Origin of the sequence: Bradyrhizobium canariense, from assembly GCF_900105125.1 — a bacterium.
GTDB classification, from domain to species: Bacteria; Pseudomonadota; Alphaproteobacteria; order Rhizobiales; family Xanthobacteraceae; genus Bradyrhizobium; species Bradyrhizobium canariense_A.
In genome coordinates this window covers 172,746-230,416 of record NZ_LT629750.1, presented here as the reverse complement: position 1 = coordinate 230,416, position 57,671 = coordinate 172,746, and the positions used below count along the sequence as shown (strand labels likewise).

At 62.8% G+C, this 57,671-nt stretch carries 48 protein-coding genes (2 of these 48 cut by a window edge); 18 read left to right on the top strand and 30 right to left on the bottom strand.

What is annotated here, in order from left to right:
* The 10 genes from BLV09_RS00980 to BLV09_RS00935 all read right to left on the bottom strand — a co-directional run.
* Positions 1-1,479 carry the 5' portion of a pyridoxal phosphate-dependent decarboxylase family protein gene (locus BLV09_RS00980; RefSeq protein ID WP_146686010.1) on the bottom strand. 39 nt of this gene lie to the left of the window's left edge, so the window shows 1,479 of its 1,518 coding nt (coding positions 1-1,479); the start codon lies at positions 1,477-1,479; its stop codon lies off the left edge, out of view.
* Positions 1,476-2,726 carry an ATP-grasp domain-containing protein gene (locus tag BLV09_RS00975; RefSeq protein ID WP_146686009.1) on the bottom strand — a complete coding sequence of 417 codons (1,251 nt, stop codon included), beginning with the start codon at positions 2,724-2,726 and terminating at the stop codon, positions 1,476-1,478. Before BLV09_RS00975 ends, BLV09_RS00980 begins: the two co-directional genes overlap by 4 nt.
* Before the next feature lies 1 nt (position 2,727).
* Positions 2,728-3,501 (bottom strand): hypothetical protein, encoded by a 774-nt coding sequence (locus BLV09_RS00970; protein WP_146686008.1) that lies wholly within the window; start codon positions 3,499-3,501, stop codon positions 2,728-2,730.
* A gap of 220 nt (positions 3,502-3,721) precedes the next feature.
* Positions 3,722-5,257 (bottom strand): tetratricopeptide repeat protein, encoded by a 1,536-nt coding sequence (locus BLV09_RS00965; RefSeq protein ID WP_146686007.1) that lies wholly within the window; start codon positions 5,255-5,257, stop codon positions 3,722-3,724.
* Positions 5,258-5,414: 157 nt separating this feature from the next.
* Positions 5,415-6,668, bottom strand: a complete 1,254-nt coding sequence (locus BLV09_RS00960; protein WP_146686006.1) for an ATP-grasp domain-containing protein — start codon at positions 6,666-6,668, stop codon at positions 5,415-5,417.
* A 142-nt stretch (positions 6,669-6,810) separates the two neighbouring features.
* Positions 6,811-9,117 carry a flagellar hook associated protein gene (locus tag BLV09_RS00955; protein ID WP_146686005.1) on the bottom strand — a complete coding sequence of 769 codons (2,307 nt, stop codon included), beginning with the start codon at positions 9,115-9,117 and terminating at the stop codon, positions 6,811-6,813.
* Positions 9,118-9,127: 10 nt separating this feature from the next.
* Positions 9,128-10,990, bottom strand: a complete 1,863-nt coding sequence (gene flgK, locus BLV09_RS00950) for a flagellar hook-associated protein FlgK (RefSeq protein WP_146686004.1) — start codon at positions 10,988-10,990, stop codon at positions 9,128-9,130.
* 50 nt (positions 10,991-11,040) lie between these two features.
* Positions 11,041-13,659: a flagellar hook-basal body complex protein gene (locus tag BLV09_RS00945; protein ID WP_146686003.1), complete on the bottom strand. Its 2,619-nt coding sequence runs from the start codon at positions 13,657-13,659 to the stop codon at positions 11,041-11,043.
* 289 nt (positions 13,660-13,948) lie between these two features.
* Positions 13,949-14,449, bottom strand: coding sequence for a peptide-methionine (R)-S-oxide reductase MsrB (msrB, locus tag BLV09_RS00940; RefSeq protein ID WP_100382807.1), 501 nt, complete (start codon positions 14,447-14,449; stop codon positions 13,949-13,951).
* 172 nt (positions 14,450-14,621) lie between these two features.
* On the bottom strand, positions 14,622-16,073 hold the full coding sequence (locus BLV09_RS00935) for an NAD(P)/FAD-dependent oxidoreductase (RefSeq protein ID WP_146686002.1): 1,452 nt from the start codon (positions 16,071-16,073) through the stop codon (positions 14,622-14,624).
* 98 nt (positions 16,074-16,171) lie between these two features.
* Here BLV09_RS00935 and BLV09_RS00930 point away from each other — a divergent pair, with 98 nt between their 5' ends.
* The 4 genes from BLV09_RS00930 to BLV09_RS00915 all read left to right on the top strand — a co-directional run bounded on the left by BLV09_RS00930 (position 16,172) and on the right by BLV09_RS00915 (position 18,522).
* Positions 16,172-16,714, top strand: a complete 543-nt coding sequence (locus BLV09_RS00930) for a SixA phosphatase family protein (protein ID WP_146686001.1) — start codon at positions 16,172-16,174, stop codon at positions 16,712-16,714.
* Positions 16,715-16,874: 160 nt separating this feature from the next.
* A complete protein-coding gene (locus BLV09_RS00925) occupies positions 16,875-17,300 on the top strand; it encodes a universal stress protein (RefSeq protein WP_100386996.1) in 426 nt (141 codons plus the stop codon).
* A gap of 30 nt (positions 17,301-17,330) precedes the next feature.
* The gene (locus BLV09_RS00920; protein WP_146686000.1) at positions 17,331-17,798 is read left to right on the top strand and encodes a hypothetical protein; all 468 of its coding nucleotides are present in this window, start codon (positions 17,331-17,333) and stop codon (positions 17,796-17,798) included.
* 163 nt (positions 17,799-17,961) lie between these two features.
* Entirely contained in the window at positions 17,962-18,522 is a 561-nt protein-coding gene (locus BLV09_RS00915; protein ID WP_146685999.1) for a carboxymuconolactone decarboxylase family protein, read from the top strand.
* 53 nt (positions 18,523-18,575) lie between these two features.
* On the opposite strand, the gene BLV09_RS00910 is transcribed toward BLV09_RS00915, so the two are convergent.
* Complete coding sequence (locus BLV09_RS00910; RefSeq protein WP_146690939.1) at positions 18,576-19,172, bottom strand: hypothetical protein; 597 nt, start codon at positions 19,170-19,172, stop codon at positions 18,576-18,578.
* A complete protein-coding gene (locus BLV09_RS00905; protein WP_146685998.1) occupies positions 19,172-19,606 on the bottom strand; it encodes a DUF1772 domain-containing protein in 435 nt (144 codons plus the stop codon). Before BLV09_RS00905 ends, BLV09_RS00910 begins: the two co-directional genes overlap by 1 nt.
* A gap of 94 nt (positions 19,607-19,700) precedes the next feature.
* Here BLV09_RS00905 and BLV09_RS00900 point away from each other — a divergent pair, with 94 nt between their 5' ends.
* On the top strand, positions 19,701-20,135 hold the full coding sequence (locus BLV09_RS00900; RefSeq protein ID WP_146685997.1) for a hypothetical protein: 435 nt from the start codon (positions 19,701-19,703) through the stop codon (positions 20,133-20,135).
* 26 nt (positions 20,136-20,161) lie between these two features.
* On the opposite strand, the gene BLV09_RS00895 is transcribed toward BLV09_RS00900, so the two are convergent.
* The 3 genes from BLV09_RS00895 to BLV09_RS00885 form a co-directional block, all read right to left on the bottom strand.
* Positions 20,162-21,544: an MFS transporter gene (locus BLV09_RS00895; RefSeq protein ID WP_244549241.1), complete on the bottom strand. Its 1,383-nt coding sequence runs from the start codon at positions 21,542-21,544 to the stop codon at positions 20,162-20,164.
* A gap of 181 nt (positions 21,545-21,725) precedes the next feature.
* Positions 21,726-22,673 (bottom strand): acyl-CoA desaturase, encoded by a 948-nt coding sequence (locus BLV09_RS00890; RefSeq protein ID WP_146685995.1) that lies wholly within the window; start codon positions 22,671-22,673, stop codon positions 21,726-21,728.
* A gap of 193 nt (positions 22,674-22,866) precedes the next feature.
* Positions 22,867-23,373 carry a ferritin-like domain-containing protein gene (locus BLV09_RS00885; RefSeq protein ID WP_100386998.1) on the bottom strand — a complete coding sequence of 169 codons (507 nt, stop codon included), beginning with the start codon at positions 23,371-23,373 and terminating at the stop codon, positions 22,867-22,869.
* A 401-nt stretch (positions 23,374-23,774) separates the two neighbouring features.
* Here BLV09_RS00885 and BLV09_RS00880 point away from each other — a divergent pair, with 401 nt between their 5' ends.
* The 4 genes from BLV09_RS00880 to BLV09_RS00865 all read left to right on the top strand — a co-directional run bounded on the left by BLV09_RS00880 (position 23,775) and on the right by BLV09_RS00865 (position 28,891).
* Positions 23,775-24,866, top strand: a complete 1,092-nt coding sequence (locus tag BLV09_RS00880; protein WP_146685994.1) for a lysylphosphatidylglycerol synthase transmembrane domain-containing protein — start codon at positions 23,775-23,777, stop codon at positions 24,864-24,866.
* Between the two features lie 81 nt (positions 24,867-24,947).
* The gene (locus BLV09_RS00875) at positions 24,948-26,171 is read left to right on the top strand and encodes an MFS transporter (RefSeq protein WP_146685993.1); all 1,224 of its coding nucleotides are present in this window, start codon (positions 24,948-24,950) and stop codon (positions 26,169-26,171) included.
* The gene (locus BLV09_RS00870; protein ID WP_244548937.1) at positions 26,168-26,845 is read left to right on the top strand and encodes a TetR/AcrR family transcriptional regulator; all 678 of its coding nucleotides are present in this window, start codon (positions 26,168-26,170) and stop codon (positions 26,843-26,845) included. Before BLV09_RS00875 ends, BLV09_RS00870 begins: the two co-directional genes overlap by 4 nt.
* Positions 26,846-26,887: 42 nt before the next feature.
* Entirely contained in the window at positions 26,888-28,891 is a 2,004-nt protein-coding gene (locus tag BLV09_RS00865; RefSeq protein WP_146685992.1) for a hypothetical protein, read from the top strand.
* 76 nt (positions 28,892-28,967) lie between these two features.
* On the opposite strand, the gene BLV09_RS00860 is transcribed toward BLV09_RS00865, so the two are convergent.
* Complete coding sequence (locus tag BLV09_RS00860; protein ID WP_146685991.1) at positions 28,968-29,555, bottom strand: DUF2147 domain-containing protein; 588 nt, start codon at positions 29,553-29,555, stop codon at positions 28,968-28,970.
* Positions 29,556-29,732: 177 nt separating this feature from the next.
* Positions 29,733-30,761 carry an NAD(P)/FAD-dependent oxidoreductase gene (locus BLV09_RS00855; protein ID WP_146685990.1) on the bottom strand — a complete coding sequence of 343 codons (1,029 nt, stop codon included), beginning with the start codon at positions 30,759-30,761 and terminating at the stop codon, positions 29,733-29,735.
* A 173-nt stretch (positions 30,762-30,934) separates the two neighbouring features.
* Between BLV09_RS00855 and BLV09_RS00850 the strand changes: the two genes are divergently transcribed.
* Positions 30,935-31,402 (top strand): acyl-CoA thioesterase, encoded by a 468-nt coding sequence (locus BLV09_RS00850; protein WP_167558581.1) that lies wholly within the window; start codon positions 30,935-30,937, stop codon positions 31,400-31,402.
* Between the two features lie 130 nt (positions 31,403-31,532).
* Here the strand turns inward: BLV09_RS00850 and BLV09_RS00845 are convergent, their stop codons facing one another.
* Together BLV09_RS00845 and BLV09_RS00840 are read right to left on the bottom strand one after the other, a co-directional pair.
* Positions 31,533-31,853, bottom strand: a complete 321-nt coding sequence (locus tag BLV09_RS00845; protein WP_100382821.1) for a 2Fe-2S iron-sulfur cluster-binding protein — start codon at positions 31,851-31,853, stop codon at positions 31,533-31,535.
* 96 nt (positions 31,854-31,949) lie between these two features.
* Entirely contained in the window at positions 31,950-32,327 is a 378-nt protein-coding gene (locus tag BLV09_RS00840) for an Hpt domain-containing protein (protein WP_146685988.1), read from the bottom strand.
* 387 nt (positions 32,328-32,714) lie between these two features.
* On the opposite strand from BLV09_RS00840, the gene BLV09_RS00835 reads away from it, so the two are divergent.
* Positions 32,715-37,781, top strand: a complete 5,067-nt coding sequence (locus tag BLV09_RS00835; protein ID WP_146685987.1) for a hypothetical protein — start codon at positions 32,715-32,717, stop codon at positions 37,779-37,781.
* A 234-nt stretch (positions 37,782-38,015) separates the two neighbouring features.
* Here BLV09_RS00835 and BLV09_RS00830 read toward each other — a convergent pair whose 3' ends face one another.
* The gene (locus BLV09_RS00830) at positions 38,016-38,837 is read right to left on the bottom strand and encodes an AraC family transcriptional regulator (RefSeq protein ID WP_146685986.1); all 822 of its coding nucleotides are present in this window, start codon (positions 38,835-38,837) and stop codon (positions 38,016-38,018) included.
* Positions 38,838-38,983: 146 nt separating this feature from the next.
* On the opposite strand from BLV09_RS00830, the gene BLV09_RS00825 reads away from it, so the two are divergent.
* Positions 38,984-39,679, top strand: a complete 696-nt coding sequence (locus tag BLV09_RS00825; protein WP_146685985.1) for an O-methyltransferase — start codon at positions 38,984-38,986, stop codon at positions 39,677-39,679.
* Positions 39,679-40,401, top strand: a complete 723-nt coding sequence (locus BLV09_RS00820; protein WP_146685984.1) for a siderophore-interacting protein — start codon at positions 39,679-39,681, stop codon at positions 40,399-40,401. Before BLV09_RS00825 ends, BLV09_RS00820 begins: the two co-directional genes overlap by 1 nt.
* Positions 40,402-41,294: 893 nt before the next feature.
* Here BLV09_RS00820 and BLV09_RS00815 read toward each other — a convergent pair.
* Genes BLV09_RS00815 through BLV09_RS00805 form a run of 3 tightly spaced genes read right to left on the bottom strand, consistent with a single transcriptional unit; the run spans position 41,295 to position 44,114 of the window.
* Positions 41,295-42,164 (bottom strand): MlaD family protein, encoded by an 870-nt coding sequence (locus BLV09_RS00815; protein WP_146685983.1) that lies wholly within the window; start codon positions 42,162-42,164, stop codon positions 41,295-41,297.
* A gap of 40 nt (positions 42,165-42,204) precedes the next feature.
* Complete coding sequence (locus tag BLV09_RS00810; RefSeq protein WP_100382827.1) at positions 42,205-42,978, bottom strand: ABC transporter ATP-binding protein; 774 nt, start codon at positions 42,976-42,978, stop codon at positions 42,205-42,207.
* Between the two features lie 2 nt (positions 42,979-42,980).
* The gene (locus BLV09_RS00805; protein WP_167559043.1) at positions 42,981-44,114 is read right to left on the bottom strand and encodes an ABC transporter permease; all 1,134 of its coding nucleotides are present in this window, start codon (positions 44,112-44,114) and stop codon (positions 42,981-42,983) included.
* Between the two features lie 139 nt (positions 44,115-44,253).
* Between BLV09_RS00805 and dgcA the strand changes: the two genes are divergently transcribed.
* Positions 44,254-45,249 carry an N-acetyl-D-Glu racemase DgcA gene (dgcA, locus tag BLV09_RS00800; RefSeq protein ID WP_146685982.1) on the top strand — a complete coding sequence of 332 codons (996 nt, stop codon included), beginning with the start codon at positions 44,254-44,256 and terminating at the stop codon, positions 45,247-45,249.
* Here dgcA and BLV09_RS00795 read toward each other — a convergent pair.
* Positions 45,219-46,418 carry an MFS transporter gene (locus BLV09_RS00795; RefSeq protein WP_146685981.1) on the bottom strand — a complete coding sequence of 400 codons (1,200 nt, stop codon included), beginning with the start codon at positions 46,416-46,418 and terminating at the stop codon, positions 45,219-45,221. The two genes, dgcA and BLV09_RS00795, sit on opposite strands and share 31 nt — an antisense overlap.
* A gap of 76 nt (positions 46,419-46,494) precedes the next feature.
* On the opposite strand from BLV09_RS00795, the gene BLV09_RS00790 reads away from it, so the two are divergent.
* A complete protein-coding gene (locus BLV09_RS00790; protein ID WP_146685980.1) occupies positions 46,495-47,736 on the top strand; it encodes a hypothetical protein in 1,242 nt (413 codons plus the stop codon).
* Positions 47,737-47,752: 16 nt separating this feature from the next.
* Here BLV09_RS00790 and BLV09_RS00785 read toward each other — a convergent pair whose 3' ends face one another.
* The 4 genes from BLV09_RS00785 to thiD form a co-directional block, all read right to left on the bottom strand.
* On the bottom strand, positions 47,753-48,742 hold the full coding sequence (locus BLV09_RS00785; protein WP_146685979.1) for a threonine/serine dehydratase: 990 nt from the start codon (positions 48,740-48,742) through the stop codon (positions 47,753-47,755).
* Positions 48,743-48,783: 41 nt separating this feature from the next.
* Positions 48,784-49,839 (bottom strand): glycosyltransferase family 4 protein, encoded by a 1,056-nt coding sequence (locus BLV09_RS00780; RefSeq protein ID WP_146685978.1) that lies wholly within the window; start codon positions 49,837-49,839, stop codon positions 48,784-48,786.
* The gene (locus BLV09_RS00775) at positions 49,839-50,651 is read right to left on the bottom strand and encodes a UDP-2,3-diacylglucosamine diphosphatase (RefSeq protein ID WP_100382833.1); all 813 of its coding nucleotides are present in this window, start codon (positions 50,649-50,651) and stop codon (positions 49,839-49,841) included. The genes BLV09_RS00780 and BLV09_RS00775 overlap by 1 nt, the downstream gene beginning before the upstream one ends.
* A gap of 271 nt (positions 50,652-50,922) precedes the next feature.
* Positions 50,923-51,723, bottom strand: coding sequence for a bifunctional hydroxymethylpyrimidine kinase/phosphomethylpyrimidine kinase (gene thiD, locus BLV09_RS00770; RefSeq protein WP_146685977.1), 801 nt, complete (start codon positions 51,721-51,723; stop codon positions 50,923-50,925).
* 242 nt (positions 51,724-51,965) lie between these two features.
* On the opposite strand from thiD, the gene BLV09_RS00765 reads away from it, so the two are divergent.
* Complete coding sequence (locus tag BLV09_RS00765; RefSeq protein WP_100387003.1) at positions 51,966-52,211, top strand: Lrp/AsnC ligand binding domain-containing protein; 246 nt, start codon at positions 51,966-51,968, stop codon at positions 52,209-52,211.
* Positions 52,212-52,577: 366 nt separating this feature from the next.
* Positions 52,578-54,425, top strand: coding sequence for a patatin-like phospholipase family protein (locus BLV09_RS00760; protein WP_146685976.1), 1,848 nt, complete (start codon positions 52,578-52,580; stop codon positions 54,423-54,425).
* A gap of 141 nt (positions 54,426-54,566) precedes the next feature.
* On the opposite strand, the gene BLV09_RS00755 is transcribed toward BLV09_RS00760, so the two are convergent.
* Together BLV09_RS00755 and BLV09_RS00750 are read right to left on the bottom strand one after the other, a co-directional pair.
* Positions 54,567-55,955: a caspase family protein gene (locus tag BLV09_RS00755; protein ID WP_146685975.1), complete on the bottom strand. Its 1,389-nt coding sequence runs from the start codon at positions 55,953-55,955 to the stop codon at positions 54,567-54,569.
* 24 nt (positions 55,956-55,979) lie between these two features.
* A complete protein-coding gene (locus tag BLV09_RS00750; protein ID WP_146685974.1) occupies positions 55,980-56,876 on the bottom strand; it encodes a DUF4399 domain-containing protein in 897 nt (298 codons plus the stop codon).
* A gap of 365 nt (positions 56,877-57,241) precedes the next feature.
* Here BLV09_RS00750 and BLV09_RS00745 point away from each other — a divergent pair, with 365 nt between their 5' ends.
* On the top strand, positions 57,242-57,671 hold the 5' end (the start) of the coding sequence (locus BLV09_RS00745) for a formylglycine-generating enzyme family protein (protein ID WP_146685973.1). It continues 434 nt past the right edge of the window; 430 of the gene's 864 nt are visible here — the first part of the coding sequence; it begins with the start codon at positions 57,242-57,244; its stop codon lies off the right edge, out of view.

Here is a 57,671-nt window from a genome sequence, read left to right as displayed (position 1 = left end):
GACGCCGGCCCCGGAATTCGATCGCTGCGCTCCGAATTCAAGCACCGCCGATATCAGCGCGTCGATATCGCAGGTGTCGGTGCGATGATTGACGATGGCGGCCCGTATCGCGAGCTGTCCATCGAGAACCGTCGTCGACGGCGCCGCGATCCCGGACTCCTGAATATCGACGACGATATTGCCGTTCACCTCGTTGGCGTCCGCAGCGCGATAGCGGAAGCAGACGATGTTAAGCTGGACCGGCGCCAGCAGCTCGAGTTGCGGTTCGGCCAGGATCCTTGCTTCCAGATAGCCGGCGAGCGCACAGGTGCGCGCGATAACCGCTCCCAGCTTTTCAGTCCCATAGGTTTTCAAGGTGAACCATGTCTTGAGCGCCCGGAAGCCGCGCGACAGATCGGGCCCGAGATCGCACGGCCACTGCGAGCCGGCGGCAAGGCCTCTGGTTTCCCGGCGCAAATATGCAGCCGGCGCGGAAAACGCATCGCGGTGCTGCCGGCCGTCGCGAACGAGCAGGAAGCCGGCGTCATAAGGCACCTGCCCCCATTTGTGAAAATCGAGCGCGATCGAATCGGCGTTTTCGATTCCGGCAAGCCGCGGCGCAAGCGCGGGCGCAAGAATTCCAAGAGCGCCATAGGCGCCGTCGACATGAAACCAGAGCTTCTGTTCCCGGCACAGCGCACTCAGCGCAGCGAGATCATCGATGGCGCCGATATCGACCGTGCCGGCCGAGGCAACGACGAGAAACGGTTTCAGCCCGGCCTCGCGATCCGCCGATATCTGGGCGCGCAATGCGGCCACGTCGATGCGATGGAATTGATCGACCGCGATAGAACGCAACGCATTGCTGCCGAAGCCCGCAATGTCCATGGCTTTTGTGATGCAGCCATGTGCCGCCTTCGAAGTATAGGCTGTCAGCAACGCACCTTCGTTGCCGATGCCGTGTTGCCGGACGGGCTGCCCCAGCGCCGCCGTACGCGCCACCAGCACTGCCATCAAATTCGCCATCGACGTGCCCGTGACGAAAATTCCGCTCGCCTCGTCGGGGAAACCGAACATCGATCGTGTCCATTCGACGACCTGGCGTTCGACCTCGACCGGCATGTGATCGCGTCCGCCGAGATTGGCATTCAGTCCGGCTGCCATCATCTCCGCCAGCATGCCGACGGCGGTGCCGCCGCCATGCACCCATCCCATGAAGCCGGGATGAACATTGCCCGTCGCATAGGGCACGACATGGTCGGCGAATTCGCGATAGACTTCGCCAAGATCGGATGATTGACGTGGAAGCTCCGCACGAAACCGCGCACGAACGTGATCGGGGATTGGCGACCAGACCGGACGCTCGCGGATGTTGGCTATGTAATCGAGCATGTCATCGAGCATGCGATGACCCTGCGCGCGGACGTCGTCCCAGTTCTGTGGATCGAGCGTCTCGCTCGGTTCTGACCGCAGCGGCCCTTCGCGCAACACAATCGTCATGCAGCACACTCCTGATCTTCCCGGCTGCGGCGTTCAATCATCGCTGCGAACGCATCGAATATCCTGCGCATCTGGGGTAGCTTGTAGGGAAAGACGTCGGCCGGATCCATGTCGTGGACAATTGCCGTATTGTCGGCTTCGAAAACCAGCAACGATCCGCCTTTGGTTTCGGCGCAATCCACGATGAAGTAATCGAGGCCGATCCGCTCAGCGATACCGAGCAGCGCCGGCGCATGGCGGCGCGCGAAGCCGATGTCGAATGTGCGCATGAACGTTTCTTCTTCAAGACGCTTGCTTGCGCTCTGCGGCATTCCGGCGTTGAGATACCAGATGTCCCAACGGTCGGCGATCGCCAAATGACATGCATAGGGCCGGCCGTCGACGAACACGATCCGGCATTTGCGAAACAAGCCGTCCTCATCGGAGTAATCGACAAAACGCGAGATGAAGAAATCCTGTTCTTGTCTCGCGGAAAGATAACGCTGCAACGCGGCGCGATCGTCGAGCTTTGCCAGACCTGCGCCGGCATGCGACCCGCGCGGCCTGACAATGAGGGGAAATACAAGATCGTCCGCGACCTCACGAAGCATGAGAGATGAACGTGACGCGTCCAGCAACTGCGCGCGCGACACTGCGGTGGTCGTCGGAATTTCCAGGCCTGCAATTCCCTCAAGCAGGCGATGCAGCTTGTCGCGATCGAGATTGCAGACGAGGCGCGGTGCATTGAGAAGCGGCCGTGGCCAGCGCGCAGCCACTTGATCGATTTTCAGGAGCGCCTCGCGACACTCCTCCGAGTCCGAGGCGATCACGATGGCGACATCGTGATCGGGCAGCGGCGACGGCAGTTCGACGTCCGCCATGACGTACAGCGTCATCAGTTCGATGCCGGATCCTTCCAGCAGGAATTCGACCGGCGTGTTGCCGCCCATGTCGGTTGCCGCCGCGAGCGCCAGAACGCGCAGCCGCGGCACTTTCGAAGCGCACGGCGAACGGAACAATTGATGGGACGCGAGGATTGCATCCTGGATTGCAAGCCCGGCTTGTTTGTCACCCAGCAACTGCGCGATCAGCGATAGATCGAGCCCCTCGCCCGGCTCGATGGTGCCGTCGATCAGCTTGCTGATCAGGGCCTGCCACAGCGGACGAAGATCGGTGCCGCCGGCCGACATCCTCGCAAGCCGCGCCACCCCGATGCGATCAGCGGGAGATTTGAACGCAGCCGCCTGCGCTATGGCAGCGGATGGCATCTCACGCCGCATCGGATGCGGGCACCGCCGCGCCAAACTGCGACGAGACGTCGCCGTGAAATACCGACGGACCGACATGATCGAGGCGGCTCTCGAGATCAGCCCAGATCTCGCCGCCGATATCGGTCCAGCGTTTGCAGAAAGCAAAATCTTCGCTGAGATAGGTTCCGCTGCCCGGATCGATCATGCATTCGAACAGCGCAAACCGGTTGGGGCTTCCGGCGAGATCATCGATGGAATGTTCGCGGAAGAATTGCAGCGAGGCGTAGGCAGCGCACATTTTCTCGAACACATGACGCCGGATCATCAGGAATCCTGTTCCGGCGTAGCGTACGCGGGTAAAGCCGTTGACGACGGCGACGTGATCCGGATCTTCGAGCTCAAGCACGTAATCGAGCGCGGCCGGCGCTATGTCCGGCCGCTTGGCCTCGACCGCCCGCTTCGCCTTGTTCCAATTGACGCGTTTGATCGGATAGACCGCGGCCACCACGTCGGCGCCGGATTCGATCAGACGAAACACCTGCTCGGGCTGAAAGCCGATATCCGCATCCACGAACAGGAAGTGCGTTGCCGAGGGATCATTGAGAAACTGCGTCATCAGATTGGCGCGCGCGCGCGTGATCAGCGCATCGCCATCCCGCAACAGCACCTTGAATTCGACATTGGATTTGGCGCTCAGCGCGTTCTGCAGGCGGAAGATGGAGCTGGCATAGATGCTGGAAACCTGGCCGCCGAAGCACGGCGTCGCCACCACCAGGTGAATTCGGTCGGTCATGAACGGCTCCGAAAGCAGCAGAAGTGCCGCCTGCATTCCTCACCAAACAGTAAATAGACGTGGTTAACGAAATCCTAACGGCCGATGGACCACCCTGCCCTTGAGGCTGTCAGCATTTCCGAGCGAAACGGGACCCGCACGCGTGCAGAAAAGGCGTCAACACAAGCAAGATTGGAGTCCGGCCTTGGTCGATCAGAGGCCGAACGGTCTCCAGCCTGGCTCAGCGTTGAAATTGGCGCAGTTCGTCGTGCAGACGAACGATCACGCTGTCCCAGTCACCAAAAGTCGGCTGCCGGAGCAGCTTCGCTGTCGGATACCAGGGCGTGTCCTCGCGATCCCTCATCCAGCGGAAATCTGCAGCATGGGGAAGCAGGATCACGACCGGCTTGCCCAGCGCTCCCGCCAGATGCGCAACCGCGGTATCGACTGAAATAACCACATCGAGCAACGAGATGATGGCGGCCGTATCGGTGAAATCGCCGATATCGTCGCCGAGGTGAACCAGCTTCGGCAGATCGCGCAAAACGTCGCGATCGGCGCTGCGCAACTCGCTCTGAAGGCTGACGCATTGCACAGGCGGATTCTCAAATAACGCGGCCAGGCGTGCGAGCGGGATCGACCGGTTACCGTCGTTCTTGTGGGTCGATGAGCCGGACCAGACAAAACCGGCGCGCGGCAGAGCCTGCGGCAAACGGCCTCGCCAATAGTCCAGACGCACTGCCGGCGCAGCGAGATACGGAACCGCGGCGGGGACCGTCTCGACCCGCGTTTTGAACGCCAGCGGAAGACTGAGCAATGGACAGTGCAGGTCGAACGCGGGAAGCGGCTCGCCGGATGCAATCACTCTAACGCCGTCGAGCTGTGCCAGCAGCGGCTGCAACTCGGCCTGAACTTCGCAGATGACGTTGGCGCCCTGGCTCACCAGCAGCGGCGCATAGCGGATGAACTGGATGCTGTCGCCGAATCCCTGCTCGGCATGGAGCAGAATGGTTCTGCCACTGACCGGCTCGTTTCCCAGCCACAAAGGCGCCCGAAACGACCGGCAGCGGCGGGCAAATGCCCCGGTCTTCCAGCGCCATTCATATGCCTTCCAGCCGGCATCGAAATCGCCAAACGTCAGATGCGTCATTCCGGCTTCGAAATGGGCTTCGGCAAATTCGGGAGCGGCAGCCAGCGCCGCCTTGAATTCTTCGAGCGCTTCGACCGGCCGGTCAAGCCGGCGAAGCGTATGACCGCGGTTGGTGAGGATCTGCGGATGCCCGGGCATCACCGCCAGCGCGGCATCGTAGCTCGCAAGCGCCTTGATCGGCTCATTCAGCGCCAGCAGCGCGTTGCCTCGATTGACCAGCGCGCCAACATGATCGGGTTTGCTTGCGAGCGCAGCATCATAGCTCGACTCCGCCTCGGCGAAGCGGCGGAGTTCCAGACAGGCGTTGCCGAGATTGTAGAGAATTTCCGGATGATCCGGCACCAGTTGCAGCGCGCTGCGATAACTTGAGATCGCCTCGGCGTAATGCCCGGCGGTGTGAAGCGCGAGCCCCAGATTCGACAACGCATCTGAAGAGTCCGGATTGGCCTTGAGCGCGGCTGCGAGAAAGCGAAGCGCCTCCACCATGCGCCGGCGCTGGAAATTGAGCATTCCAAGCAAATGAAGCGCATCGAAATCTTCGGGCCGGTATTCGAGAATCCCGGTGCAAAGCCTTTCAGCCTTGTCGAGATCGCCCTGCTGATAAGAACCATAAGCCTGCCGCTGCATGCGCGACAGGTTCGGTATCCGCCCAGATGTGTTTTTCCAACTTGCCGGCAACAGACCGTCTTCCCGGGAAACAAACCAGCTCACAGCGATCCGAAAGCCATCGCTTTCGAATCAGCTCACACCTTGAAAGCTAGCATTTTCTCCGGCGATCGGCCTGTCACGCCGCGCGCTCCCGGCCATCGCGGCCGCGGCGATACAGCATCGCTGCGAATGCCTCAAAGACCGCGTGCATCTGCGGGGCCTTGTAGGGAAACAGATCCGGCGAATCCATGTTGTGCACGACGGCGGTATTGTCGGCCTCGAATATCAGCAGTTCCCCGCGCTTGTTTTCCGCGCAATCGACCGTGAAATAATCGAGACCGACGCGGTCGGCCAGAGCGGCCAGCGCGCGCTGATGGCGGGCGGCGAAACCATGATCGAACGTGCGCATGAAGTTGGCCTCTTCGAGGCGCTTGCTTTCGCTGAAGGCCATCCCCGCATTGAGGTACCAGATGTCCCAGCGATCGGCGATCGCCATATGGCATGCATAGGGCCGGCCATCGACAAAGGCGATGCGGTACTTGCGAAACAAGCCATCCTCGCTGGCATAATCGACAAAGCGCGAGACAAAGAATTCCTGTTCCGGCCGCTCCGCCAGATACCGGCCGAGCGCCGGCCGATCGTCGATCTTGGCGAGGCCCGTGCCGGCGTGCGATCCGCGCGGCCGGACGATCAATGGAAACTGAAAATCAGCCGCGATGTCCTCGACCGAACCGTCCAATAGAGCCAGATCAGACATTTGCGCGCGGGACACGCAGGTGGTCGCCGGGATATCCAGCCTTTCGATTCCGTGCAGCAGACGATGCAGTTTGTCGCGATCGAGATGGGCAACGAGATGCGGGGGATTGAGAAGCGGCCGTGGCCAGCGCGGCGCGGCCCGCTCGATCTTGCGCAGCGCGTCCCGGCATTCCTCCGAGTCGGATGCGATCACGATCGCAACGTCATGATCCGGAAGCGGCGCGGGCAATTCAACGCCGGCAACGACATAAAGCGTCAACAGCTCGATCCCGGAATGCTCGAGCAAAAACTCGATCGGGGTGTTGCCGCCCATGTCCATGGCGGCCGCGAGCGCCAGAACGCGGAGTTTCGGCTTCGCAACCGAACAAGGCGACCGGAACAATTGATGATAGGCCAGCACTTCGGCCTGCATGGCGAGCCCCGCCTGCTTCTCACCGAGCAGTTGCGCGATCAGCGACAGGTCAAGCCCCTCGCCTGCGCTTGCCGTACCATTGGCGATCTTCGACACGATCTCGTCGCGCAATGGGCGAAGATCGGCGCCGCCAAATGCCATGGCCGTAAGCCTGGCAAACCCGATCCGATCCGCGAACGTATTGCGGGCGGGACCGGCGCTGCCGGTGCGCTCAATCTCCATGACAGGCCTCCGTCGACATGTTCACGCTCTCCGCGGTCCGACCCAGCTTCACTGAATCAGGCTCGTTGTTGATCTGCTTGTTGGGCACGATCTTGCCAAAGCCGGTTTCCAATTTTGGGATCATGCCTCAGACGGTCCCGAATTAGCCGCCGGCCGGCAGATATTTGGTCAGGGATAGTTGAGAGAGCATTGATGTGGCCTGATAAGATGCTTGCAAACTGTTCTGAAGTGCCAGGAGTTGGCTCGCTACCTGATCCGTGGAAATATCCTCGGTCTGGTCGATCATGTTCTGCATCATCGTCTGGGTCTGGGTTTGCCGAGCCGTAGCGGCCTGTATTTGGGTCTGCGCGTTGGAGAACTCGGTCTGGATATCGGCAATGCTCTGCTGACCGGCCTTTGGCGACAGGTTCGCCGCGATGCTCTGGCTCAGGGCATTGATCTGCGCGGCGGAATTGGTGCCCGTCGGTGAGGCCGTGAAGGCCGCATACACTGCGATGTTTTGCAGTTGCGTGCGAATAGCCTGTTCATTGGCCTGCGCGCCAAAGTCCACCGTTTCCGACGTGTCGATGCGCGCCGTCGATGAATCGCGTGCCGAACCTGGCCCGGAATTGCCGGTGTACCAGGCCACCGTATCCGAGGCGCCGCTGGTCAGCGACGTCGCCGAACCCAGCGGCGAACCGCTCACCCGCAGCGGCGGCTGGATTGCAGTCACCGGCGAACTGCTAAATCCGAGCGCTTTCAGCGCGTTGGGATTCGAGCTGGTGATGTTCAGCGTTGAAGCATCGTCGGTGTGGATAGTGATTACTCCGCCGCTAATGGTCGACGGCGTCGAGCTGCCCGTGATCTGGTCGATATCGCCCAGGAGATTGCTGACGGTCGCGGTCGCCAGGTCGACATAGGTGGTATTGGCCGCCCTGCCGGCAGTGGTAGGAGGCGTGGTGCTGGAGTTATAGAACTGGATCGTTGAGCCATTGACGTTGATGGTGTCGCCGGCCGCGAAACTCGTCGACAGCGAGTCGGTGCCGGGCGCGCCGGACAGGGCTGTGGCACCGGTGATCGGCACCGGTGCGGGAGTCGTGGCCTGGCTGTTGACCACACTTCCGCCGGCGGTTGTGCCCGCGACAGTGCCGCTGAAGCCGAGCGCCGCGAGAGCGCTCGAGGGCGAACCCGTGACCGACAGGCTCCCGGCATCGTCGTTCAGCGTGACCACGCCGCCGCTGGCGGTCGAGGGAGTCGAAGTGCCCGTGATCTCGTCGATCGCCTTGAGGACGTCCTGAACCGTTCCGGTGCCCAGATTGATAACGCCGCCATTGGCGTCGGTGCTGGTAGCCGCGGTGGTGCTGAAGGTGATCGTCTTGCCGTTGACGGTGAGGGTGTCGCTGGCCGTAAAACCGGAGGCCAGCGAATTCGTGCCGGCGGCGCCGGTCAAGGCAGTAGCGCCGGTGACCGGCACGGGAACCGTGTTCTGATTGTTGGCGACGCTGCCGGTCGCGGTGCTGTCGGTATCGAAGAAATTGTCCCCCGCCTCGACCGCCGACGCCGCCACCAGCGACGTATTGACGACAGTGCCGATCGATGACGTCAAGGCCGCGTTCAGGTTCGCCGCCGTCGCGGTCGGCGTGGCTCCGATCGTAAAGCTGCCGGCGGGCGGCGGTGTCGTGTTCGTCGCGGTCAGTTGAACGTTTTGGGTCGTGCCATCGGGCAGATTGAAGGTGAAGTTCACCTGATCGCCCGGGTTCGGATTGGTGGCGCCGAGGCTGACCGAGACCGACGCCGGCGAACCCGATGGGCCGCTAACCGTGGCGCCCGTCAAGGTCGAGGAGACCGAATTCAGCTTGAGGCCGAACGGCGAACCGGCGACATCTTCACCCACCTGCACCGACGTCGGCGTCGGCGAGGAAACGACAAGCCGCCCCATGCCGTTGGTGCCTTGATCGGCTTGCAGCCGTTCGGCGATGACTTGTTTCAATCCGGCCTGGGTGCCGGTGCCATTCATGATGGAGGTGGCGGAGGCTACCGCCGGCGTGTTGATTGCACTGCCGGAGAAAATGTAGCGATCGCCAACCTGGGTGTTCAGAATGCCCACCATCGAGGAGAACTGGGTTGCAGCGTTCTCCTGACCGACGGTCTGACCAGTGCTGTCCAGAGTTTGCGGCGTCGCCGACGCGGCGTTCTGCACCGTTCCGCTACTATCCGACAACGCTTGCAACGCGGTGTTGGCGGCGGAAATGATCGTGTTGACGTTGGTCATCGTCGTGCCGAAGGCGGTGATGTTCGAGAGCTGCGCGCGCGCGGCAATCGCAAACCCTTCGTTGACGCCCATGCCGGCGTAGTTGGTGGCTTTCACCCCGGTCGAAAGCTGCGTCGACAGGGTCGTAAGCTGGTTATTGAGGTTCTGTACCGATTGACCAAGGACAGAAGCGCCATAATTTATACTACTGATCGACATCTTCAGCGCCTTACAATTGAGCCTGCAGCAGGCTGTTCATCATACTCTGGACGACCGACATGACGTGAGCATTGGCCGCGTAGGCATTCTGCAGCGCGATCAGGTTCGACATTTCGGTGTCGATATTGACGCCGGCCGTCGAGTTGAATTTTTGCTGCAGCGTGCTGACAACGACATCCTGGCCCTGTTGCAATTGCGTCGCCTGCGTGGCGGCGTTGCCTTGCTGGCTGATGAATTGCTGCAGGTAATTCGTGACCGTGCCTGTGAAAGGCGATGCCGCGGACCCCAGCCCGGTCTGCGGCGAATAGCTGAACGTGGCGTTGGTCAACTGCGAAAAAAGATAGTCCGAGCGCGTGGTGTCGCCGGCTGCTGTCTGCGGCGATGTGCTGTAGATGCTGAGTGCCGACGGATTGCTTAGCAGCGCCGGATTGACGTTGATGCGTCCCGCATAGCCCGTCATTTCCGAGCCGCTCGCGGTGATCGCACCCGTGTACGACGCACTGCCGTCGGTAAATAGCGGCAGAGCGGCGCTGCCATCCTGCAACGACGATGCCGTCGTCGTCGTCGAGACGGCACTGACGGTCGCAGAAGCGAATCCGACCACGCTCAAGGTGTTCCCGGACGGATTCGAGAACTGAATGCCGGTGCCGCCGAGCGCCGCGTTCAATTGCGAGACGACCGACGACATTCCGTTGGAGAGATTGACTCCGATCACCTTTGGATTGGCGTTCGGCGCGTTCGGCAGCGGCAGCACCGACGAATCGGCGACGTTGACGATCGATATCTGTTGCTGGGTGCTGCTCCCGGCGGGCGTATAGGTCAGGTTGATCGTGTTGCCCGGCACTACATTCGATGTATCGACGCTGAAGCCTGCCGGCGGTCCGGTGACCGCGGTGCCGGCCGTGGTGGTGTCGGACAGCGAGCTCGAAAGCGTCGCCGCGAGCTGATCGACCTGTGACTGCGCCTGCACGAGAGTCTGGTCGCGCAGCGTCAGATCGGCAGCGATCTGGCCCGAGCCGATCGCGTTGGTCGCGACCATGTCGGTGCTGGCGCCGTTCGGAAGTTGAATCGTCAGCGACCCGACGCCGGATTGGGCGGGGTTGGTGCTGTACAGCGAGTTGGCCGTCAGCGATCCCGGCGAATTGAACGAGATCGTCGACGCGAGGCCATCACCTACGAGCTGAACGCCGGAATTCGTATAGACGTTGACGTCTCCGGACGAACCGGCAACCGTGCGGATATCCATCAGGCTTGACAGCGTATTGATGGCGCTATCGCGCTGATCTTCCAGCGTCGCCGCTGCGGGATCGGTTGCACTTAGTCCCTGAAGCTGGGTATTGATGTTGGCGATCGTGGTCATCGCCGCGTTGGCCTGACTGACGCAATTACCGATATCCTGATTGACGTTCGAACGCAGCGCCTGGATGCCCTGGGTGGTCGTATTCAGTTGCTGCGCCAGGGTCTGCGCCGCCGCCAACGCGACAGACTGCGAAGAGGAGCTGCCCGAACTTGTCGAGATTGCCTGCAACGCCGAGGTAAAGTTGCTGAGCGCGGTTTCGAGCGTGCCGGTACCGCCGGGCGTGCCATAAACGCTTTGCAGCTGGCCCAGAATATTGGACATCTGGTCGGCATAGGCACCGCCGGCGGTTTCCGTGCGCAACTGGCTCTGGACGAAAGTATCGAGTTCGCGATTGACGCCGGTGACCAACACCGACGAGCCGATGCCGCCGGAGGATACTTCGACCTGATTGACGCTTTGCGAGACGTAACCAGGCGTTTGCGCGTTCGCAATGTTCGACGACACGATCGACAGCGCGGCCTGGTTGGCGCGCAGACCGGACATCGCAGTTGCAAGGGCTGAACTCAAACCCATGTTTATTGCCCGCCTTGAGTCACATCACACGAAAAGTTCACCGGCACCGATCAGCGCAGCACGCTCAACAAGCTCTGAATCATGTCGTTGGCCGTGGTGATCACCTTGGTATTTGCCGAATAGGCCTGCTGGGTCACGATCAGCTTGGTGAATTCGTCGGCAATGTCGGTGTTCGATCCCTCAAGCGACGAACCGCTGATCGTACCTGACGCGCCGGCGATCGCCGGCCCGGACTGCGCCGTCACGGCATACGCTTCGCCGCTGAGGGCCTGCAGGTAATTGGTGCCGTTGAAATGCGACAGCGTGATGGAAGCCAGATCGAGGTCCTGCCCGTTGGAGAAGGTTCCGACCACGAGGCCGTTGTTGTTGATGGCGACCGACTGAAGCTGGCCGGCGGCATAGCCGTTCTGGGTAAAGGTGTTGACGGTCGCAGAGCCGCTGGTGCTGGCGTATTGCGTCAAAGCACCTTCTCCGACGTTCAACGTCAGATTGCCGAGCGATTGGTTGTTCACGGTCACGCCGGGAATGGTGATGGCCGAACCAGATGGACTCGACAGGGACCCGTTGGCATTGAAGACGAAGTTCGTGCCGGCATTGACCCATGCGACCTGCGAGCCGGTCGCGCTGGTATCCGTTTGATAAAACATATTCCAGGTGTCTTGACCGCCCGCAGTGGAGGTCAGGGCCCATCGCACTTGCAGGTTAACCGGCGTTCCCGCCGAGTTGTAAGCGGTTACCGCACCGCCGCTGATGCTTTCATTGGTGAAAGCTGTGAGGTCGTTGCCGATGACGACGCCGGTGCCGGCTGTGCCGCCGCCGGTGCGGGCTGCCGTCATGGGGTCTGTGAAACCAAGTGCGCCGAACGCCGATGTGTTGGTGCTGGAAACGCTGAGATCGGCCGCCGTACCGGTATTTAGCGTGATCGCACCGGTGGCGCTGATGCTCGCGTGAACCGAGGCGCCGGTGAGGGAGTCGATGGTGGTCAAGAGGGTGCCGACCGTTGCGGTCGCCAGATTGAGGTAGGTGGTATTGGTCGCGCTGCCCGCACTGGTGGGGCCCGTGGTGCTGGTGGGGTCATAGAATGAGATCGTCTTTCCATCGACCGTGACGGTGTCGCCGGCCGAAAAGCTGGCCGACAGCGCGCTTGGCGTGGTGATGGTGCTGGCGCTGAAGCCAAGCGCGCCGAGAGCAGACGAATTCGAGCTCGTGATCGACAGGCTGCCGGCATTATCATTGAGCGTGATCACGCCGCTGGCGCTGATGGTCGACGGGGTCGTCGTGCCCGAGATCTCGTCGATCGCCGTGAGGACGTCCTGCACCGTTCCAGTGCCCAGGTTGATGACGCCGCCACTGGCGCTGGTGCTGGTGGCCGCAGTGGTGCTGAAGGTGATCGTCTTGCCGTTGACGGTGATGGTGTCGTTGGCCGCAAAACCGGAGGACAGCGAGTACGCGCCAGCGACGCCGGACAACAGCGTCGTGCCCGAGACCGGGACGGGAGTCGTGGTCTGGTTGTTGACGAGGGTTCCGGTGGCAGTTCCGGCCGTGGTGGTGACGGTGCCGCCGCTGAAGCCGAGCGCCGTGAAAGCCGCCGTGTTCGAACTCGTGACCGTTATATCGCCAGCACTATCGTTCAACGTGACCTTGCCGCCGCTGACGGTCGACGCGGTCCCAGTGGTCGAAATCTCGTCGATCGCCTTGAGGACGTCGTTGACCGTTCCAGTGCCCAGGTTGATGACGCCGCCATTGGCGTCGGTGCTGGTGGCCGCCGTGGTGCTGAAGGTGATCGTCTTGGTGCCGACGGTGATGGTGTCGCCGTTGGCAAAAGCGTTGGTCAGTGAGGCCGTGCCCGGGCCGCCGGCCAATAGCGTCGTGCCCGTGATCGGCACGGGAGACGTGGTCTGGTCGTCGACGGCAGTTCCGCTCGTGCTGCCCACCGCCTTGCTGGAAAGCAACGTTCCGGTGCTGATCGGTCCCGCCGTTGACGCTGCGGGAGAACCGGTGACCGAACTGTTGCCGAAAGGCGTGGCGGGCGTGCCCAGGATCATTGGATTCTGACCGAAGTCGCCGGGGCTGAGGCCTCCCGCGGCCGTCACCGATCCGGCGGGTGCGGTCGTGCTCGCCGTCGTCGCAGGCTTGGTCGGAAGGTTGGCGGCGTATTGAAGCGCGCTGGTCGCCTGCGCCGGCACGAAGTTGTTCTGAAATTGGAGAACCTGCGGAACGCTGCCGAGCGGGTTTCCTGTTTTTGGATCGACTGTGACGCCCATCAGATAATATCCGGCGCCGTTGACGAGATAGCCGTTGGCGTTGACCTGAAAATCGCCGGCGCGGGTATAGTCGGTGACACCGCTGAAGACCGGCTGGCCATCGACCGTGCCGGTGGCGTTCTGCACCGAGAAGAAGCCGTCGCCGTTGATCGCCATATTGGTCGCAACGGTCGATGCCGAGACAGTGCCTGCGGTCGTGATCGTCTGTTGCGCATAGGCAGCGACGCCGCCCGCGACTTGCCCGCTCGGCGACGATGCGTCGGCAATCAGATCCTCGAACGTGGTATTGACGCCTTTGTAGCCGACCGTCGAGGCGTTCGCGATGTTGCCTGAAATGTTCTGCAAGGCGAAAGATTGAGATTGCAGACCGCCAACCGCGGTATTAAGTGCGTCGAAGATACCCATAACATTGTCTCCACATTCGATCCGTGCGACCCACCGGCAGCGCCGCGCATGGCCGTCATCGAAGGAGACATCGCAAGCGCTATGCCAAAATAAAAAATGCGCTATATCAGCTACTTAAATAGAAATGCCCCGGTCCAGGGACCGGGGCACAATTGCCGGGCAGGCAACAATTGCCGGGCTTATTGAGCGTTTTCGGGAAAATCCTGCGCCGCATGTGATGCGGGCGGATGACCGGTTCGCGGCAAGAAAACGTGTCGGGAAAACGCGTCAAGAACCGATCAGATCGACCTCAGGTCGACGACGGCGCGGCCGGATGAAACTGGAGCGCAAAGCCGTCCATGCAGTAGCGCAGGCCGGTCGGCTTCGGCCCGTCATCGAACACGTGGCCGAGATGACCGCCGCAACGGCGACAGTGAATTTCCGTCCGCAGCATGCCGAAGGTCCGGTCCTTGTGCTCGCCGACGGCGTTCTCCAGCGGCTGATAGAAACTCGGCCAGCCGGTACCGCTTTCGAACTTGGTCTCCGAGGAGAACAGCGGCAGGTCGCATCCGGCGCAGGCGAAGATGCCCTTGCGATGCTCCTTCAGAAGCGGGCTCGATCCCGGACGCTCGGTGCCTTCCTGGCGCAGGATTTCATATTGCTGCGGCGTCAGCTGCGCACGCCATTCCGCGTCGGTCTTTTCGACCTCGAATTTCTCCGCGGCACGCGCCGGTGTGACACGCAGCCAACGGAACGCGGCGAGGCCGAACAGGCTGGCGACAGATGCAAGCAGAATGCGGCGATCGATCATGATGGTCTCCGTGCTTAAGCGAAATAAGCTACCTTCGCCGTGAGATACGGTGCCAGAAGGCGGAAGTTACACCCGATGGGCTGGAACTTCCTCACTTTGTTGCGAGCCCCGCCCCTTGCGCGAACGCTTCTCCCCCTTAACCCGCAGGCGGGACAGGCTCAGAAACAGCGGATTAAACGCCCTCGCCTTCGCTGGAATCCACCGCCGCAGGCGGCGGGGGCCGCTCCGGACGCGGGCGGCCCGGCGGCGGACGGCGCAGTTGCGGCCTCGTTCCGGCCTGGCGATTGGCCTCGAGCCGGCGCGCTTCGCGAATCCGTTCCTGGGCCCGCGCCCGTTCCCGATAGCGGGCCAAAGCGCCGGCCGCGGCCGAACTTCCCCGCCCCCACATGCCGACGAGTTGTCCGGCGACCCGGCCGGTTGGGCCGCCGGCCCATACCAGTTCGAATGGTGAGAACAGCCGCCAGCGGTCGTCGCCCCAGAGAATGCTGCGCGCAATCAGCTGGCCGGCGATGGCCGAGGTGTTCAAGCCCTGGCGGCCGAAGCCGCTGCTAACCCACAGGCCCCGGCGCAACTGGCCGATCTGCGGCATGCCGTGCACGGTCTGCCCCACGGCGCCGCTGAAGACGTCAGCAATTTCGACGTTGCCGAGCTGGGGAAAAATCGTGCGGATCCGCCGCGCAATGGCACCGGCGAAACGCTGCGGCCGCGCCGCCCAGGTGGTTTCCGGCGAAGCCCACATCAGGCGGTCGCCGTCCACGATCCGGAAGTGATCGACGCCGTCACTGTCCGTCACCGAGCCCTGAAACCTGATCGCTTCGGCGAGGCGTTCGCCGAGCGGCGCGGTCACCGCGGCGTAACGCCAAACCGGCAGCAGCGTTTCCGACAGCCGCTTGAGCGGCGCGCCGAGATGGACGTTGCCGGCGAGCACGATGTGAGACGCGCGCAACCGCGCCGATGGCGTGACGATGCGTTTGCGAATGCCTGACGGATCGATGCTGACGACCGGCGTGTCCTCGAAGATTCGCGCGCCCGCCCGCCTCGCCAGATCAGCCAGACCGTGGACATATTTGCCGCCGTCGATCTGAAACGCCTTCGGATAATACATGCCGTGGAAGTAGCGCCCGGTCTTAAGCTCGTCGCGCACGCGCTCGACCTGCCAGCCCTCCACTTCAGTCTCAAAATCTTCGCTCAACATCTGGAGCCGACTGATCAATTGATCGCCGACGTCGACGTTGGAAACCTCGAGCGCGCCCTCGCTCAAGGCGATACCCGGAATCAGATCCTCGGTGGCGTTGGCGCGCACGCAATCGGCGCCTTGCCTGGACAACGACCAGAGCTCGCGGGCGTCCTCGAAGCCGACGCGTGCGATCAGATCGCTGATCGGAAGGCCGTAGCCCGGCATCACCGTGCCGAGCTGATGGCCAGATGCGTTCCAGCCGACATGCCGGCCTTCGAGCACGGCAACGCTCGCGCCGAGGCGCGCAGCCTCCAACGCGACCGTCAGGCCGGCGAGCCCGGCGCCGATGACGCAAATGTCGACATCCAGATCGAACGCCAGGCGCTGGCGCTCGCGCATGACCGCGGAATCGGGCCGGGTGGTGGCGCTGGGAAACGTTTCGCTCATAATGGTTTTCTTACGGACGGATCGGGCACTTGTCACCTTGCCCTAAGCTTCGGCTTGTACATTAATCCGCAAGACTTTGAACGAATCGAGATTGCGCCATGCGCCGTTTGATGCTGCTGCGTCACGCCAAGACCGAGAACGACGCACCCAGCGGCCGCGATCGGGACCGCCGCCTCGACGACCGCGGCCGCAAGAATGCAGCCGAGATCGGCGGCTGGATCGCGATCCATCCGCCGTTTCCCGATTCCGTGCTGGTTTCACCCGCGGTGCGGGCCCACCAGACCTGGGAGATTGTCTGGGCAACGATGAAAGACGCAGCTCCGCCGCCGCAGGTGGAACTGCTGCCGGAACTCTATGGCGCCGACCCTGCGCAACTGCTGCAAACCATCCGCGAGGCATCCGCGCACAACCCGCAACGGCTGATGGTAGTCGGGCACAATCCCGGAATGCACGAACTGGCGCTGGCGCTGGTCGACAGCGGCGACGCCGCCGGACGCAAAGCCCTCGCCCACAACCTGCCGACGTCGGGCCTCGCCATTTTCGACTTCGCGGTCAAGGACTGGAACGATGTGTCATTCCGCCGCGGACGGCTGGTGCAATTTGTCAGCCCCAAACTGCTGAACCAGATTTTGGACGATTGAGGTAGCCGCGCCGGACTTTCGCGGTATGCTGTGGCGTTTGGAGCGGATTGGGTGGCGGTTGGCGTAAAAAGACGTGGCAAAACAAAGATGAGAAAGCCTCTGTTCTGATTCAAGCAGAACTGAAAGGGCTCAGGGCTTAATGACCGACAGGGAGGCGAAGATGTTCAATTCCATCCTCGTGCCGATCGATCTGGCTGACACAGATCTGGCAAAACCCGCGATCGCGACGGCGGCGACGCTATCGCAGACCTGGAGCGGCACGGTACGTCTGTTGAACGTGCTGCCGATGACGCCGGTGATGCTGGCGGAATATGTGCCCGCCGATTTCGACAGCCAGCAGCGCCAGACCTCCGAAGAAGCGCTTGTCATCGTGGCCCGCGAATCCGGCATCGATGCCAGCAGGGTTTCCAGCGTGGTACGTCAGGGCGGCATCTATCACGAAATTCTGGAGGAAGCCGCCGCCATCAAGGCCGACCTGATCGTCATGACATCGCACCGGCCGGCGATGCGGACCTATTTTCTCGGCTCCAATGCCGGCCATGTGGTGCGCTACGCCAAGTGCTCGGTGCTCGTGGTGCGGCACTGACAGACCGGATCCAATCGACGGAGGGGTACGGTGAAGAATTGGTGGCGGAAGTGGTCGTACGAAATACCGTTGGCCTTCAGCGACGCGCTCTGGGATGTCCTTGTTGTGCAGTTTGCCGATTTTCTTGACCGGCTCACCATCCGTCGTGTTCTTGAATTCGTTGCAATTGCCCTTCTGGTGATGGCCTTTGTCCAGACCTTCCCGATCGACCTGGCAATCCTGTTCGCTGGCGACACGCTGATGTATCTTGAAATCGCCGTCGCGATCCGGCTCGCCACCGGCAGGGAGCACTTTCAGCAAATGCTGCGCCTTGCAGCACGGCTTGCACGCTTCGCGATGCGCCTGTTGCGCGTGGCGGTCGATCGCTCGGTTGTACGGATCGGCAAGCTGCGTGAGCGCCGTAGTCCGGCTCGCCTGAAGAAACCCGGCCGTGTCTCCGATAGTTCCGATGACGATCGAGGTTTCGGAATTGGATGGGGAGTGCTGCAAGCCGCCTGATGTCTCGCGAGCAGGCAAGACGGGACCTTGATCACTCAGCCTGCGATCAAAAAATGTGCAGCAGCGGCAGATCCGCTGCGCAAGATCGCCGTCACCGTCTATTCATTTGCCATCGCAACGCACGCGCTCGACAATCGCCCCCTGTCCCAATGGAGGCTTCGTCATGCGCTTGCCGATCATCCCGCCTGTGGAATTGAATGCCGAACAGAAGCCGCTTTACGAGGATATGAAGCAAGGCATCGGCACCAGTTTCCAGGGCTTCGTCAGCATTCGCGACGACGGCGCGCTGCTCGGTCCGTGGAATCCATGGATCCATGAGCCAAAATTCGGCAAGCCGGTCTGGGAATTGGTGAAGGCGATCGCTTCGAAATCGTTGCTTCCGCCGGCGGTGAGAGAAGTCGCGATCCTCGTGACCGGCGCCCATTTCAGGTCGGCCTACGAACTCTATGCGCATGTGATCGTCGCCGAGCATCGCGGCCTGTCGGACGAGAAACTGGCGACGATCGTCGCGGGTCAACGCCCCGCCGACCTCTCGCGGCCGGAAGCGGTCGCGTTCGATTTTGCGTTCGCGCTGGTCAATGGCGGCGTTCTGCCCGAACTGACCTATCGCGCCGCGGTGCAGGAATTCGGCGAGCACGGCGCAGCGGAACTCTCATACCTGGTCGGGGTCTATTGCCTGGTTTCGGTGACGCTGAACACGTTCGACGTGCCGGTCCCGGATTGAACAGCCTGCTCTCGTCATCTTTCATTGCGCTTGATTGCGAAGCCGCCGCCTCGTTACGGCAGCAACGCCGCCGGTAAATGATCGGACGTGTAAGTCCGCGGCCGGTTGCGCGTGACGAAGCCGCCGACCTGCCAGGCAAACAGCGCGGCGAAACCGGCAAGAAACAGGATGCCCGCGAATTCGCCTGTCATGATCGCGCGAAGGAACAGCCCCGCCATCGCGATCGCAACCAGCGCCAGCATCACGACGGCAGCCGTGTAGATCCGTGGCTTGAGGCCGCCGGTGAGCTGTGCGTTGCTTCCGGCCTGCCCCATCCGCCGGTGCAATTCCACCATGAAGGCGCGATAGTCGCGATCCTGCGGCGCCATCAGCGTCGCGGTCTGCCAGCTTGTCGACAACAGCACGATGCGTCCGCGGTCGGCGCCGTCGATATCGGCGCGGAACCGGCGCGATTGCATCGACACCGGACGGTAGGACAACCGGATGGCGGAAATTGCGTCGTAAGGCCACACGCCGGATTTACCGGCAATGCGCCAGTTCAAGCCTTGGTCGGTCAGTTCGAACTGGTGCGCCGCGCCGATCAGCGATGACCTGTAGGCGTAGCGTATGGCCGCAGCGGTCTGATTTGGTAGATCGACGGTCGTGGCCATCAGCGCGACAGACACGCCCACAGAAACGCCAAGGACGCCAGCGCTCCCAATGCAGTCCGCACAGCGTGGAGTGAACCCCATTTGATGACCAGCGTTCGCGATGTCGGCCCGGCCTGGTCCAGTGCGGTCGCCGACAGCGCATCATTGACGGGTTTGATGATGAGCAGTGTCCACGGCCACGGCGCGATCATCGCGATGGCGCCAATCAGGAACCCGACATGCGAGTCCTGCCACCACGCTGTCATGCCCAGCACGAATCCCACGAGCGCAAGCGACGCCTGCATCGCCGCACCGCGCTGGTACGAAGGCTTCCACTCTGTCAGCAGCGCGCGGTCATCCAGTGTCAGCCGCGCCGGCTGCTCCGCGACATTGACGTAGATAGCTGCGCCCGTGAACAGCGCAGCTACCGTCAGCGCAAGAAGACCGCTGGTCATATGTTGCGCCTTTCCCAAGAATTACCCGTCCAAAGCCTGCCTGAAGCGCCGCGCCGGCTTGCGCGGCCGGCAGGCTTTATCTTACAAGCGAGCCATGGCCGAGACGATCTATTTTCCGCGCCACCTGATTCTGGCTGGCGCCATGATTACCGGCGTGCTGCTGGCGCTCGCCGTGCACATGCTCGGTGCGCGGTTCGGCCTGGACCTTGGCGGCCTCTGGCGATCCGATACGCCGGAATTCATGCCGGCCGGAGCCGCCATCGCATGGTGGCTGATCGCAACGGTGGGTTTCTGCGGCGGCTATTTCACCGCAACGCTGATGCACAGCGCGGCATCGGGGCAAATTCCGCGGCGGATGCGGCAATTCCTGATCGCGGTCGGCGTGCTGGTGCTGGCGGGCGCGGGCGAAGCCGCCTCCGCGCCGAGCCCGATCCAGACGATTTCAGCCGTTGCCGCCGGCCTCGCCGCGCTCTGTCTCGGCGCCGCGATGGCATTTTGCGGCGCGCACTTTGCGCTGCGCAAGGCGTGAGCCGAGCTTTTCCTTCTCCAATACGATCACCGCGACGACGCCTGCGAGGCGCCCCACCAGATCACCGCACTGGCGGCGAGCAGCAAGGCCGCCGAGATCACCAGCGACTCATGCGCGCCGGGCAGTAACGCGTCGGCCTGGCCGGCCAGCGAGCCGAACAGCGCGACGCCGAGCACGCTGCCGGTTTGCCGGGTCGCGTTGAGGACGCCGGCGGCGATACCGGAGCGTGACTTCTCGACGCTGCCGAGCAGCGTTGAGGTCAGCGGCGGCACCAGCAGGCCCAGCCCGCCGCCGATGACGACCAGTTGCAGGCAGATCGCCCAGTAGCTCGTGCCTTGCGCGATCCCGAGCAGCGCAAGACATCCAAGCGCCGCCAACGCGGCACCCGCCGCGATGGTCGCGGGCGCACCAATACGCTCCGCCAGACGCGGGGCCAGCAGGTTGACCGGCAACACCGCGCCCATCATCGGAACGAATGCAAGACCCGTCGCAAACGGCGACCATTGGTTGACGCGCTGGAAATACAGGCTGAAGACGAAGATCAGTCCGTAGAATGCGACGTTGACGAGCAGGCCGACCAGTGAGGTCAACGCGAACATCCGATGGCCAAACAGCGACAGCGGCAGCATCGGCTGCGGCGCGCGCCGCTCCTGCAACACGAACAGGATCGCCATGACCGCCGATGCTGCAAAGCCTGCGATCACCAACGGATTGCCAAACCCAAGCGCACCGCCTTCGATGATCGCGCCGGCCAGACACCCGAGTGCTGCGATCGCGGTGACCTGACCCGGCAAATCGATCTCGCGCTGCGGCGATCGCGTGGTTTCACTGGCATAGCGCCAGCTCAGCCAGAGGCCGGCCAGGCCGATCGGCAAATTGACCAGAAAGATCGACCGCCAGCCCACCAGTGCGATCAGTCCGCCGCCGACGAGAGGGCCCGCTGTCAGCGCCAGGCTGGCGCCGGCCGCCCAGATGCCGACCGCTCGGCCCCGCTGCTTGTCATCCGGATAGGCGTGACTGAGCAACGCCAGCGAGTTGGGCACCAAAATGGCTGCACCCAGTCCCTGCACGGATCTCGCCGCGATCAGGGTCACCGCGTTGGTTGAAAGCGCACAGGCGAGCGACGCGGCCGTGAAGATCGCAAACCCCGTCATGAAAACCCGTTTCGCGCCGATGCGATCGCCGAGCGCGCCCGCGGTGAGAATGAAGGCGGCGAACGCAATCGTGTAGGCGCTGACCACCCATTGCAGCTCTGCGACTCCACCGCCCAGCGACGAACCGATGCTGTTGAGCGCGGTGTTGACGATGGTGACGTCGAGCTGAACGACGCCATAGCCGAGGCTCATCGCCGCAAGCGTCAGCGAGGTCGAAAGGCTCGAACGCGCCGGCTTGCAGTCCGAACGCAACATTTCGCCCGCCGCCAAAACCGGTTGGAACTTGGAGTAAGTGCTTCGCATGGGTCACCTCCATTACGAGGAGCCAACGCGGGACAATAGCTTCCGTTTCAGGAGAACACTTCGGCTACGATCGAAGCATCGTTGTCGCATCCGCGCCGCAAATGGACGCGGCGCGCAACAGCGCGTAGCCGCTTCAAATGCCCGGCGAAAGGGCGCGCTTCGGCAATTGGACATCCCAGGCCAGGCCGAATTGGACCAGCACTTGCAGCAGCAAATAGGTCAGATCAATCTCCCACCAGTGCCGCTGGTTGGAGGCCGAACCGGGCTCGGCGTGGTGATTATTGTGCCATCCTTCGCCGCTGGTGATGATGGCCACCAGCGCGTTGTTGCGGCTGTTGTCGTTGGTCTCATAATTGCGATAGCCGAACATGTGCGGAAAGGAATTGCCGCACCAGGTGACATGCCAAACCAGAACGGTTCTGATGATGACTCCCCAGAGCCACACGCTGGCGCCGAATTGCAGCGCCGCGTGCATCGTTCCGCCCAGGGATCGCTCGATCAAGAAACCCGCGGCGAAATACACAACCGACTGCGCGAGCGTAATCCACACGACGTTGCGCTCAATCCACCGATAGAATCTATCGCGGATGATGTCGCGGGCGTAGCGATCATACGCCACTCCCCGGCACAGGTCGGTATTCTCGACAAACAGCCAGCCGATATACGACCAGAACAAATTGACCAGCGGACTGTGCGGATCGGCCCGGTCATCGGCGCGGTGATGGTGCAGGCGATGCGTGGCCACCCATCGGGCCGGCGTATCCTCGAGGCAGCAGACCGCGATAATCGCAAAGGTGTGTTCGAGCCACAGCGGGCAGCTAAAACTGCGGTGGCTGAGCAGCCGATGGTAACAAAGGTTGATTCCGGCGGCGCCGAAGACATAGACCCCGGCCACCGCAAGCGCGACGCCGGTCCTGCTGAAAAACCATGGATAGAACGCCAGCAATGCAATCAGGTGATAGCTTCCCACCGCGAACGCGTAGCGCCAGTTGATCCGCTTGGGCGTTGCGCCGATCGGACAAGATAAGGCCTCGGCCTGGAACGTCACGATACCCGCGCCGACGCGGCAAACTTCCTCCATCAACTTTCCTGACTCTCGATGAGCAGGTCTTGTACATGGTCTTGGGCCAATTCCGGCACCTATTGTCGCGGAACGACACGAATTAATAATTCAAGCGGCCTGCGATCTACCCTTGCTTGCCACCCCTGCCAAAACGCCAAACGCCGCGCAGGAAATTTCCCGGCGCGGCGTTTTGCCTCATCTCAGACAACAATCAGCTTGCAGCCTTGAGATTGACTCTGCCCTCGGCCAGCGTCGTCAGCTTCTTGTCGGTCGCCTTTTCCTCATCGAGAGTCTTCTGCAGGACACTGGCACAATCGTTGCGGCCAAGCTGCTTTGCCCACGCGATCAGGCTGCCATAGCGCACGATCTCGTAGTGCTCCGCAGCCTGGGCTGCATTGATCAGCGCCGCATCCAGCACCGATTTGTCCTCGACTTCGCCCGCGACCTCGTCGGCTTCCTTAATAATGCCGTCAATTGCCGGGCAATTTACCGCCTTGACCTCGGTGCCAAGCATCTGGAACACCTGTTCGAGGCGCTGCACGTGCGTTTTGGTTTCATCGAGATGGGTCAGAAAACCCTGTTTGAGCTGCTTGTCGGTGGCTTTTTCGGCCATTTTCGGCAGCGCTTTCACAAGCTGCTTTTCGGCATAGTAGATATCCTGCAGCTGGTGCACGAACAGATCGTTCATGGTTTTGATGTCTTTGGTAAAGAGTCCCATCGCGAGGTCCTTGTTTGTTGAGCGAACACAACAGCGCAGCCGCTTCATCTGTTCTGGAAACGCCGATATGCTCGATTGCTGGTCCTGCGCTAACCGGCCGCCTGCTCGGATGTTCCTGGCGTTTACAAAAACGCCGTGATGGAACAAGGATTTATCGCCGGAGCCGGAATGGCCGGCTTAGGTACCGACGCTGGAACTTCAAGGCTCGAATCTGGTGATGACGGGGCATATGTACGGCATATGACAGCCTGCCCTGCCGAACACCGAAGCCGGCCTTGTCAAGGACTGCACACCGGGCCGTTTTTGCCTTATGGGTCTTCGTGTTGGAGCGATTGGCTGCTCTTCGGCATCAATGGCTTTGAAAAAGACTTCCACTTGCTGCCGCCCCGCCGGGAGGATGAATGCATCGACTGCTGACCACGCTGGGGCGTGGCTTCAAGGAACGGATCGGCTGGAAACGGCTCGGAATCGCCGCGAGCCTCCTCATCATCGCCCTCGCCGTCACGACCCTGATCCGCACCCTCAAGGGTGTCGATACCGGCGTGATCCTGACCGCACTGACGGACACGCGGCCTCACTACGTCGTGCTCGCCGCACTTTGCGTGATCGGGGCGTTTTGCACGCTGACGTTCTATGACTTCTTTGCGCTGCGGACCATCGGCAAGAAACACGTGCCGTACCGCATCGCAGCCATGTCGAGCTTTGCCAGCTATACGATCGGCCACAACATCGGCGCCACGGTGTTTACCGGCGGCGCGATCCGTTTCCGGATCTATTCGGATTATGGGCTGAACGCGATCGACGTCGCCAAGATCTGCTTTCTCTCCGGCCTGACGTTCTGGCTGGGCAATTTGCTCGTGCTCGGGATCGGCATGGCGTGGCATCCATGGGCCGCCAGCGCCATGGACCTGATGCCGCCCGCCATCAACCGGCTGATCGCGCTCGGCTGCCTTGCCGGCATCGCCGCCTACTTCATCTGGCTGGTGATGGGCAAGGAACGCCGCGAACTCGGACAGAATGGCTGGAAGGTGGTGCTGCCCTCAGCCAAGCTGACACTGCTGCAAATGCTGATCGGCGTGGTCGATCTCGGCTTCTGCGCGCTGGCGATGTACCTCTTGATGCCGCAGCAGCCGAACATCGATTTCGTTTCGCTGGCGGTGGTGTTCATTCTGGCGACGCTGCTTGGGTTTGCCAGTCACGCGCCGGGCAGCCTCGGCGTGTTCGACGCCGCGATGCTGGTGGCGCTGCCCGAATTCGGCCGCGAGCAATTGGTGGCCACGCTGGTGGTGTTTCGCATCCTCTATTTCCTGATTCCGTTCGGCATCGCGATCTCGATCATGGGCACCCGCGAGCTCTGGCTCAATGTGGTAAAACCCTGGCAGGAGCGTCGCAGATCGAACGACGATTATCCGAATTCCCGGAACATGCAGCGGACGGTCGCCACCACCACCGCCTCGCCCCAGCCGGTCAAGCGACTGAAGTCGCGCGGCTAGACCCCCAAAAGTGAGAACTGAAGCCACCGCCCGGCGCCGTTGATCTTGACGACTGACCGACGGTCAGTCATTTATTTCGAAATGTCTTCCGTATCATCCGACCAGCCCGGGATTCTGTTCGGCCACCGGCCGTTCCTGTTTTATCTGGGTGCGCGCAGCCTCTCGGAATATTCCTACCAGATCGCCACCGTTGCGGTGGGCTGGCAAATCTACGAGCTGACCGGCAGCGCCTTCCAGCTCGGCATGGTGGGGCTGGTTCAATTCATCCCCTCCGCGGTTCTGATGTTTGCCGCCGGCCACGCCGCCGACAGCTACGACCGCCAGCGCGTCGCGCAGATCTGTCAGATCTGCGAAGGGCTGATCGCATCCTGTCTCGCCTGGGGCACCTTTGCCGGATGGCTGACCGCGCCCGAGATTTTCGGCGCACTGACGCTGCTCGGCATTACCGCTGCGTTCGAAGGTCCGGCAGGCTCGGCGCTATTGCCCGGCGTGGCGCCCGAGGGAATGCTGCAAAAAGCCACCGCCATCTCATCCGGCGCATTTCAGGCGGCCGCAATCAGCGGCCCGGCGCTCGGTGGCGTGGCTTACGCGATCGCGCCCGGCGCGCCTTACATGCTGATGGCGATATTCTCGCTGTCGGCGGGGGTCCTGAACGGAATGATCAAGCCGCAAAGCGCGCCCCTGCCAAAAGAGCTGCCGACGTCAGACGATTTGTTCGCCGGCGTCAGCTTCGTGCGCCATAACCCCGCAATATTGGGCACGATATCGCTGGATCTGTTTGCGGTGCTGCTCGGCGGCGCCACCGCGTTGTTGCCGATTTACGCGCATGACATCCTGCAGACCGGGCCGTGGGGGCTCGGCGTGCTGCGCGCTGCTCCGGCCGTCGGTGCCTTGCTGATGACAGCCGCCCTCGCCCGCCATGCGATCACCCGCCGGGTGGGATTGCGGATGTTTCAGGCGGTCATCGTCTTCGGTCTGGCGACGGTGGCGTTTGCGCTGTCACATCTGGTCTGGCTCTCGATCCTGGCTCTGGCGATCATGGGCGCAGCCGACATGGTGAGCGTGGTGATCCGGACGTCGCTGGTCCAATTGGCCACGCCGGATGCCATGCGCGGCCGGGTTGGAGCGGTCAATTTTCTGTTTATCAACGCCTCCAACCAGCTCGGTCAGTTCGAGAGCGGCATCACCGCGGCGCTGCTGGGCGCGATGCCGGCGGCCGTGCTGGGCGGTGTCGGCACGGTTGCGGTGGCGCTGTTATGGATGAAGCTGTTTCCGTCGCTGCGGAACGTGGAGCGTCTCGAATGAAACAGAAGGTCCGCCCAAGAACCAAGCCACCCGAGGTGCGGCGCGAAGAAATCATGGACGCCGCGCAGCGCCTGTTTCTCAAGCAAGGGGTCGGGCTGACAACCGTCGACCACGTCGCCTCCGGCGCCGACGTCGCCAAGGGAACGGTTTACCTGCATTTCGCGTCCAAGCAGGAACTGCTGGCCGCGCTTGGCGAGCGGTTCGCCGCAAAGCATCTTGCGCATATCAGGGCCGCGATCGCAGCCAAATCCGAGCAGGACTGGCCGGGAAAGCTCGCGGCATGGGCCGAGGCGTGCGCGGGCTTCTATCTCGATTCCATTGAGCTTCATGACATGCTGTTCCATGAAGCCCGTTCCCCGACGCGGCAAGGACTTGTCGACAATGTTATTACCGATCACCTCGAAGCGCTGCTAAAAGCCGGTCACGCGGCGGCCGCATGGTCGGTCGACGATGCGCGCTTTACCGCCGTATGGCTGTTCAGCGGCATGCACGGCATCGTCGACGATGCCTATCTGAGGGAAAAGCGGATTGCCCGAAGCCACCTGATCGACAAGCTGCAACGTATCTGTTTCAGGACGGTTGGATGGCCTTCCGATGACAATCTCGATTCAAGAGAGGCTGGCGCTTCACGACGGGCTGGAAAGCCCGGGAACCCCACTTCCGGGAAACGCTGACTGCTCTTATTTCCGCCCCACCTGTAACGTCAAACGCGCGCCATGATCCGAATTCATCTCCGCTCGATAATCCTCCACGTCCTGCTCGTCGCCGCGCTGGGCACGCTTCCGGCAGAATGGGCTGCGGCGCAAAGCTCGCCCGACGCGCCGATGCAGATCTCGTGGGAAGTCCGCAACCGCTTCCGGCTGTTTCGCGAGGAGCGCGATTTCCTGCTTCATACCGACAGCGACCGCGCCGGCAGCATTCTCGCCTCGGAAGACGCGCTCGAACTGCAAAGCGACGGCCGCGGCTGGGCGCGCAACACGGTCAATCGCCTTTGTATCGACCTGACCGGCCACATCGCCGAGCCCTGCACGCGCGATAACGTCAAGGAAAACTACCTGACGCCGATCGACCATCCCGTCACGGTTCGGCTCACCGGGCAAGTTCCGGTCGGCGGGATCTGTGCCTGGTCGTTCGACGTCGGCGACGGTCCGCCGCAGCAATCGACGCTCGATTGCGCCGAACAGGTCAACCTCCGCGTTGCCTATGGTCGCGCGACCAATGTCACCGTCGATGTCAGCAGCGGATCCGACGCGCCGCAGCACCTCACCACCGCGATCGAGGTGCGTGACATCTTCATCGCCGGACTCGGCGACAGCATCGCATCGGGTGAAGGCAATCCGGACCGCCCGGTGGCTCTGGCGGACGAAGGCTTTTGCTTCCGCTCATACTTGGGAACGGCGAGCGCACAATATTATCGCCCGAGCCGCGCCGGTTATAAGGGCGGCCGCGCCTGTGAAGCTCCGGATTTCCTGCCGGTCTGGCAACGTCAGAGCGCGCTCTGGTTCAACTCGGCCTGCCACCGCTCGCTGTACAGCTACCAGACCCGCACGGCGCTGGCGCTCGCGGTGCGCTATCAGCATATCGCGGTCACCTATTTGCCGCTGGCCTGCACCGGCGCCACCATTTCCGACGGCTTGTTCGGCTCACAGCGGGCGCGTGAATGCCCGCCCAACAAATCCGCAAACACGTGCTCGGGCACCGTCAACGCGCAACTCCCCGAGCTGCGCGCGGCCCTCGCCGCCGCCAGGCGCCGCCAGCCTGATCGCAAGCTCGATCTGGTGCTGCTCTCGATCGGCGCCAACGACATCAATTTTTCAGGACTGGTGGCGGACACGATCGTCGATGCTCCGACCGAGCGCGAGCTGTTCACGCGCATCGGCGTGATCGGATCGGTCGAGGATTCACGCTCGGCGCTGACGCGGGACCTGCCGCGGGGATTCGCCAAGCTTCGAGATGGATTGAAGCCGCTGGTCGGCGATCTCTCGCATGTCGTATACGTGTCCTATGCCAATCCGGCGCTTGCCAACGGCGCGCCCTGCCCCGGCGGAAAGGCTGGCTTTGATATCCATCCCTCGTTTAACGCCGACCCCGGACGCCTCGCCGAGGTGTCTGGTTTCGTGCAGAACGAATTCCTGCCGGAGCTCAAAGCGCTGGCATTGTGCCAGTCGGGCGTGCTGTGTCGCGATCCCGCCAGCGACCGCATGACGTTCGTCGATGCGCACCAGACGCCGTTTGCCAATCACGGCTTCTGCGCGCGCGCGGAAAGCGACCCCGAATTCGATCGGGCGTGCTTCTCGGACAAGGGCGACAGCTTTGTTTCGGATATCATCACGGCAGCGAGCCAGCCGATGGTCTGCGGCCGCAGCGCGGGCGAATATCGCGCCTATCTTCCGCGGGCGCGCTGGATCCGCGACGCCAACGACAGTTACTTTTCGGCGATGACCTATCCGCAGGGCTTGCCGTCCTCGATGCAGCCCGCCGATATTCATGACGCGACCTGGGGCGTTCTGTCGGCGGTCTATGGCGGTGCGGTTCATCCCACCGCGGAAGGTCACGCCGCGATGGCGGATGCGGCATTGCCGGCCGTGGCATCGGTGCTTCGCCTCGACGCCGCCGTGCCCGAAGTGACGTCGGAGCCGGTACCGCCCCTGCCAAGTTCGCTTGTGCCGGGCTTGCCTGTGCCGGGCTCGCCCGTGGGCGGCGCGCCGGGCGCGCGCTGAACGGACTGGCGCGGACAGCTCGCTGCCGCGCCGACGGCGAACTAAGTCCGAGCTTCCTAACTTAATACTGCTGGGATTAGTGCTTCTTGACCGGTACCGGCGGCGGTTTCATTGCCGCAGCCTGCGTCGGCAGATATTTCGCGACGATGCCGGGATCGAGCTGGGCCATGGCCGTATCCGGCAGCCGATACCAGGTCTCGTCCTTGCCGAGCAGCGAAATACCCCAATAGCCGCGCATGGTGAGCGTCTGACCGTCAGCGCTCACGCTCATCTTGGCATGATAGATCTTGCCGTCGCGCGGATCGAGCACGTTGCCGTCCTCGTACTTCAATCCGTCGCCCTGGCGCTTCATGTTCCTGATAAACGAAATTCCGAGCACCGGCGCATTCTTGCGATCATCGGTGCATTTCGAGCAGATCTCGGTGGGATCTTCCGGAAACGTCTTGGCGATCACGCCTTCGAAAATGCCGTCTTGATGATCGACCACGAGAACCCATACCACCGGCTTGCCGTCCTCGATCTTCTGCCAGAGTCCCGCAGCGGTAGCGGTAGGTCCGGCAGCCGTTGGCTCCGCGGCCTTGACCGGAAGCATGACCGCGAGCGCCATCGCGAGGCCCAAGATACCCGGCAGCGCAAAACGAAATCTGGATACGGAAGTCCACATCATCATTCACCTGATTAATGCATAAAATAATGGCCGCAGACTAAGGCCATTTCGCGGACGGTTCCAGTGCCGCAGCGGCAAATCAAACGGCCCTGCGGAACCGGCAGTTGTCACAAGCGTGTCGCAGGAACGAATGTTCGCCACGTATTTGCCGCAACCGCTTGAGCCGGACAATCGTCAGTTGACCCCGAGCTTCTTTTGCAGACTCGACGACGACGTCGTGTACTGGAACACCAGCCGTTTGTCCGGATAGACGTAACGGTGCGCCTTCTGTGCCATCAACGCACCCTCGTGGAATCCCGACAGGATCAGCTTCAGCTTGCCGGGATAGGTGTTGATGTCGCCGATCGCGAAAACTCCAGGCACATTGGTCTCGAACGATGCGGTCTCGACCGGCACCAGATTGTTCTCAAGCGCGATGCCCCAGTTCGCGACCGGCCCGAGCTTCATGGTCAGGCCGAAGAACGGCAGAATCGTATCGCAGCTCACATTCGTCACCGCGTTGTCGTTGCCTTTGACCGTAGCGCCCGACAGCTTGCCGCCCTCGCCTTTAAGCTCCGTCACCTGACCGATCTTCAAATCCATTTTTCCGGAAGCCACCAGCGCACGCATTTGTTCGACGCTGTGCGGCGCTGCGCGGAAATCGTCGCGCCGGTGCAGCAGCGTCACGCGCTTGGCGACCGGATGCAGATTGAGGGTCCAGTCGAGCGCGGAATCTCCGCCGCCGACAATCAGCAGTTCCTTGTCGCGGAACTGCTCCATCTTGCGCACGGCGTAAAACACCGAGGTGCCCTCATAGGCTTCGATGCCCGGCACCGGCGGCCGTTTCGGCTGGAACGAGCCGCCACCGGCGGAGACGACAACCACCTTGCACTCGAACACCTTGCCGGCGTCGGTGGTGATGCGAAAAAGCGGATCGCCGATCTTCTCGATCTTCTCCACCATTTCGTTGAGATGGAAGGTCGGGTTGAACGGCTTGACCTGCTCCAGCAGTGCCTCGGTCAGGCCCTGGCCGGTGACGAAGGGAATGCCGGGAATGTCGTAGATCGGCTTTTCCGGATAGAGCTCGGCGCACTGGCCGCCGATCTTGTCGAGGATGTCGACAAGATGCACTTTCATATCGAGCAGGCCCAGTTCGAAAACGGCAAACAGTCCGCACGGACCCGCGCCAATAATCAGCACATCGGTTTTGATCACTTCGCTCATGTCAGCTTCTTTTCAGTTGGACTATGCCAAGCCAATTGTTCTATGGGCTGCGCCTGTCTAGCCAAGACAGAAGCTTTGGGAAAGCCATAAATCGGGCACCTGCGATCGCCGCAACCCCTTGCCGGCGTTCGCGAACTCGGCTTCAAGAACCTGAAATCCCGGATATCCTCCCCGTGAACGCAGAAGCCCGTCTCGATTCAACCCCGCGCCTGGAGGACTTTCCCTTTCGGCTGACGGACAACGTCCGCTTTGGCGATCTCGATCCCAATCAGCACGTCAATAACGCCGTCTATGCAACCTATTTCGAAACCGGCCGCGTCACGCTGATGAAAGATCGCAGCTATGGCCTGATGCCGCCGGGGCTCGCCTGGGTCATGGTGCGCCTCGACATGCATTTCCGCGCCGAGTTGCACTGGCCCGGCACGATCGAGTTGGGGCTCGGGCTGTCTAGGTTAGGCCGGACCTCCGTCACGTTCGATCAGGTGGTGTTCTCGGCCGGAAAATGCATTGCGTCGGCGCAATCGACCAACGTCCTGATCAACGAGCAGACGCGCAAGCCGACGCCGCTGACACCGGAGATCATCAGGAACTTTCAACCCTGGCTGCGTCGCGGGGTGAACATCGTCCAGCCGGCGTCCTAGAGTCCGGATCGTGCCCTAAACCGCCTCGAGCGAATCCGATACCGGTTCGCGCCACGAAAACGCATCAAAACGCATCAAATAAAGAATAGAATAAAGCGTCGGTTCCGATTCAGCAGCGGCCGGAAGCGTTCTAGGCCTGCCGCTCAGGCGTGGTCACCACGAGACCATCGAGGGCATCGCTGACCTTGATCTGGCACGACAGCCGCGAATTCGGCCGCACGTCGAAACCGAAATCCAGCATATCCTCTTCCATCGGCGACGGCGCGCCGACCTTCTCGCGCCAGGCCTCATCGACATAGACGTGGCAGGTCGCGCAGGCGCAGGCCCCGCCGCATTCCGCTTCGATCCCCGGGATGCCGTTGCGGATCGCCGCTTCCATTACAGTAGCGCCGTTTTCAACATCAATGGTGCGGGATTCGCCGGAATGGTCGACAAAAGTGATCTTGGCCATGATTGCTCTTGCTGCGGGAATAAATGAGGACTGGCCTGTCCTATAACGGGTCGATCCGGTCTGCGCTAGTGCGGTGGATTTGCGCGGCGGGCCGGATCAGGAGCGGCGCAACAGCGCGTCGATCGCCGCCCGCGCCTCGGCGACAGCGTGGTTTAGCTCCGCAAGCGGCTCGGAGGTTGCGCCGCCATGGCGTATCGCGGTTTCCAGGGATTCGGCGGCATCGGCGACGCGAAATGCGCCGATCGCGCGCGCCGAGCCTTTCAGTGTGTGCGCGAGCGCGGGCGCGTCTGATGGCATGGTGGCGAGCTTAGCGATCAGGGTGACGGCCTGGGCCGAGAACATCGCCAGCACCTCGTGCTCGAGGCCGGCGTCGCCAAGCGTCATTCGCTTGAGATGTCCGAGATCGATCGGACCGTCATCCGGGGCAAGCGGCGGCGATGGCATCCATTCAATCCGTTCGAAACGAAGCGACATGGCAATAACCCAGTTCCGCTGCCGACCGGTTTCGGCAGTGGCGTTTTCGCCAGCCAATCACGGAAATGGTTAACAAGACGTTGTGCTCACCTGCCGCAAGTTTGCCTTGTTTTTGGCCAAGAGTTGCCGTGATCCACAGCGGCGTTCAGGGAACTTTAAGGACTCTGAAGACCTTACGACGCCCGGCTGTTAACGATGATTAAGATTGTATTAATCGCAACCATTTCATTCGCATCGCTCAACCAATAGGATGTTGCGGATGTAGCGGACATGCCGACCGACGGACGCGCTGGCGCGCCGCGCGCGGCATAAGATCGGCTGCGAGCTTGCGGGTGGCGCGCAAGTATCGGCGGGCGCGTAAAAGTAAAACGAGGGCTAAGACTGAACATGGCGAACAACCCCAAAAAGGTCAAAGACCCTACCGAAGTCGCGCTTTCCGCCATCCAGGAAGCCTTGAATATCGACAACACGCCGAGCTCTGAGACCGACCACGATTCAGTCCGCAACGATCTGACTGCGACGGATTCACCTTCCTCTTCTTACAACGAACCCGCTTTCGGCGCCCGGCCAGGCGCCGACCACACGATCTTCGACGCCATCGAAGAACCGCGCGCGACTCGCCGCGCCGCCAACGACGACCGCGAAACCATTGGGCAGATTCTGCAAGCCATCCAGACCGGCCGCCCCGCCCGCAGCGTCTATACGATGGCCACGCTGTTTGCCGCGGTCTGGTGCGTCGGCGCCGCCGTGCTGATGATCGGCTTTCTGCCCTCGCTGAAGGCCGCCATCGGTCAGGGCAGCGGTGGCGTGCTGGCGCTGGCCGGCCTTGCCGCGCTGTTCGTGGCGCCGGTGCTGCTGATCTATTTCCTCGCCAGCCTGACCTGGCGCAGCCAGGAATTGCGCATGATCGCGCAGTCGATGGCGCAGGTCGCGATTCGTTTTTCGGAGCCGGAGGGCGCGGCCAGCGACTCGATGGTGACCGTCGGCCAGGCGATCCGCCGCGAAGTCGCCGCCATGGGCGACGGCGTCGAGCGCGCGATCGCGCGCGCCGGCGAACTCGAAACCCTGGTCGCCAACGAAGTCGCCGCGCTTGAACGCGCCTATAGTGACAACGAGGTGCGAATCCGCGCGCTGCTGCAGGATATCGCCCACCAGCGTGACAACCTCGTCGGACAGGCCGAACAGGTTCGCAGCGCCATTTCCGGCGTGCAGATCGACCTGCGCCACGACATCGCGCTGATCTCGGACGCCATCGCCTCCCGCGTCGACGAAGTCGCCAAGAGCATCACCGGTGCACTGGAGGAACGCGGCGCCCACATCACCAGCGCGCTCAGCAACGCCGGCGACAACATGATCCTCGCGCTCGGCGAGCGCGGCGGCGACCTGCTCGACCGCCTCGAGGAAGCCAGCGCCGAAACCACGCGCGCGGTGCTCGACGCCAGCGAGCGGCTGACCACCAGCCTCAATTTCAAGACCGGGCACGTGCATGACGAGTTCGTCGATCTCGCCGACCGCGTCCACGACATGCTGAACGAGCGGATCGACCGCATCACCAGCGAATTCGAGCAGCGTTCTTCCACCATCGTCGACGGTATTTCCGACCGTACCGAGCAGGTTCATGACTCGCTGAAGAATTCCAGCGACTCGCTGTTGCTGGAGCTCGAGCTGCGCAGCGGCGATCTCGTCAGCAAGATCGACGACGCCGGCAATCGCCTCGCCTCCCAGATCCTGACCAGCGGCGACAAGGCGAGCGACGCACTCGACGTGACCGTGAATTCACTGGTGGCGAAGGTCGTCGGCCAGACCGAGACCGCGCACGACACGCTCAGCCTGCAGATCAGCGCCTTCGATGAACTGGTGAAGAATCAGGGCTCGGAGCTTGCGGAGAAATTCGCGCGCGACAGCGGCACGCTCGGCGCGCTGATCACCCGTCACATCTCCGAATTCGACCGCACCGTCAAAACCTTTGGCGGCGAGATCGTCGATCGCATGGGTCAGCGCACGCAGGACATCGCGGAAAGCCTCAAGACCTATGTCGATACCTTCGACACCCGCCTGAGCTCGAACAGCGGCGAGATCACCGCCACGCTGGACCAGCGCCTTCTGCATTTCGAGACCACGCTCGGAACCACTGTCGCCAATCTCGATACGTCGCTCGACACCAGGATCAAGTCGTTCGACGAAACCGTCGACGGCCGCCTCAAATCGCTCGAACAGACATTCGATGACCGCGCCAGGTCGGTGACCGAAACCATCGACAGTCATCTCGGCACGCTGTCATCATCGCTGACCGACGGCGCCGCGCAGGCGATCCAGTCGATCGATGCCCGCCTCACCCAGCTGACCTCGTCGCTGACCGACGGCACGACGCAGGCGATCCAGTCGATCGACTCGCGAATCACCCACCTCACCACCTCGCTGACGGACGGCACCGCGCAGGCGGTCGAAGCCGTCGACCGGCGCATTGCTAATGTGACCGAAACCATCGATGGCCGCAGCGCGCTGTTGTCCGACACCATCACGGCGCGGTTCCAGGAAATCCACCAGGGCATCGAAAGCAAGATCGGCTCTGTGGCGAACGACATCGACATGCGTGTCGCGCAATTCGAGGATCTGTTGGGGTCGCGCGTCGAAGCGGTGGCCGGTCGCATCGAAAGCAGCGGGCGGCAGGCCAGCGAAGGCCTGATGGCGCGCGCCGAGGAACTGTCCTCCGGAATCAAGGCGCATGTCGAGGATGCCGAGCGCTCGCTGACCAATCTCGTGGTCAACACCAGCGAAACCATTCAGACCGGCGCGCGCGCCGCGCAACAGTCGCTGCTGTCGGTTTCCTCCGACGTCGGCGCCCAGTTGAAGCTGACTTCGTCGGAAGTCGAAACCGCCCTCACCGCGGTCGGCACCGGCGCTGCGAACTCGATCCTGGCCAGCGCCCGCGATGCCCAGTCTACGCTGGTGGCATCGTCCGCCGATGCGGCGACGCAGATCAAGACGCTGTCCGCCGATGTCGAGCGAACGCTCTCGGCCGCGGGCACCTCCACCGCCGGTGCGGTGGTCGCCGGCGCACGGGAGGCTCAGGGCATCCTGGTCACGGCATCCGCTGACGCCGCCAGCCAGGTCAAATCGCTGACAGCCGATGTCCAGCGCTCGCTGACCATGGCCGGCACCTCGACCGCCGAGTCGATCACGGCGGGCGCGCGCGACGCGCAGAGCACGCTCGTGAACGCTTCGTTGGAGGCGTCCAATCACGTCCGGTCGCTGGCGGCCGATGTGGAACGCTCACTGACATCGGTTGGGACGGACACCGCCGCCTCGATCCTGAACAGCGCGCGTGAGGCGCAAAGCTCGCTGATCGCGACGTCATCCGACGCCGCCAGCCAGATCAAGGCGATCTCCGCCGATATCGAGCGCTCGCTCGGTGTGGTCACCGCCAATACCACCGACAACATCCAGACCACGGCCGTCAATGCGCAGAGCGCGCTGGTGGCCGTCTCGAACGAGGTCACGTCGAAGATCAAGTCGACCTCGGCGGATATCGAACGTTCGGTTCTCTCCGCCAGCAGTGCTTTCGGTTCCACCATGACCGGCAAGACCGACGAGATCGTCACCTATGTCCAGCAGCAGACCGAGCGGCTTGCGCAGATGATCGACGGCAAGCGCGGTACGCTTGTCGACGCCATCGGCGCCAAGACCAGCCAGCTCACGGTCGACATCGACCGCGTTACGTCGGATGCCCTGAAATCGATTGAAACCCGCGGACAGGCGTTCTCGCAATCGATGACGACCAACGGATCCGATGTCGCGCGGACGATTACGGCGGCCGGCGAAATGGCGACCGGCGCGGTCAACAAGTCGATCAAGGACCTCGAGCACTCCTCGCGGGCGGCGATCGACCAGTCGCGTCAGGTCTCGATCGCGGCGGTCACCGAGATGCAGGAAACCAGCAAGATCCTGCGCACCGACACGGTCGCCCTGTTCGAGCGGCTGCGCGAAGGCAATATCCTGCTGCAGGAAGTGTTGACCGGTGCGCACGACAATCTCAACTCGCTCGAGCGCGCGCTTGTGACCCGCGTAGCCGACTTCGTCTCCGCCATGAACGACGTCACCTCGCGCAACGGCATCGCGACCCAGGCGCTGGAAGACCAGTTGAACGACTTCAACGCCAAGACCAGCGGCGCGCTGGAAAATCTCGGCTCGCTGTCCGGCCAGTTCGACACCCATGGCAGGATGCTGGTCGAGGCGGCCGCTGTGGTGGAGCAGAGCAACCGCAGCGCCACCGCTTCCGTCGCCGAGCGCAAGGCGACGCTGGAATCGCTGGTCACCACGATCGACCTGCGGACCACCGATCTCGACCAGCGGCTGTCGCGCTTCACCAGCCTGCTCGACGAATCGCTGGCCGCCGCCGAAGAGCGCGCACGCGATATCGCCCGGGTGGTGGCGGAAACCGCCGGTGCGGGCTCCGCCGCGATCACCCGGCAGTTCGAGGCGGTCCGTCAGGCCGCCGAACAAGAACGCCGGCTGACATCAGACACCATGAGCCAGCTCTATCACCAGGGTACGCAGGAAGCCGACGCGATGTTCAAGCAATCGGCCGACAAGTTCGCCGCCGTGGTCTCGGGCATGAAGCAGATGGCTTCCGAAATGCACCGCGAGCTGGAGAGCACACGCAACGAGCTTCGCCGTGGCGTGCTGGAAATGCCGCAGGAAGCCGCCGAGAGCACCTCGCAGATGCGCAAGGTCATCGTCGACCAGATCGAGGCGCTGGCCGAGTTGAACCGGATCGTGGCCCGCCATGGCCGCGGCCTGGACGTCGTAGGCACCGGCCGATCGAGCGCGCCGCGCGAGGAAGAGCAGCTGCTGGCGGCTGTCAGCAGCGGACGCAGCGAGGCGCAGCCGGCACGCTCCGCACCGCCACCGCCGCCGCGCGCGCGCGAGGCCAGCAGCGCAAGCCTGCCGCCGCCGGACCTCGGCCTGCCTGCTGCGCGGCGCACCGAAGCGCCGCCGGTCAGCCCCGCAAGTTCGGATTCCGCCAACGACGGATGGCTCTCCGGCCTGCTCAACCGCGCCGATGGCAATGGCGGCCAGGACACTCCGCGCGGCCGGCCGCAGCCTGCTGCCAGCGGCAATCCGCTGGAATCGCTGTCGCTCGACATCGCGCGCCTGATGGATCGCAATCTCGCCGCCGAAATGTGGGATCGCTATCAGCGCGGCGAGAGCAAGGCCTTCACCAAGCGGCTGTACACGCCGGCCGGCCAGAAGGCGTTCGACGAGGTTGCCCGCAAATACCGCGCCGACCGCAGCTTCAAGCAGACCGTCGACCGCTACATCACCGAGTTCGAGCGGCTGCTCGACGAAGTCGCGCGCGACGATCGCGGACCGCAGATGCTGCGCAGCCATCTCACGTCCGAAACGGGCATGGTCTACACCCTGCTCGCGCATGCGGCGGGACGGCTGGGGTAGAGTTCAGACAGGGCCATGAAAAGAAAACGGAGGCATCGCTGCCTCCGTTTTCTTTTCGGCCGGTTCATGGCTGGCATTATGATCGCAGGGCGCAATAGCGAAGCGTATTGCGCCGCGCTCGCATCAGCGGCGGACTTCGCTCCGCTAATGGGGTCCGTACTTCTGGCAGTTTTTGTTGTAAAAGTCGGCGCAAAGCGGACGTGGATGCTGCCGCTCCGAAGGGAGTCGTCGGAGCTAGGAACTGGCATGTCGGCCGGAATGTCGCTCCGCCATGTACCTGCCTGGGGAGGTGCCGAGCGTCTTGCGGAACATCGTCACGAAGCTAGGCACACTCTCATAGCCGAGGTTGGCGGCCACCTGTTGAGTCGAAGCACCGCCGGCCAGCCACTGTACAGCGAGCATGACGCCAAGTTGCTGGCGCCACCGCCCGAAGCTCATCCCCGTCTCGCGGCTGATCAGCCGCACAAGCGTCCGCTCGCTCAGGCCCGCTTGCTTCGCCCAGCCCTCCAGCGTGCCCCGCTCCGAGGGGGCGGCCATCATGAGGTCGATCAAGTCGCGCAGCCGTGCGTCGGTAGGCATCGGTAGGTGCAAATCCTCGACCTCGGCGGTCGCAATCTCGTCGAGCAGCACCGCCATCAACCGCGAATTCGCGCCGGCCTCTTCGTAGAAAACCGGCAGGCTGGCCGCGCGGAAGAGCAGTTCGCGCAGCAACGGCTTCACCGAGACGGTGCAGCAGCGCTGGGGTAGGCGCGCGTCGGCATCGGTAGCGACGAACGCGCTGTAGCCTTCGAGCGCGCCAGTCGCCTTGATGGCGTGGAGCGCGCCGCCTGGTATCCAGACGGCGCTCTGGGGCGGGACGATCCATAGTCCGCCCTCCACTCGGCAGCTGAGTGCACCGCGCTGAACGAGCAGGATTTGGCCCTTGGCGTGGCGATGCATATCGAGCTCGATCGTACCGATCTTCTTCGATGCGATGCCATAGGTGACGACCGAGCGCGCGACCTCGTCCGGCTCGACCCAGTCGGATGCAACTGAGGTGTCTGTCAGAATGGGCATAATCGTCCGATCTAACATAGGTCTTTGGCGCAAACGAATAATAACTTGTCCAGATTGCGGAATGACGCCAATCCCGCCTCCCCTTATCTCATCCCTGTGGACCAGTCGAGACTGCCTCGGCCTCCATCATCGGGAAAGGAAGTTTCGTGAATTCTCTGAGCAATGGACGCGTCGCCCAGTTTCTGGACCAACTTCATGAGAACGCCGAAGCAGCGGACCGTGACTTCATGGCCAAGGTCAAAGCCCAGTTCGAGGCTTCCGGTAAAACACTAGAAGAAGCTGCCGCCAAGCTGGTCTCCGAGGAACGGGCGAGCTACCGAATGACTTACCGCGGTCACGCCGATCATTTCCTGGCCGTTTCTCCTGCCTATGGCCGGTTCCTTTACGCAATCGCGCGCGCGCGGAGGGCGACCCGGATCGTCGAGTTCGGTACGTCGATGGGGGTCTCGACGATCTATCTAGCGGCCGCGCTTCGGGACAATGGCGGCGGCCAGCTGATCGGCTCGGAGCTTGAGCCCACCAAAGTGGCGCGGGCGCGGGCCAACCTCGAAGCGACGGGCCTTGCCGATCTGGCGGAGATCCGCGAAGGCGATGCACTGGAAACGCTTAAGGACGTTAATGGCGAGGTTGATGTCCTTCTGATCGACGGCGCATGGTCGCTTTACTTGCCGGTGCTCAAGCTGATCGAGCCGCGGTTGGCGTCCGGAGCTGCGATCCTCGGGGAGAATGCGTTCGCGCCGGACTATCTCGATTACGTCCGCAATCCCGCCAACGGCTATCTCTCCCAGCCGCTTGCCGTCGACGAAGGTCGCGGCAACGAATTCACCGTGCGGGTCCCCTGATGCCGGCAGAGAGCGTTAAGGGACGGCTCGGCGGCGTGCTGCGCCGTATACTCATGCGACGCGCGACCGTCTTCGCATGCAAACCGATCGCTGGACGATTCCGCCTCATCTCGCTTGAGGGCCCAGCGCTTCGAGGCGCGGTCTGGGCGCCCGGCCAGAAGGTGCAGATCGCCATGGCCGCGCCGTTCGTCACACGGACCTACACGCCGATCGAATGGGAGGCATCGACCGGACGCACCCGCATTCTATGCTACGCACACGGCGTCGGTCCCGGGAGCGCTTGGGTCCGGGACGTCAAACCCGGCGACGAGTGCGATGTCTTTGGCCCGCGGGGCTCGATCGACGTGCGCCCTGCATCCGGACCGCTCGCTGTCTTCGGCGACGAAACTTCGATCGGTCTCGCCTATGCGTTATCCGCTCATCATCCGACACGGTCCGCCGCGCTTCATTTCGAACTCGACGACATGGAAGCCGGCAGGCACGTGCTGAAGCATATGGATCTTTCGGGCGCCGCTCTGTTCGGGAAACGTACGGATGATGCGCACGTCGAGCAGATGGCGGCGGCCCTTCCATCGCTTGCGGCCACCGGAGCATCGTTCGTGTTCGCCGGAAAGGCCGGCACCGTCCAACGGCTGCGACAGAGCCTCAAACAGCTGGAAGTCACAACTCCACGCATCTCGACCAAGGCCTACTGGGCGCCCGGCAAAGTGGGCCTTGACTGATTATCGCAACCGCGCGCGGGCCTCGCCGGTGCCCCCTCTTGCGCAAAGTGGACAAGCGTGGACTCGCATTTGCAGCAACATCGATCGCTTGCAGTGGGGTGGGTTGAGCGCAGCTAGCGTAGCCCGGATGAGCAAAGCGACATCCGGGTTTTTGATTTCCCGTGGTCCCGCTAGTGTTGCGATGATCGGTCTCGATGTAGCCCGTATCATGTGATGTGTTGAAACGGCCCCATCTGCTGATTTGGGCTGTCGAGTCCCCTTTGCAAAAATATTCTGGTTCACATCCCAGCCAAATCACCTCCATGTCCGTCGCCGTCTCGTCCCACTCGAGGGGCGTATCGCGATCGTCACGGACGCGGGGCGGGATGCGGTGGACGCGGCGGCGCCGGAGCGTGCGACTGAGTTTGCAGGGCGGGCACAACAGCCTGTGAGCGATCGACGGCACGCGGACGAACGGCGCAGGCTTGCGGACGGCGAAGTCGTGTGGTCCTGACGCCTCGACGCTGGCGTCACGTCTTGCGAAGGTGAGGTCGGCCCGACCGGGCGCGGACTCGCTTTATTCGCAAGACAACGGCGGCAACAAAGCCCGATCGCCGGGGAGAGCACGAAATAAGCCGTTAAAACCATCGCGTGCGGGAATGCCGGGTGATTCCGGCGACCTCGCGGAGACTAACTCGTGTGCTTTCTATTTTCTGCACGCGAGGCTGCGGGTGCGGCGGGCACCCGGCATTCCCCACGCCCTCTCCGGGCGAAACGTTTTGAAAAAATCCGGACGCTATCCGCGCCGCGGCAATGCGAATCTGTATTTGCAACAAGGATGCTGTCATTGCGAGGAGCAAAGCGACGATGGGCTGCATTGGCGCGACCCGTTGGCTATGCGCCCTGCGACGCCTCTACGGCCGCTTCCTCTCCGTCGCGGCGGGCGCCGGCGCGGGCGGTGGTGTCGAGGCCGTGCTGTTGCCCGGGCCGAAGATCAGGCGCGTCGGGTTGCGGTCGAGATTGTTCACCGCGCGGCTGATATCGCCGAGCGTCTTGCGGCCGTCGGTCATCAAGGCGCCGGAGCGCTTGTCGAAATCCTCGGCGAGTTCGCGGATCGATTTCACCGTCAGGAACAGCTCGCCGCCCTCCTTGCCGCCGGCCAGCGTATCCAATCCGAGCATCAGGCTGTCGGCCTTCGCCATCACGCCATCGACCTTCAGCATGAGGTCGTCGATCTTCTCGGAATTGCGCGCCAGCGATCCCGTGAAGGTCTCAAGGTTATGCAGCGAGTTTTTGACCGTTGCCTGGTTGTCCGCGACCACCCGGTTGATGTTCTGCAGCGTTCCCCTGATGGCCTCGGTCACGTCCTGCAATCCGTTCGGATCGGCGGTCAGCACCGGCACGCCGTCCTCGTCGAGCGGGACGCCAGGTGCTGCCTCCTCGCCGCCCTTGAGCGAAATCGCGGCGACCCCGGTCAGGCCCTGGAATTCGAGCCCCACCTGGGTGTCCTTGCGGATCGGGGCGTTGTTCTCGATCATCGCGAGCGCGACCACCCGGCGCGGGTTATCGAGCTTGACGGAGACCACCTCTCCTACCCGGATACCATTGAAATTCACGCTGCCGCCGTTGCGCAAGCCCGAAGCCGGGCCCTCGAAGATGATGCGCAGCGGCGTGCGCGCCTTGGTGGTGTGGAGACTCTGAAACCACATCACGAAGCCGAACGCCGCGGCGATCACCGCCAGCGTGAACGATCCGATCAGGACGAAGTTCGCCCGCGTTTCCATCAAACCAACTCCGGTGTCGAATATCCGCTAGCCCAACTACTCACTGGTTCATCACAGCGCGGGCGCGCTTGCCGTGGAAATAGGCCCTCAACCAGGGATGCTGCGAGGCCTGCATGTCGGCCATCGATCCTGCGGCAATGATCTTACCGTTCCCTAAAACGGCAATACGGTCACAAGCGGTATAAAGGCTGTCGAGATCGTGGGTTACCATGAAAACGGTCAGCCCCAAAGTACGCTGCAGGGTCCGCACCAGCTCGTCGAAATCGCCGGCGCCGATCGGATCGAGGCCCGAGGTCGGCTCGTCGAGGAAGACGAGTTCCGGATCGAGCGCCAGCGCGCGTGCCAGCGCCACGCGCTTGATCATGCCGCCGGAGAGCTCGGAGGGGAAACGATCGGCTACTTCGGGACGCAGCCCCACCATGCCGAGCTTGGCAACCGTGATTTCGTCGAGCAGCCGTTGCGAGACGTTGAGATATTCGCGCACCGGGAACTGGATGTTCTGCCGCACCGTCAGCGAGGAAAACAGCGCGCCCTGCTGGAACAGGATGCCCCAGCGCCGCTCGACGCCGCGCCGCGCCTTGGCATCGGCCGCATCGAGATCGATGCCGAACACCTCGATGCGCCCGGCCACCTTCGGCACCAGGCCGATGATGGTGCGCGTCAGCACCGATTTGCCCGCGCCCGACGGACCGACAAAGCCGAGGATTTCCCCGCGCTTGACGTCGAGATTGAGCCCGTCGAGCACGCGCGTCGCCCCGAACTGCACGGTGATGTCGCGAACCCGGATGATGGCGTCGGAAATTTCAGCCGCCATCGTCAAATTCCGATCGATGCGAAGAAGATCGCGAACACGCCGTCCATCACGATGACGAAGAAGATCCCTTTCACGACCGAGGACGTGGTGTGCTGACCGAGCGATTCCGCACTGCCTTCGACCGCAAGGCCTTCGACGCAGGCGACGATCCCGATCACCGCCGCCATGACCGGCGCCTTGACGATTCCGACGATGAAATGATCGATCGAGATGGCGTCGCGCAGCCGGAGCAGGAACGCTTCGGGATCGACGCCGCCGTAAAGCCATGCCACCAGCCCGCCGCCATACAGCGCCGCCATCGCGCCGAGGAACGCCAGGATCGGCAGCGCGATGATCAGCGCCAGCAGCCGCGGCAGCACCAAAACCTCGATCGGATCGAAGCCCATGGTGCGAAGCGCATCGATCTCCTCACGCATCTTCATCGAGCCAAGCTCGGCGGTGTAGGCGCTGCCCGAGCGGCCCGCCACCATGATGGCGACCAGCAGCACGCCGATCTCGCGCAGCACCAGCACGCCGAGCATGTCGACCACGAAGATGTCGGCGCCGAAGCGGCGAAAATGAAAGATGCCCTGCTGGGAGATGATGCAGCCGATCAGGAAGGTGATGAGCCCGACAATCGGCACCGCGCGCCAGCAGACCTGTTCGAGATGATGCACGGTCGAGGTCAGTCGGAAGGTCGTCGGACGGATCATGACCCTGCCGGTCGCGGCGAGCACGGCGCCGAGCATGTCGATCAATTGCACGATCGTGGTGCCGAAGCCGGCCACGCTGCGGCCGATCTGATCCAGCATCCCGGTGATGCTCACCGATGTCGAGACATCAGCCGGCGCGGCCTTCACCCGGCGCACCTCGTCGACCAGGCTGGAATAGTTTGCCGAAAGGCCCGCGATCTTCGCCTCGGTGTTGCCCTGGGTCAGGCTGCGGCGAAGCCGCTCGATCAGCCAGGCCCCGAAGGTGTCGAGCCTGGAAACCCCAGACACATCGATGAAGATGTCGGGCCGGCTGCCCCCGAGCTTTTCAGCCTCGGCGACGATCTGCTCCAGCACCGGGGCAAAGGAAGCGATCCACGGCCCCGCGGCGCACAGCGCAAGTCCATTGCCTTGCGCGATCCGCTCCAATGTCGGGTCGCCGCTCACGCGCTGCTCCAGTGCCGATTCTCCGCTATTCATGAAGAGGAAGGTTCCCACACGCCGCTGCCTTGTCGAAGCGGCCCATAACCAGCCATACTTGGTTGCACCGGGCAAGCATACGGTTCAGAAATTGCCAGACCTTAAAATGACTTCCAGCCAATCCCTAAAGCTTTCTGCCCGAATCGAACGCTGGCCCATCGCCGGCACCTTCACCATCAGCCGTGGCGCCAAGACAGAAGCCGTGACGGTTGTGGCGGAAGTAAGCTGCGGCGGCCTGACCGGGCGTGGCGAATGCGTTCCCTATCCCCGCTATGGCGAGACGCCGGAAGCCACACTGGCGGCGCTGAAGCCGATGCGGGAGCTGTTGCGGCGAGGCCTCGACCGGCAGGCCTTGCAAGCCGCGATGCCGGCAGGCGCCGCCCGCAATGCGCTGGATTGCGCGCTCATGGACCTGGAGGCCAAGACCAAGGGCTTGCGCGCCTGGGACATGCTCGGACGCCCCTCGCCCCGGGCCTGCACCACGGCCTACACCATCTCATTGGGAACGCCGGAGGCGATGGCGGCTGCGACCGCCAAGGCCGCGCACCGGCCGCTGCTCAAGATCAAGCTCGGCGGCGACGGCGATGGGGCGCGAATCGCCGCGGTGCGCAAGGCTGCGCCCGAATCAGAACTGATCGTCGACGCCAATGAGGCCTGGACCCCTGAGAATCTCGAGCAAAACCTCGCCGAATGCGGTGAAGTCGGCGTCACGCTGGTCGAACAGCCGCTGCCCGCCGGCCGCGACGAGGCGCTGGCGCGCATCAAGCGGCCGCTCGCCGTCTGTGCCGACGAGAGCGTGCACGATCGCGCTTCGCTCGACGGACTGCGCGAGCGCTACGATGCCATCAACATCAAGCTCGACAAGACAGGTGGCCTCACGGAGGCGATGGCGATGGCGGACGCCGCGCGTGCGCTTGGATTCGAACTGATGATCGGGTGTATGGTCGCCACATCGCTGGCGATGGCGCCGGCGATGCTGCTGGCGCAGGACGCGCAATTTGTCGATCTCGACGGTCCCTTGCTGCTGGCGCGCGACCGCAAGGACGGCCTGCGCTACGACGGCAGCCTGGTCTATCCGCCGGAGGCAACGCTCTGGGGGTGATCCGCTAATCTGTGCCGCGCCAGCCACATCACGATGGCGCCTGACAACGCCATCGCGGCCATGACGTAATAAACGCCCTGCCCGTAGCGGGCATAGACCGCCCCCGACAGGATCGATGCGCTGCTCGCGACGATGCCGCCGCAGGCCGCGAGATAGCCCTGGCCCCGCGCCATCACGTGACCGGGGACGCGATACACGAGGAGGCTCATGGTCCCGACCTGGGTGAGCCCGAAGGTCAATCCGTGCGTCAATTGGACAAGCGCAAGGACGGCGATCGGCGGCTCCTGCGCGGTCAGCGTCCAGCGCACGACCCCGCTCAGTGCCCCGATCACCACCAGTAGCGACGGCGCCAGCGTGAATCGCGGCGACAGCGCGAACACCACGATTTCGGCGATCACACCCAGCGCCCACAAGCCCGCAATGGTCAGCCCGCTTAGACCGGAAGCCTGCCAGGTGATGGAGCCGAAAGCGTAGTACGCGGCATGGCTGCCCTGGATCAGCGCCGAAGCCAGGATGATCGCCACAAAGCCGGGATCGCGGAGCAGCGCGCCCGCCGGTTGAAGCGGTGTTGGCGCGGCCTTCGGCTGGTCCAGCGGCTGAAGCCCAAGGCCGATCACGGCGCCCAGCCCCGCCATGCCGGCAATGACCCAGATCAGATGCCGGGCCGCGATGATATCGACCAGCACCCCGCAGGCCAGCGCGCCCAGGATAAACGCCACCGAGCCCCACAGCCGCAGTGGCCCGTAATTCAGGCCGTAGCGCGCCACGCCGCGCAACGCATAGGCGTCGGTCAGTGGCACCATCGGCGTCCACACGCAGGCCGTCACCGCGAACAACAGGAAGACCAGCAGCGGCTGATGCTGCGTTCCGACCAGGGTGAATCCGACCGCCGTCGCGAATGCGGTGGCGATCATGGCGCCGCGCACCGACTGCCGGCGCTCGGCAAGGCCGGTGATGAACGGCAGCACCGTAAACCGCGTCACCGGCGGTGCGGCGGCGATCATCCCGATCCACGACGGATCGATCCCGACCGCCTTCAACCACACCGGGAAGAACGGCAAATAAGTGCCGCCCAGGCCGAACGTCGTGCCGTAGAATAACCGCAGCCAGACCGCGAATCGCCTGGCCATGTCACGCGATGCGATGGGGATTTGTGATTCGGGCGGCATCAATTCAATTGCGATTCGCTTGAGATCATGATGATCGTTAGCGTAACGCGCAGTGATTTGCGCGGAAGAGTTTAAGATGGCCAACGAAGCATTTGCCCTGTCGCCGATTTCCGCTCGCGCAACCCAGCCGAGCGAGGAAGATTATGACGCGATCAGCGAAGCCTTCATGGAGACCGCGCGGGGCCGCTGGTTTCTCGGCGAATATGCCAAGCGCAACCGCAACGCCGACACGCGCATGGTGCTCGATGCGGTGGCGCGGATCGAACAGTCCATCGTCGCGCAGAAACAACAGGACGCCGACAACAGGCTCGCGGATGCCTTGGCGACGATCAAGGCCACGCTCGACGATGCCAGAGCCGTAGCATCGGCCGCACTCGACAATTTTGCGCTGGAGGAAAATCTGGCGCCGGTGCACAAGGGCGTGCGGGTCATCAAGGAAATTTCCTGGCGATGGCGCGAGATCGGCGCCGACGGCCGGATTTGCGACCTGATCGATTCGCAGATCGCCGCCATCGAAGCCAGCTGCGAGCGAATCTCGTCGAGTGAGCCAGGCACCGCACTCAGCGCCGCATTCGATCTGATCGACAGCAGCCTCGCGGCGTTTGACGGGCGCGACAGCGCGCCAGCAGAAGCGGCAACTGATATTGCGCCACCGCCCTCCTCCGTCTCGTCGCCGATGACTTCGGACGAAATGCCGGCTGCGGCCATGGAGCAAGCCCCAGCCGCAACCGGCCATACTGAGGTGGCCGAGAGCGCCCAGGCTGCGCCGGCCGGCGCAGCCGCCGAAGCGATCGTAGAAACCGTTGAGGTCGTGGAGACCGCGGCCGTAACGGCCGAGACGATAGATGCACCAGCCGCGATGGCCGATACCGCCGTCGAGGTGGTGACTTCAGAAGTGGCCGACATGGCTGCCGACGCCCATGACGAGGCGGTACTCGACATGATCGCGATGGAAATGGCCGCGCCCGATGCTTCCGATCTGGATGCCGAAGCGCCATTGCCGGAAATGCATCGCGCAGATCCGCCGCTTCCTGAACCTGAAGTGGCTGTATCGGTGCCCGAGCCGCCGGCCGCGATGGCGGTGGTGCCGGTCATGCCGCCGTCCCCTGCTCCGCCGCCGCTGCAGCCTTCTTTGGACTCCGCCGCCGATCGCCTTGCTAAACCGTCGTACGATTCTTCGCCTGAGCCGGCGGACGAGCCGTCGCTCGGATCGACGCTTGTCGCGAGCGGCATCCTGCGCAAGCCCATTTCAGCGTCCGATCCGCTGGCGCCGATCCGGCGCTTGAGCCAGGCCGAGAAGATCGCGCTGTTCTCGTGACGGCTTGATCCTGCGCTCAGCCGATCAGTTTCGCGAACAGATCCGCATCGACATTGCCGCCGGACAGCACGATGACGACGTTCTTGGCCTTCGCATCGATGTGACCGGCGAGCAGCGCCGCCAGCCCAACCGCGCCGCCCGGTTCGACCACGAGCTTCAGCTCGCGGAACGCAAACCCGACAGCCGTCCCTACTTCCGCGTCCGTTGCGGTGACGCCCTGTGAGAGCAGCCGGGAATTGATGGCGAAGGTGATTTCGCCCGGGATAGACGCCATCAGCGCGTCGCAGATGGTGCGGCCTTCGGCGCGATGCGGCTCGCGTTTGCCCGCGCGCAGCGAACGCGCATGATCGTCAAAACCGTCGGGCTCCGCTGACATCAGCTGGGCTTGCGGATAACGCGCCTTCACCGCCGTCGCGATCCCCGCCACCAGGCCGCCCCCCGAGGCCGGCGCCACCACGATATCGGGCGTCAAACCGAGCGCGGCCATGTCCTCGGCGATTTCCCGCCCCACCGTGCCCTGGCCCGCGATCACAAAAGGATCGTCATAAGGCGGCACCAGCGTCGCGCCGCGTTTGCCGGCAATGTCGCGGGCGATGGCTTCGCGATCCTCGCGGTCGCGGTCGTACAGCACGACCTCGGCGCCATAGGCCTTGGTGCGTTCGCGCTTGGACAGCGGCGCATCCGCCGGCATCACGATGGTCGCCTGCATCTTCAGAAGCTGCGCCGCCGCCGCCACGCCCTGGGCATGGTTGCCGGACGAGAACGCCACCACGCCGCCGCCGCGCGCGCTCAACGGGATCGACGACAGCTTGTTGAAGGCGCCGCGAAACTTGAACGAGCCGGTCCGCTGCAACAGCTCCGGCTTCAGGAACACGCGCGCTCCCACGCGTTCGCTGAGAACAGGCGGTGACAGCAAAGGCGTCCGTACCGCGAACGGCGCGATCACCCGCGCGGCCGCGTCGATATCCTGCGAAGTAACGGGCAAAGCTTGCGATTGATCGGTCATTCGCGGCTTTTATCGCGGGGCCGGGCTGAGCCGCAAGCCGGTCAGGCCACTAAATGCGGCTGCTTCGCCCCGAATTCGGCCGAATCGCTGGTCGCATCGACAACACGCATCGCCGCGTTGTGATCGACGAATGCGCGCGCCGACGCTTCCCAGGTGTGCTTTTGCGCAAACGCGACGCAGGCTTCCCGCGGGATGGAGAGCGCCGACAGGCACCCGGTACGCAAATCATTGTTCAGAACGCCCACCGGCGCCGTACCGATCACATCGCGGGGACCGGTGACGGGGAACGCTGCGACCGGCAAGCCGCTGGCGAGCGCTTCCAGCAGGACGAGGCCAAAGGTGTCGGTCTTGCTCGGAAACACAAAGACGTCGGCGGCCGCATAGGCCTGCGCCAGTTCTTCGCCCTGCCGCGCGCCAAGAAACACGGCTTGCGGATATTTCCGCGCCAGCGCCGTTCGCGCCGGCCCGTCGCCGACGACCAGTTTGGTGCCGGGCAAATCGAGATCGAGAAACGCCTCGAGATTCTTCTCCACCGCCACGCGGCCGACACAGACGAAGACCGGACGCGGCAGGCCGAGATCCACGCTGCGCGGATGAAAAAGCCCGGTGTCGACACCGCGCGGCCATAGCACCACGTTGCGAAAGCCGCGCACGCGCAATTCGGTTGCGAGCGCCGGCGTTGCCGCCATCACCGCCTGGCTGGCTCCGTGGAACCGGCGCAGCGCCGCCCAGATCCAGGACTCGGGAATCGGCAGCCGCGCCGAAACATATTCGGGAAAGCGGGTGTGGAAACTGGTGGTGAAGGGCAATTTGCGTTGACGGCAATAACGCCGCACCAGAAACCCGATCGGGCCTTCAGTCGTGATGTGAATGGCGTCGGGCTGTGCCGCTTCGATCAGTTGCGCTGTCTTGGTTGGACCCGGCAACGCCAGGCGCAGATCGGGATAGCTCGGCATCGCAAAAGTAGGAAACGATTGCGGCGTGAGAAAACTGATCTCGACCCCGAATGCTTTTGCCGCTTCCGCCATCATGGTCAGCGTGCGAACCACCCCGTTGACCTGAGGGTGCCACGCATCGGTCGCGACCAGAATCCGCATCAGGCAGCGCGCGCCGTCATCGAGGCGACCGGCGCCACCTTACGCAGCGGTTCGGTCCAGGTGATGATTTCAAAACGGCCGTCTTCGTGCTCGACCAGCGCGGTGCAGCTTTCCACCCAGTCGCCGCAATTCATATAGCGGATGCCATGCTCGTCGCGGATGGTGGCGTAGTGGATGTGGCCGCAGATGACACCGTCCGCACCGTGACGCCGCGCTTCGGCGGCCAGCGTCTGCTCGAAGGCACCGATGTAGTTCACGGCGTTCTTCACCTTCAGCTTGGCCCATTGCGACAGCGACCAATAGGGCGCGCCGAACCATCGCCGGAACATGTTGACGAAGCGATTGATCCGGATGGCGAGATCATAGGCGGTGTCGCCAAGATGGGCGAGCCAGCGCGCGTTCTGCACCACGAGATCGAAGATATCGCCGTGAATCACCAGATAGCGTTTGCCGTCGGCGCCTTCATGGACGATGTTTTCCACGACGTCGATGCCGCCGAAATGCGTGCCGTAATAGTTCCGCAGGAACTCATCATGGTTGCCGGGCACGTAAACGACCTTGGCGCCCTTGCGCGCCTTGCGCAGCATCTTCTGCACGAAGTCGTTGTGCGATTGCGGCCAGTGCCAGCTGGACTTCAGCGCCCAGCCATCGACGATATCGCCGACCAGATAGATGGTGTCGGCATCATGGGTTCGGAGGAAGTCCAGCAATCGTTCGGCCTGCGAACCGCGCGCTCCGAGATGGACATCGGAGATAAACAAAGTGCGAAAGCGCCGTTCCGGGCTTTCCTCACCTATCGAGTCACTTCCCATATGCCGCCCCTACCACGATCCCGTGACAGCGCGATGACGCGTCACGCTGCGGACGGAACCAGCCATTCAAGGCCGACCAGCGCGTAAATCCCGAACGGCGCAGCCTTGCGACGTTCCACAGGCCGGGGTCCATCCACCACCGATATGCCCGAACCGAATCGGACGTCTGTTTGCTTAAGCCGCGATAACAGTGCTCTGCGACAACCAAGCGACAGCATTGGAAGATGCGGCCATCGTTGCCGCGAAAGCCGGGAAAACGCTCGGCGCGGCCTCAATAAAACCCGTGAAAATGATGGACCGGTCCATGGCCACGACCGACGCCAAGACGATCGGCCTCAGCGATCGCCGCGCTGATCCAGGTCTTGGCACGTCGCACCGCGGTTTCCAGATCCAGGCCCTTCGCAAGCCCTGCCGCGATGGCGGAAGACAGCGAGCACCCCGTGCCGTGGGTGTTCCCGGTCGCGACGCGAGGCGCTGCCAGCGCCATGGTGCCGTGACTGCCGAAGAGATAATCGATGCTCTCGGCGCCCTGCCCGTGACCGCCCTTGATCAGCACCGCGCCACACCCCATCGCAAGCAGCCGCTTGCCCTGGCTCGCGATCGCCGTCTCGCTCGCTGCGACCGGTTCTTCCAGCAGCGCGGCCGCTTCCGGCAGATTTGGCGTGATGAGTACCGCGCGCGGAATGAGCTTGGTCCGCAACGCGTCGACGGCATCGGCCGCCAGCAGATGATCGCCCGATGTGGCCACCATCACCGGATCGAGCACGAGGTGCCCGGGCGACCACCGCGTCAAGCCTGCGGCAATGGCGTCGATCGCAGCACCTTGCGCCACCATCCCAATCTTGACGGCCTTGACGTCGAGATCGCTGAACACGGCATCGATTTGCGCGGTTATGAAATCCGGCGGCACTTGATGAATCCCGCTCACGCCGGTCGTGTTCTGCGCGGTCAGGGCCGTGATCACGGACGCGCCATAGACGCCGAGCGCGGCAAACGTTTTCAGGTCCGCCTGAATGCCGGCGCCACCAGAGGAATCCGAGCCGGCGATCGTCAGCGCGATCGGAATAGCCATCAATCTGCCCGCAGGAGTTTTAGCGGCCTCTCAAAGCCCATAATGTGTCCTAGCGCGGCGTTCCATTCTCAGCAAGTTCGCTTGCCGCGCGGTGCGGTTTTTTGCTTCAGGGCCCGCTCCTTCTGATTGAAGCAGGACCGGGCCTCTGACTTTCGTTTGACGCGTTTTCCTCACGCGAACCGGTATCCACTTCGCTCGAAAACGCTATAGTGACGCAAAACGCGTTTTCGGAGACGACAGCAATGGTACCCTTTTTTGTCCAGTTCAAATGCAAGCTAGGCCAGTCCTATGCCGTTGCCAACGCGCTTGCGGAGGCCGAAATCGCCTCCGAGATCTATTCCACCGCGGGCGATTACGACCTGCTGGTGAAGTTCTACGTCGAGAATGACACCGATATCGGGCATTTCATCAACGAGAAGGTGCAAGTGATTCCGGGCATCCAGGACACCCACACCATCATTACGTTCAAGGCGTTCGGCACCGGTTAGGCCCATCGGCGAACAGCCGCCGTCAAAGCCGCTTCCAGGCGACGTTCGAGAACGCCCACGGGAAGATGCTCGCGACTTGACGGCGTTGGCCTGGACAGACTGGCTCCAGCTATCGCGCGGTTGGGACCTGATCTTGTGAACCATTCGACGGGCAAGCCATCGTGTTTCGGACCATGTTTTAACTATTTTCGATCTGCACGAAGGCCGGCTCCGGAACTCAAGCCGCACCCGTGAAAGCTGGAACGAAGCGACCGTTCTTTATCATGATAAGCTTTGCACCGCAGCAAACGCACAGCCAGATCAAGAAAGATTCGTATATCGCAAAATCACTTGGCAGACCTTGATCTTCGAGGAGACAGGACGTTGATGTCCGAGTTGAACAGGGAAGATCGCCACGGATACGAGCTTTTACAGACGATCCTGAAAGGCCATTTTTCCACTGACGATGCCGATCTGATCGATAACATCCAATCCGAAGCCGAATTCATCGATCTGCCGTCGGGCGGATTGTTGTTTCTCCAGGGTGACCACAGCGACGACGTCTATTTCCTTTTGTCGGGCCGCTTGCGGGCGTACACGGAAATCGGCGGCGAACGCATAACATTCGGCGAAATCGGCCGCGGCGAGACCGTCGGCGAGTTGGCGTTGTTTACCGGCGAACCCCGCTCTGCATCCATCGTCGCCCTGCGGGACTCGTCCCTGGTCAAGGTGACGCGTCGGCTGGTCGAACGCGCGCTCGCCAAATCGCCCCAGATTGCGCTGCAAATGACGCGCACCATCATTGAGCGGTTTCGCCGCTCCGAACGTCAGCGACAGACACCGATCGTTCCCGTCAACCTGTGCATCGTTCCGATCTCGGCCGGCATCGATGCGATGGCGCTCGCGCAAAACATGCGGGCTGCACGGGGGGAGGATGGCAAGGCCACCGCGATTATCGGTCCTGTGGATATTGATGCACGCTTCGGCGCGAACGCCGCCTCCGAAGCGGTGACGGATTATATCGACGAAATCGAGACCCGCAGCAAAGCGGTCTATCTCGTGACCGATGGCAGCGAATCCGCCTGGACAAAACTTTGTCTGCAGCACTGCGACGAGATCATGCTGCTGGCGGATGCCAACCAGCGACCCGGCATGACCGGCGTGGAAACCCACTATCTGGCAGGCGACACACCGATTTCGATCGCGCAACAGACGCTCGTGCTGCTGCATCCCGTGGAAACCAAAAGCCCGATCGGCACAGCCCGCTGGTTGAGCGCACGTCGCATCGCGCGACATTTTCATATTCGCCCCAAGCTGCCACGCGACATCAGCCGGATAGCACGGATCATTTCGGGCAATGCCATCGGCATCGTATTCGCAGGTGGCGGTGCCAAGGGATTTGCCCATGTCGGCGTCATGAAGGCGCTCGAAGAAGCGGGTATCGAGGTCGATTTCGTCGGCGGCACTTCGATCGGCGCGATCATGGGCATGTGCCTTGCGATGGATCAGTCGGCCGACACGATTTCGGCCGCCGTTCACAAGGCGTTTCTGCGCCACCCCAAAGGCAACATCACCGGCGATTACAATTTCATCCCGCTGGTATCTCTAATCAAGGGAAAGCGGACGCACGGCGCCCTGGCTCTGGCGATCGAGGAAGCTGCCGGGACCGACATCGATTCGGAAGATACCTGGAAGACGTTCTTCGTGATTGCCTCGGATTTCTCCACCGGTGCCGAGGTCGTTCTCGACAAGGGCAACCTTGCCCGCAACGTCATCGCAAGCTACGCCATTCCCGGCGCGCTGCCGCCGATGTTCATCAAAGGCCACATGATGTTCGACGGCGGCACGTTCAATAATTTTCCGGTCGACGTCATGGCGCGGCTCGGCGCCGGGCAGATCATCGGCGTCGACTTGTCGACCGACCATGGCCGGATCTTCGACATCGACCGTATTCCGGGAACGATCGCGCATTTGTACGACAAATTCCGGCCGCGAAAAAAGCAGCGCTACCGTTTGCCGACAGTGCCGGAAACACTGATTACGTCATCATTCATCAGCTCGTTGTCGAAACAGAAGACGATGCGCCGATTTGCCGACCTGCTGTTTCAGCCGCGCATCGAACAGGTCGGACTGCTGGAATGGAAGCGTTACGAAGACATTGTCGCTGTGGGGTACAATCACGCCAAGGAAATACTGGCGGCCGAGTCCGAGGACAAGCTTAGGGCATTTCGATAAGGGCTTTCGATGAAGATGGTTTGTGTTTCGCTCTGCCGCGCGACGCCCCGACCGGATCTGGCAAGATGTTCTGGACGTAGAACATTGCGAGTGGCGAGAGCAAAGCAAGGCCCCCTTCCCGCAACCGGCGCTCCGCGGATATTACAGACCCAGGCTCTCGCGCAGCCGCTGAAGCTGGGGACGGATGTGTTCGCAGCCGAGTTCCCGCTCGAACTTCGCAATCGCATCGGCGCTGGGTTCTGCCCGCAGGCGCATCAGACGCGCCGCGTCACGCGCGCACACATCCTCGGTCTGCATCGGTGGCGCCTGAGCTTGCACTTGAGGCTGTGGTTGAGGCTGGGCTGGAGGCTGAGTCGCTCCCTTCCCCGCCGCGTTGGAATTGGCGGGAGCGGCCTGCGGCTGCGGCTCGGTCAGGATGCTTTCGAGCAGGCGCTGCACTTGTGGGCGCAATCGATCGCAGGACAGCTCTTTCTGGAAGCTCGTAATCTGCTCGCGCAACGGGTCGGCGCGCAACCGCGCCAGGCGCTGCTCGTCGCGGATGCAGGCGGCCGCCGGATCGATCGCGTCGCGTACGGCTGACGTCGGTTGAGACGTTTTGGGAGGCTCGACCTTGGCGACGACCGTGGCGGACGACGGCGGTGCGGTAGCGCTCGGCGGCGCCGCCACGACCGCAGGCGCACTCGGCGGAGGCGCCACGGCCGGCTCCCGTTTGGCCACCGCAGGCGGTGGCGGCGGCTCGATCTTCTTCGGCGCTGGTGCCGGAACGAGTGAAATCGTCGAACCGCCGAGCGAGCCGTAGATGAACGGTTCCTGCCGTCCGCCCGTTATGTTGAGCACGTCGTCACGAACCCGGCCCAACGCGATGCGGATATCGACGCCCGGTTCGGTGAGATGCCTGAGCAACGCCGTGGCATAAGGACTGTTGACGCCGTCGCCATCGTAGGAAACAGAGCCCGCCTTCGCGGCGTAGGCGACCAGCGTGTCGGCGCTGACATCCTCAAGTTTTCCAAGTCCCCCCTTCATCGTCGAGCGGATGCCGGCAGAGCGCAGCTTCGAGGGGAACGGGTTGTCCCGGCAGGCATCGAGCAGGATCAGGCGCAGGCGCCGCACCGACTGCAGCGCCCAGATGATGCGGTCGAGCGCCACGGCCTCGTCTTCCACATCATAGTCGCGGCCGAGCCTGGCATCGGTCGGGACCAGATAATTGGTGCCGCCGATTTCGACGCCGTGGCCGGCATAATAAACCACCGCAATATCGGCGGTCTCCGCCGTGAGCAGGAACTCACGCACCGCGCGCTTGAAGTCGACCACGCCAAGATCGTTGCGCGAAATCACCACCTCGAAACCGACCGACTTGAACATGTTCGCGATGGCGGTCGAGTCGTTGATCGTATTGCTCAGCGGCGGAGCGCTCTTGTAGGCGGAGTTGCCGATCACCAGCGCAACGCGCCGATCGGCGGCGGCGGCGGTTGCGAACAACGCGCCCACCATGACGCAGAGGCAGTAGACCAGAAGGTTCCTAAGTTTCATCGCTATGTCAGTAAGAGTTCTGTGTCAGTAAGAATAGTGGTGCCAAAAATGACGGTGCCGTTTCGGCCTGTGTGGCGGACGACCATTGGCGGTCACCGTGACATTGATCACCTCGGAATAAACCGGCGGATCGTGCGGCACATGGTTCGCATCCGCGAACAGCAGGCGCAGCTTGTGCGGGCCGAGCGGCAAGGTGATTTTGGCCTCGGTCTGACCGGCGCCGAAATGCAGATGATTAAAATCGTTCGGTATAGGCTGGTCGAGCGGCGGCAGATCGGCGTCGACAAGCAAATGATGATGTCCGGTGTTCGGCTTGTCGAAGCCTGCCGGCGCGACGCCCATGTTCAGGAGGCCAAAGCGAATGACCGGATTCGGCGAAATGTAGGCGCCGTTGGTCGGATAGATGAAATAGACCTTGGCATCCTTTGGCGAAGGTTTGCGCGCGCCGGTGCCTGATGCCTGCGGCGGCGGAACGGCCTGATCGACCACTTTCACCTTGATGCGATCGGATACCAGCGGCGGCGAATGGGGAACGTGATTCTTGTCGCCGAACACCAGCTGCAACGTATGTTCGCCCGGTGTTAACGTCAGTTCGGTCTCGGTCTGGCCGGCGCCGAAATGCAGGTGCTGAAAGTCGTTCGGGATCTCGACGTTGAGCGGCGGCGTCGGCGCATCCACGATCAAATGGTGATGACCGGAATTCGCCCGATCCGAGCCCGCCGGCGCAACGCCCATGCCGCGAAGACCGAAATGGATCGTCGACTTGGTTGGCAACGTGTCGCCATCCTTGAGGCCGATAAAATACACCGCGGCTCCCGGTGGAGACGGCGTCGGTCCGCCGGTCTGACAGATCGCCGCGTCGCAAAGAGCGAGCAAGCCAACCAACGGAATAAAAAACAAGGCCAGCATTCTGTGGATCATTGCAATTCCCCAGCACTAGCACCGCAAAACTTAGGTCGTAACATTACATTTTGATCGTGCCGACGGCATCGTAACGACTGGATCGTGACAACCAGGTCGTAACGACAGGACCGCAAACTGCGATCGTAAGTTGCGTGGTAACTTGGACCGTAAGCCGAAGCGGCCAATTCATTTCTAGCAATCCTCAAACGATATTCTTTTACCGCGCGATGTAAACCCATAACCTTGGGCCCGCTCGGGGCTAAACGCCTCAGTCACACAGACGCCTCGCCTTGCCGATCATGGCCAAATGAAGCATGCTGCGTCAGCAACATGAGACCCTGGATGTCGAAAAACATCCGGATGGCCTGACCGGAAACCATAACATGAAGTTCCGTTTGTTGTTTGTGATATGCCTCACAGCGTTGGCTGCCGCAGCCGGCACTGGCGCGAATGCGCAGCGTGACCTTGCCGCCAGCCCGCCATCCGAGCCGAACTTAGTCGTTGCGCAAAAGCAGCAACCAGCGGTCGAACCCGGCGATATTTTTCGCGATTGCGACGATTGCCCAGAACTTGTGGTTGTTCCTTCCGGTGACTTCGTGATGGGAGCGAACGATACGCCCTATGAAAAACCGGAGCGCATGATCGCGATCCCGCGCCCGTTCGCGATCGGCCGCCGTGAGGTGACGTTCGCCGAATGGGATCAGTGCGCCGACGCCGGCGCCTGCAAGCACCGTCCCGACGATCACGGCTGGGGGCGCGGCAACCTGCCGGTCGTCAATGTGAGTTGGGACGACACCAGGCTTTTTCTCGCCT

What these genes read in the sequence shown, in the direction of transcription:
- BLV09_RS00975 (WP_146686009.1), bottom strand. Translation starts at nt 2,726, where the DNA reads ATGCCATCCGCTGCCATAGCGCAGGCGGCTGCGTTCAAATCTCCCGCT.
- BLV09_RS00970 (WP_146686008.1), bottom strand. Translation starts at nt 3,501, where the DNA reads ATGACCGACCGAATTCACCTGGTGGTGGCGACGCCGTGCTTCGGCGGC.
- BLV09_RS00965 (WP_146686007.1), bottom strand. Translation starts at nt 5,257, where the DNA reads ATGCAGCGGCAGGCTTATGGTTCTTATCAGCAGGGCGATCTCGACAAG.
- BLV09_RS00960 (WP_146686006.1), bottom strand. Translation starts at nt 6,668, where the DNA reads ATGGAGATTGAGCGCACCGGCAGCGCCGGTCCCGCCCGCAATACGTTC.
- BLV09_RS00955 (WP_146686005.1), bottom strand. Translation starts at nt 9,117, where the DNA reads ATGTCGATCAGTAGTATAAATTATGGCGCTTCTGTCCTTGGTCAATCG.
- flgK (WP_146686004.1), bottom strand. Translation starts at nt 10,990, where the DNA reads ATGGGTTTGAGTTCAGCCCTTGCAACTGCGATGTCCGGTCTGCGCGCC.
- BLV09_RS00945 (WP_146686003.1), bottom strand. Translation starts at nt 13,659, where the DNA reads ATGGGTATCTTCGACGCACTTAATACCGCGGTTGGCGGTCTGCAATCT.
- msrB (WP_100382807.1), bottom strand. Translation starts at nt 14,449, where the DNA reads ATGATCGATCGCCGCATTCTGCTTGCATCTGTCGCCAGCCTGTTCGGC.
- BLV09_RS00935 (WP_146686002.1), bottom strand. Translation starts at nt 16,073, where the DNA reads ATGAGCGAAACGTTTCCCAGCGCCACCACCCGGCCCGATTCCGCGGTC.
- BLV09_RS00930 (WP_146686001.1), top strand. Translation starts at nt 16,172, where the DNA reads ATGCGCCGTTTGATGCTGCTGCGTCACGCCAAGACCGAGAACGACGCA.
- BLV09_RS00925 (WP_100386996.1), top strand. Translation starts at nt 16,875, where the DNA reads ATGTTCAATTCCATCCTCGTGCCGATCGATCTGGCTGACACAGATCTG.
- BLV09_RS00915 (WP_146685999.1), top strand. Translation starts at nt 17,962, where the DNA reads ATGCGCTTGCCGATCATCCCGCCTGTGGAATTGAATGCCGAACAGAAG.
- BLV09_RS00910 (WP_146690939.1), bottom strand. Translation starts at nt 19,172, where the DNA reads ATGGCCACGACCGTCGATCTACCAAATCAGACCGCTGCGGCCATACGC.
- BLV09_RS00905 (WP_146685998.1), bottom strand. Translation starts at nt 19,606, where the DNA reads ATGACCAGCGGTCTTCTTGCGCTGACGGTAGCTGCGCTGTTCACGGGC.
- BLV09_RS00900 (WP_146685997.1), top strand. Translation starts at nt 19,701, where the DNA reads ATGGCCGAGACGATCTATTTTCCGCGCCACCTGATTCTGGCTGGCGCC.
- BLV09_RS00895 (WP_244549241.1), bottom strand. Translation starts at nt 21,544, where the DNA reads ATGTTGCGTTCGGACTGCAAGCCGGCGCGTTCGAGCCTTTCGACCTCG.
- BLV09_RS00890 (WP_146685995.1), bottom strand. Translation starts at nt 22,673, where the DNA reads ATGGAGGAAGTTTGCCGCGTCGGCGCGGGTATCGTGACGTTCCAGGCC.
- BLV09_RS00885 (WP_100386998.1), bottom strand. Translation starts at nt 23,373, where the DNA reads ATGGGACTCTTTACCAAAGACATCAAAACCATGAACGATCTGTTCGTG.
- BLV09_RS00880 (WP_146685994.1), top strand. Translation starts at nt 23,775, where the DNA reads ATGCATCGACTGCTGACCACGCTGGGGCGTGGCTTCAAGGAACGGATC.
- BLV09_RS00875 (WP_146685993.1), top strand. Translation starts at nt 24,948, where the DNA reads ATGTCTTCCGTATCATCCGACCAGCCCGGGATTCTGTTCGGCCACCGG.
- BLV09_RS00870 (WP_244548937.1), top strand. Translation starts at nt 26,168, where the DNA reads ATGAAACAGAAGGTCCGCCCAAGAACCAAGCCACCCGAGGTGCGGCGC.
- BLV09_RS00865 (WP_146685992.1), top strand. Translation starts at nt 26,888, where the DNA reads ATGATCCGAATTCATCTCCGCTCGATAATCCTCCACGTCCTGCTCGTC.
- BLV09_RS00860 (WP_146685991.1), bottom strand. Translation starts at nt 29,555, where the DNA reads ATGTGGACTTCCGTATCCAGATTTCGTTTTGCGCTGCCGGGTATCTTG.
- BLV09_RS00855 (WP_146685990.1), bottom strand. Translation starts at nt 30,761, where the DNA reads ATGAGCGAAGTGATCAAAACCGATGTGCTGATTATTGGCGCGGGTCCG.
- BLV09_RS00845 (WP_100382821.1), bottom strand. Translation starts at nt 31,853, where the DNA reads ATGGCCAAGATCACTTTTGTCGACCATTCCGGCGAATCCCGCACCATT.
- BLV09_RS00840 (WP_146685988.1), bottom strand. Translation starts at nt 32,327, where the DNA reads ATGTCGCTTCGTTTCGAACGGATTGAATGGATGCCATCGCCGCCGCTT.
- BLV09_RS00835 (WP_146685987.1), top strand. Translation starts at nt 32,715, where the DNA reads ATGGCGAACAACCCCAAAAAGGTCAAAGACCCTACCGAAGTCGCGCTT.
- BLV09_RS00830 (WP_146685986.1), bottom strand. Translation starts at nt 38,837, where the DNA reads ATGCCCATTCTGACAGACACCTCAGTTGCATCCGACTGGGTCGAGCCG.
- BLV09_RS00820 (WP_146685984.1), top strand. Translation starts at nt 39,679, where the DNA reads ATGCCGGCAGAGAGCGTTAAGGGACGGCTCGGCGGCGTGCTGCGCCGT.
- BLV09_RS00815 (WP_146685983.1), bottom strand. Translation starts at nt 42,164, where the DNA reads ATGGAAACGCGGGCGAACTTCGTCCTGATCGGATCGTTCACGCTGGCG.
- BLV09_RS00810 (WP_100382827.1), bottom strand. Translation starts at nt 42,978, where the DNA reads ATGGCGGCTGAAATTTCCGACGCCATCATCCGGGTTCGCGACATCACC.
- dgcA (WP_146685982.1), top strand. Translation starts at nt 44,254, where the DNA reads ATGACTTCCAGCCAATCCCTAAAGCTTTCTGCCCGAATCGAACGCTGG.
- BLV09_RS00795 (WP_146685981.1), bottom strand. Translation starts at nt 46,418, where the DNA reads ATGCCGCCCGAATCACAAATCCCCATCGCATCGCGTGACATGGCCAGG.
- BLV09_RS00790 (WP_146685980.1), top strand. Translation starts at nt 46,495, where the DNA reads ATGGCCAACGAAGCATTTGCCCTGTCGCCGATTTCCGCTCGCGCAACC.
- BLV09_RS00785 (WP_146685979.1), bottom strand. Translation starts at nt 48,742, where the DNA reads ATGACCGATCAATCGCAAGCTTTGCCCGTTACTTCGCAGGATATCGAC.
- BLV09_RS00780 (WP_146685978.1), bottom strand. Translation starts at nt 49,839, where the DNA reads ATGCGGATTCTGGTCGCGACCGATGCGTGGCACCCTCAGGTCAACGGG.
- BLV09_RS00775 (WP_100382833.1), bottom strand. Translation starts at nt 50,651, where the DNA reads ATGGGAAGTGACTCGATAGGTGAGGAAAGCCCGGAACGGCGCTTTCGC.
- thiD (WP_146685977.1), bottom strand. Translation starts at nt 51,723, where the DNA reads ATGGCTATTCCGATCGCGCTGACGATCGCCGGCTCGGATTCCTCTGGT.
- BLV09_RS00765 (WP_100387003.1), top strand. Translation starts at nt 51,966, where the DNA reads ATGGTACCCTTTTTTGTCCAGTTCAAATGCAAGCTAGGCCAGTCCTAT.
- BLV09_RS00760 (WP_146685976.1), top strand. Translation starts at nt 52,578, where the DNA reads ATGTCCGAGTTGAACAGGGAAGATCGCCACGGATACGAGCTTTTACAG.
- BLV09_RS00755 (WP_146685975.1), bottom strand. Translation starts at nt 55,955, where the DNA reads ATGAAACTTAGGAACCTTCTGGTCTACTGCCTCTGCGTCATGGTGGGC.
- BLV09_RS00750 (WP_146685974.1), bottom strand. Translation starts at nt 56,876, where the DNA reads ATGATCCACAGAATGCTGGCCTTGTTTTTTATTCCGTTGGTTGGCTTG.